Source organism: Amycolatopsis orientalis DSM 40040 = KCTC 9412 (assembly GCF_000478275.1).
Lineage (GTDB): Bacteria > Actinomycetota > Actinomycetes > Mycobacteriales > Pseudonocardiaceae > Amycolatopsis > Amycolatopsis orientalis.
The window spans coordinates 335,226-390,256 of sequence record NZ_ASJB01000083.1 but is presented as its reverse complement, the minus strand read 5'-3'; the positions used below and the strand labels follow the sequence as shown (position 1 = coordinate 390,256).

At 69.0% G+C, this 55,031-nt stretch carries 58 protein-coding genes (1 of these 58 only partly in view); 25 read left to right on the top strand and 33 right to left on the bottom strand.

The annotated features are described in order from the left end of the window. From modA to L324_RS33020, 5 genes are all read left to right on the top strand, one after another. Nucleotides 1-741 carry the 3' portion of a molybdate ABC transporter substrate-binding protein gene (modA, locus tag L324_RS33040; protein WP_037318018.1) on the top strand. 15 nt of this gene lie to the left of the window's left edge, so the window shows 741 of its 756 coding nt (coding positions 16-756); its start codon lies beyond the left edge, outside the window; it ends in the stop codon at nt 739-741. Between the two features lie 85 nt (nt 742-826). Further along, nucleotides 827-1,594: an ABC transporter permease gene (locus L324_RS33035; RefSeq protein ID WP_037318854.1), complete on the top strand. Its 768-nt coding sequence runs from the start codon at nt 827-829 to the stop codon at nt 1,592-1,594. Further along, complete coding sequence (locus L324_RS33030) at nt 1,591-2,658, top strand: sulfate/molybdate ABC transporter ATP-binding protein (RefSeq protein ID WP_037318016.1); 1,068 nt, start codon at nt 1,591-1,593, stop codon at nt 2,656-2,658. Before L324_RS33035 ends, L324_RS33030 begins: the two co-directional genes overlap by 4 nt. Before the next feature lie 10 nt (nt 2,659-2,668). Continuing rightward, entirely contained in the window at nt 2,669-3,463 is a 795-nt protein-coding gene (locus tag L324_RS33025; protein ID WP_037318851.1) for an HAD-IIA family hydrolase, read from the top strand. Nucleotides 3,464-3,500: 37 nt separating this feature from the next. Beyond that, entirely contained in the window at nt 3,501-4,316 is an 816-nt protein-coding gene (locus L324_RS33020) for a metallophosphoesterase family protein (protein WP_037318014.1), read from the top strand. Between the two features lie 60 nt (nt 4,317-4,376). On the opposite strand, the gene L324_RS33015 is transcribed toward L324_RS33020, so the two are convergent. Further along, the gene (locus L324_RS33015; protein ID WP_037318012.1) at nt 4,377-4,751 is read right to left on the bottom strand and encodes a YccF domain-containing protein; all 375 of its coding nucleotides are present in this window, start codon (nt 4,749-4,751) and stop codon (nt 4,377-4,379) included. Further along, nucleotides 4,751-5,512, bottom strand: a complete 762-nt coding sequence (locus tag L324_RS33010) for a PhzF family phenazine biosynthesis protein (RefSeq protein WP_037318010.1) — start codon at nt 5,510-5,512, stop codon at nt 4,751-4,753. The genes L324_RS33015 and L324_RS33010 overlap by 1 nt, the downstream gene beginning before the upstream one ends. Nucleotides 5,513-5,651: 139 nt before the next feature. Between L324_RS33010 and L324_RS33005 the strand changes: the two genes are divergently transcribed. After that, the gene (locus L324_RS33005; RefSeq protein ID WP_037318008.1) at nt 5,652-7,310 is read left to right on the top strand and encodes an AMP-binding protein; all 1,659 of its coding nucleotides are present in this window, start codon (nt 5,652-5,654) and stop codon (nt 7,308-7,310) included. A gap of 105 nt (nt 7,311-7,415) precedes the next feature. Next, nucleotides 7,416-8,573, top strand: coding sequence for a hypothetical protein (locus L324_RS33000; protein ID WP_037318006.1), 1,158 nt, complete (start codon nt 7,416-7,418; stop codon nt 8,571-8,573). A 63-nt stretch (nt 8,574-8,636) separates the two neighbouring features. Here L324_RS33000 and L324_RS32995 read toward each other — a convergent pair whose 3' ends face one another. Then, nucleotides 8,637-9,608: a R2-like ligand-binding oxidase gene (locus tag L324_RS32995; RefSeq protein ID WP_037318004.1), complete on the bottom strand. Its 972-nt coding sequence runs from the start codon at nt 9,606-9,608 to the stop codon at nt 8,637-8,639. Nucleotides 9,609-9,623: 15 nt separating this feature from the next. After that, on the bottom strand, nt 9,624-10,235 hold the full coding sequence (locus tag L324_RS32990; protein ID WP_173426428.1) for a TetR/AcrR family transcriptional regulator: 612 nt from the start codon (nt 10,233-10,235) through the stop codon (nt 9,624-9,626). A gap of 94 nt (nt 10,236-10,329) precedes the next feature. Between L324_RS32990 and L324_RS32985 the strand changes: the two genes are divergently transcribed. Next, complete coding sequence (locus tag L324_RS32985) at nt 10,330-10,983, top strand: HAD family hydrolase (protein ID WP_037318003.1); 654 nt, start codon at nt 10,330-10,332, stop codon at nt 10,981-10,983. Here L324_RS32985 and L324_RS32980 read toward each other — a convergent pair. Continuing rightward, nucleotides 10,919-11,164: a hypothetical protein gene (locus L324_RS32980; protein ID WP_044853879.1), complete on the bottom strand. Its 246-nt coding sequence runs from the start codon at nt 11,162-11,164 to the stop codon at nt 10,919-10,921. The genes L324_RS32985 and L324_RS32980 overlap by 65 nt on opposite strands. 131 nt (nt 11,165-11,295) lie before the next feature. On the opposite strand from L324_RS32980, the gene L324_RS32975 reads away from it, so the two are divergent. After that, entirely contained in the window at nt 11,296-11,682 is a 387-nt protein-coding gene (locus tag L324_RS32975) for a cold-shock protein (protein ID WP_016337551.1), read from the top strand. 245 nt (nt 11,683-11,927) lie between these two features. On the opposite strand, the gene L324_RS32970 is transcribed toward L324_RS32975, so the two are convergent. Genes L324_RS32970 through L324_RS32960 form a run of 3 tightly spaced genes read right to left on the bottom strand, consistent with a single transcriptional unit; the run spans nt 11,928 to nt 15,177 of the window. Beyond that, nucleotides 11,928-12,392, bottom strand: coding sequence for a DUF2771 family protein (locus L324_RS32970; RefSeq protein WP_051174224.1), 465 nt, complete (start codon nt 12,390-12,392; stop codon nt 11,928-11,930). Between the two features lie 28 nt (nt 12,393-12,420). Then, on the bottom strand, nt 12,421-14,361 hold the full coding sequence (locus L324_RS32965; protein WP_037317996.1) for an MFS transporter: 1,941 nt from the start codon (nt 14,359-14,361) through the stop codon (nt 12,421-12,423). A gap of 51 nt (nt 14,362-14,412) precedes the next feature. Further along, nucleotides 14,413-15,177 carry a glutaminyl-peptide cyclotransferase gene (locus tag L324_RS32960; RefSeq protein WP_037317994.1) on the bottom strand — a complete coding sequence of 255 codons (765 nt, stop codon included), beginning with the start codon at nt 15,175-15,177 and terminating at the stop codon, nt 14,413-14,415. A 49-nt stretch (nt 15,178-15,226) separates the two neighbouring features. Between L324_RS32960 and L324_RS32955 the strand changes: the two genes are divergently transcribed. Together L324_RS32955 and L324_RS32950 are read left to right on the top strand one after the other, a co-directional pair. Then, nucleotides 15,227-16,309: a DUF3027 domain-containing protein gene (locus tag L324_RS32955; RefSeq protein WP_037317992.1), complete on the top strand. Its 1,083-nt coding sequence runs from the start codon at nt 15,227-15,229 to the stop codon at nt 16,307-16,309. Next, nucleotides 16,299-19,109 (top strand): sacsin N-terminal ATP-binding-like domain-containing protein, encoded by a 2,811-nt coding sequence (locus L324_RS32950; RefSeq protein ID WP_037317990.1) that lies wholly within the window; start codon nt 16,299-16,301, stop codon nt 19,107-19,109. Before L324_RS32955 ends, L324_RS32950 begins: the two co-directional genes overlap by 11 nt. A 72-nt stretch (nt 19,110-19,181) precedes the next feature. Here the strand turns inward: L324_RS32950 and L324_RS32945 are convergent, their stop codons facing one another. Continuing rightward, nucleotides 19,182-19,409: a DUF2530 domain-containing protein gene (locus L324_RS32945; protein WP_037317988.1), complete on the bottom strand. Its 228-nt coding sequence runs from the start codon at nt 19,407-19,409 to the stop codon at nt 19,182-19,184. Between the two features lie 81 nt (nt 19,410-19,490). Between L324_RS32945 and L324_RS32940 the strand changes: the two genes are divergently transcribed. From L324_RS32940 to L324_RS32925, 4 genes are all read left to right on the top strand, one after another. Beyond that, entirely contained in the window at nt 19,491-20,948 is a 1,458-nt protein-coding gene (locus L324_RS32940) for an NCS2 family permease (RefSeq protein WP_037317986.1), read from the top strand. Between the two features lie 67 nt (nt 20,949-21,015). Beyond that, nucleotides 21,016-21,447 (top strand): MarR family winged helix-turn-helix transcriptional regulator, encoded by a 432-nt coding sequence (locus L324_RS32935; RefSeq protein ID WP_037317984.1) that lies wholly within the window; start codon nt 21,016-21,018, stop codon nt 21,445-21,447. 110 nt (nt 21,448-21,557) lie between these two features. Next, nucleotides 21,558-22,817, top strand: coding sequence for an MFS transporter (locus L324_RS32930; protein ID WP_037317982.1), 1,260 nt, complete (start codon nt 21,558-21,560; stop codon nt 22,815-22,817). Beyond that, nucleotides 22,814-23,251 (top strand): hypothetical protein, encoded by a 438-nt coding sequence (locus L324_RS32925; protein ID WP_037317980.1) that lies wholly within the window; start codon nt 22,814-22,816, stop codon nt 23,249-23,251. Before L324_RS32930 ends, L324_RS32925 begins: the two co-directional genes overlap by 4 nt. On the opposite strand, the gene L324_RS32920 is transcribed toward L324_RS32925, so the two are convergent. From L324_RS32920 to L324_RS32885, 8 genes are all read right to left on the bottom strand, one after another. Next, a complete protein-coding gene (locus tag L324_RS32920) occupies nt 23,248-24,261 on the bottom strand; it encodes a hypothetical protein (protein ID WP_037317978.1) in 1,014 nt (337 codons plus the stop codon). The genes L324_RS32925 and L324_RS32920 overlap by 4 nt on opposite strands. 184 nt (nt 24,262-24,445) lie before the next feature. Further along, nucleotides 24,446-24,970, bottom strand: a complete 525-nt coding sequence (locus tag L324_RS32915; protein WP_037317976.1) for a hypothetical protein — start codon at nt 24,968-24,970, stop codon at nt 24,446-24,448. 160 nt (nt 24,971-25,130) lie between these two features. Further along, on the bottom strand, nt 25,131-25,970 hold the full coding sequence (locus L324_RS32910) for an SDR family NAD(P)-dependent oxidoreductase (RefSeq protein ID WP_037317974.1): 840 nt from the start codon (nt 25,968-25,970) through the stop codon (nt 25,131-25,133). A gap of 216 nt (nt 25,971-26,186) precedes the next feature. After that, complete coding sequence (locus tag L324_RS32905; RefSeq protein WP_037317972.1) at nt 26,187-26,945, bottom strand: arylamine N-acetyltransferase family protein; 759 nt, start codon at nt 26,943-26,945, stop codon at nt 26,187-26,189. 101 nt (nt 26,946-27,046) lie between these two features. Next, the gene (locus L324_RS32900; RefSeq protein WP_037317970.1) at nt 27,047-27,670 is read right to left on the bottom strand and encodes a superoxide dismutase; all 624 of its coding nucleotides are present in this window, start codon (nt 27,668-27,670) and stop codon (nt 27,047-27,049) included. Nucleotides 27,671-27,886: 216 nt separating this feature from the next. Continuing rightward, the gene (locus L324_RS32895; RefSeq protein WP_037317968.1) at nt 27,887-28,555 is read right to left on the bottom strand and encodes a biliverdin-producing heme oxygenase; all 669 of its coding nucleotides are present in this window, start codon (nt 28,553-28,555) and stop codon (nt 27,887-27,889) included. Between the two features lie 73 nt (nt 28,556-28,628). Continuing rightward, nucleotides 28,629-29,231, bottom strand: coding sequence for a TetR/AcrR family transcriptional regulator (locus L324_RS32890; protein ID WP_037317966.1), 603 nt, complete (start codon nt 29,229-29,231; stop codon nt 28,629-28,631). 24 nt (nt 29,232-29,255) lie between these two features. Further along, nucleotides 29,256-30,755 carry a glutamate-cysteine ligase family protein gene (locus L324_RS32885; protein ID WP_037317964.1) on the bottom strand — a complete coding sequence of 500 codons (1,500 nt, stop codon included), beginning with the start codon at nt 30,753-30,755 and terminating at the stop codon, nt 29,256-29,258. 217 nt (nt 30,756-30,972) lie between these two features. Between L324_RS32885 and L324_RS32880 the strand changes: the two genes are divergently transcribed. After that, the gene (locus L324_RS32880; protein WP_037317962.1) at nt 30,973-31,788 is read left to right on the top strand and encodes a TrmH family RNA methyltransferase; all 816 of its coding nucleotides are present in this window, start codon (nt 30,973-30,975) and stop codon (nt 31,786-31,788) included. A 26-nt stretch (nt 31,789-31,814) separates the two neighbouring features. Further along, nucleotides 31,815-32,435, top strand: a complete 621-nt coding sequence (locus L324_RS32875; protein WP_037317959.1) for a DUF2537 domain-containing protein — start codon at nt 31,815-31,817, stop codon at nt 32,433-32,435. 490 nt (nt 32,436-32,925) lie between these two features. Here L324_RS32875 and L324_RS32870 read toward each other — a convergent pair whose 3' ends face one another. The 6 genes from L324_RS32870 to L324_RS32845 form a co-directional block, all read right to left on the bottom strand. After that, entirely contained in the window at nt 32,926-33,279 is a 354-nt protein-coding gene (locus L324_RS32870; RefSeq protein ID WP_037317957.1) for a hypothetical protein, read from the bottom strand. Then, a complete protein-coding gene (locus L324_RS32865; RefSeq protein ID WP_235783717.1) occupies nt 33,276-33,899 on the bottom strand; it encodes a hypothetical protein in 624 nt (207 codons plus the stop codon). Before L324_RS32865 ends, L324_RS32870 begins: the two co-directional genes overlap by 4 nt. After that, entirely contained in the window at nt 33,899-35,122 is a 1,224-nt protein-coding gene (locus L324_RS32860) for a putative T7SS-secreted protein (protein ID WP_037317953.1), read from the bottom strand. The genes L324_RS32865 and L324_RS32860 overlap by 1 nt, the downstream gene beginning before the upstream one ends. Further along, the gene (locus tag L324_RS32855; RefSeq protein WP_037317951.1) at nt 35,119-35,565 is read right to left on the bottom strand and encodes a hypothetical protein; all 447 of its coding nucleotides are present in this window, start codon (nt 35,563-35,565) and stop codon (nt 35,119-35,121) included. The genes L324_RS32860 and L324_RS32855 overlap by 4 nt, the downstream gene beginning before the upstream one ends. 31 nt (nt 35,566-35,596) lie before the next feature. Beyond that, a complete protein-coding gene (locus L324_RS32850) occupies nt 35,597-36,520 on the bottom strand; it encodes a hypothetical protein (RefSeq protein WP_037317949.1) in 924 nt (307 codons plus the stop codon). 133 nt (nt 36,521-36,653) lie between these two features. Then, nucleotides 36,654-37,472, bottom strand: coding sequence for a hypothetical protein (locus L324_RS32845; protein WP_037317947.1), 819 nt, complete (start codon nt 37,470-37,472; stop codon nt 36,654-36,656). 31 nt (nt 37,473-37,503) lie between these two features. On the opposite strand from L324_RS32845, the gene L324_RS32840 reads away from it, so the two are divergent. Further along, entirely contained in the window at nt 37,504-37,869 is a 366-nt protein-coding gene (locus L324_RS32840; RefSeq protein ID WP_037317945.1) for an MmcQ/YjbR family DNA-binding protein, read from the top strand. A 36-nt stretch (nt 37,870-37,905) separates the two neighbouring features. Here L324_RS32840 and sepH read toward each other — a convergent pair whose 3' ends face one another. The 4 genes from sepH to L324_RS32820 form a co-directional block, all read right to left on the bottom strand. Continuing rightward, complete coding sequence (sepH, locus tag L324_RS32835) at nt 37,906-38,745, bottom strand: septation protein SepH (RefSeq protein ID WP_037317943.1); 840 nt, start codon at nt 38,743-38,745, stop codon at nt 37,906-37,908. Between the two features lie 189 nt (nt 38,746-38,934). After that, on the bottom strand, nt 38,935-40,095 hold the full coding sequence (locus tag L324_RS32830) for an ATP-binding protein (protein ID WP_037317941.1): 1,161 nt from the start codon (nt 40,093-40,095) through the stop codon (nt 38,935-38,937). After that, complete coding sequence (locus tag L324_RS32825; protein WP_037317939.1) at nt 40,092-40,751, bottom strand: response regulator transcription factor; 660 nt, start codon at nt 40,749-40,751, stop codon at nt 40,092-40,094. Before L324_RS32825 ends, L324_RS32830 begins: the two co-directional genes overlap by 4 nt. Nucleotides 40,752-40,797: 46 nt before the next feature. Beyond that, nucleotides 40,798-42,612 carry an alpha-L-fucosidase gene (locus L324_RS32820; protein WP_037317936.1) on the bottom strand — a complete coding sequence of 605 codons (1,815 nt, stop codon included), beginning with the start codon at nt 42,610-42,612 and terminating at the stop codon, nt 40,798-40,800. 237 nt (nt 42,613-42,849) lie between these two features. On the opposite strand from L324_RS32820, the gene L324_RS32815 reads away from it, so the two are divergent. From L324_RS32815 to L324_RS32795, 5 genes are all read left to right on the top strand, one after another. Next, nucleotides 42,850-43,401 carry a hypothetical protein gene (locus L324_RS32815; RefSeq protein WP_037317934.1) on the top strand — a complete coding sequence of 184 codons (552 nt, stop codon included), beginning with the start codon at nt 42,850-42,852 and terminating at the stop codon, nt 43,399-43,401. Continuing rightward, on the top strand, nt 43,398-44,498 hold the full coding sequence (locus L324_RS32810) for a peptidoglycan-binding protein (protein WP_037317931.1): 1,101 nt from the start codon (nt 43,398-43,400) through the stop codon (nt 44,496-44,498). The genes L324_RS32815 and L324_RS32810 overlap by 4 nt, the downstream gene beginning before the upstream one ends. Continuing rightward, nucleotides 44,495-45,181 (top strand): ABC transporter ATP-binding protein, encoded by a 687-nt coding sequence (locus tag L324_RS32805; RefSeq protein WP_037317928.1) that lies wholly within the window; start codon nt 44,495-44,497, stop codon nt 45,179-45,181. Before L324_RS32810 ends, L324_RS32805 begins: the two co-directional genes overlap by 4 nt. After that, a complete protein-coding gene (locus L324_RS32800) occupies nt 45,178-46,398 on the top strand; it encodes an ABC transporter permease (RefSeq protein ID WP_037317926.1) in 1,221 nt (406 codons plus the stop codon). Before L324_RS32805 ends, L324_RS32800 begins: the two co-directional genes overlap by 4 nt. A 92-nt stretch (nt 46,399-46,490) precedes the next feature. Continuing rightward, nucleotides 46,491-47,681, top strand: coding sequence for a glycosyltransferase 87 family protein (locus L324_RS32795; RefSeq protein WP_037317924.1), 1,191 nt, complete (start codon nt 46,491-46,493; stop codon nt 47,679-47,681). 361 nt (nt 47,682-48,042) lie between these two features. Here L324_RS32795 and serC read toward each other — a convergent pair whose 3' ends face one another. Then, the gene (gene serC / locus L324_RS32790; RefSeq protein ID WP_037317921.1) at nt 48,043-49,170 is read right to left on the bottom strand and encodes a phosphoserine transaminase; all 1,128 of its coding nucleotides are present in this window, start codon (nt 49,168-49,170) and stop codon (nt 48,043-48,045) included. 115 nt (nt 49,171-49,285) lie between these two features. Between serC and L324_RS32785 the strand changes: the two genes are divergently transcribed. Together L324_RS32785 and L324_RS32780 are read left to right on the top strand one after the other, a co-directional pair. Further along, a complete protein-coding gene (locus L324_RS32785) occupies nt 49,286-49,603 on the top strand; it encodes a hypothetical protein (protein WP_037317918.1) in 318 nt (105 codons plus the stop codon). Continuing rightward, nucleotides 49,603-50,112: a hypothetical protein gene (locus tag L324_RS32780; protein WP_037317915.1), complete on the top strand. Its 510-nt coding sequence runs from the start codon at nt 49,603-49,605 to the stop codon at nt 50,110-50,112. The genes L324_RS32785 and L324_RS32780 overlap by 1 nt, the downstream gene beginning before the upstream one ends. On the opposite strand, the gene L324_RS32775 is transcribed toward L324_RS32780, so the two are convergent. The 5 genes from L324_RS32775 to L324_RS32755 are packed head-to-tail and all read right to left on the bottom strand — an operon-like array spanning nt 50,109 to nt 54,892. After that, the gene (locus L324_RS32775) at nt 50,109-51,455 is read right to left on the bottom strand and encodes a serine hydrolase domain-containing protein (protein WP_037317912.1); all 1,347 of its coding nucleotides are present in this window, start codon (nt 51,453-51,455) and stop codon (nt 50,109-50,111) included. The genes L324_RS32780 and L324_RS32775 overlap by 4 nt on opposite strands. A 14-nt stretch (nt 51,456-51,469) precedes the next feature. Further along, a complete protein-coding gene (locus L324_RS32770) occupies nt 51,470-52,090 on the bottom strand; it encodes a response regulator (protein WP_037317909.1) in 621 nt (206 codons plus the stop codon). Beyond that, entirely contained in the window at nt 52,087-53,247 is a 1,161-nt protein-coding gene (locus tag L324_RS32765) for a sensor histidine kinase (protein WP_037317906.1), read from the bottom strand. Before L324_RS32765 ends, L324_RS32770 begins: the two co-directional genes overlap by 4 nt. Then, nucleotides 53,244-54,056 (bottom strand): ABC transporter permease, encoded by an 813-nt coding sequence (locus L324_RS32760; RefSeq protein WP_037317901.1) that lies wholly within the window; start codon nt 54,054-54,056, stop codon nt 53,244-53,246. The genes L324_RS32765 and L324_RS32760 overlap by 4 nt, the downstream gene beginning before the upstream one ends. Next, a complete protein-coding gene (locus tag L324_RS32755; protein WP_152547067.1) occupies nt 54,053-54,892 on the bottom strand; it encodes an ABC transporter ATP-binding protein in 840 nt (279 codons plus the stop codon). Before L324_RS32755 ends, L324_RS32760 begins: the two co-directional genes overlap by 4 nt. Between the last annotated feature and the right edge of the window lie 139 nt (nt 54,893-55,031).

Genomic DNA, 55,031 nt, shown 5'->3' with positions numbered 1-55,031 from the left:
CCGGCGCTGCTCGCACTGGCCCTGGCCGCGACGGCCTGTGGTTCCGAGGCGGCGCCCCAAGACGGGGGACGGACGCTGACGGTGTTCGCGGCGGCGTCGCTGACCGAGTCGTTCGGCGCGCTGGGCAAGCGGTTCGAGGCGCAGAACTCCGGCGTGACCGTGAAGTTCAGCTTCGAGGGCTCCTCGGCGCTGGTCCAGAAGCTGACCCAGGGCGCGAAGGCGGACGTGTTCGCGTCCGCCGACCAGGCCAATATGGACAAGGCGGCCAAGGATGAGGTGATCGACGGGCAGCCGTCGGTGTTCGCCACCAACCGGCTCGCCATCGCCGTCGCCAAGGGCAATCCGAAGGGCATCAAGGGCTTGGCGGACCTCGCCGGGGACGGCCTGACCGTGGTCGTCTGCGCGCCGCAGGTGCCGTGCGGGTCGGCGGCGAAGAAGGTCCAGCAGTCGTCCGGGGTCACGCTCAAGCCCGCGAGCGAGGAGCAGGACGTCAAGTCGGTGCTCGCGAAGGTGCGGTCGGGCGACGCGGACGCGGGACTCGTCTACGTCACCGACGCGACGTCGGCGGCGGGGAAGGTGGACAAAGTGGACTTCCCCGAGTCTTCGGGCGCCATCAACGACTACCCGATCGCCGTGGTGAAGGACGCTCCGCAGACAGCGCTCGCGAAGCAGTTCAGGGACTTCGTCCTGAGCGCCGAGGGCAAGCAGGAACTGGCGAAGGCCGGTTTTGGCGCGCCCTGACCCCGCATTTCGTCCTCTGGATGCGGTAGATGCACGCGCAACTACCGCATCCAGAGGACGAAACGCGGGCATCGGGGTGCCGTGGGTGCTCTGGCCGCCGGCGGTCTGCGCGCTGGCGCTGGTGGTGCTGCCGGTCGTCGGCCTCCTGGTGCGCACGGATCTGACCCGCTTCCCGGAGCTCATCGCCTCGCCGTCGTCGCTGAACGCGCTCAAGCTCTCGCTGGTCACCGCCGGACTGTCCACTGTGGCCTGTGTGCTCTTCGGTGTCCCGCTCGCCGTGGTGCTCGCGCGCTCTCGGGCGCGCGGGATCCGCGTGCTGCGCGCGGTGGTGCTGCTGCCGCTGGTCCTGCCGCCGGTGGTCGGCGGGCTCGCGCTGTTGTACCTGTTGGGCCGCAAGGGTTTCCTGGGCATCCTGGTGACCGCCTTGACCGGCGAACAGGTGCCGTTCACCACGGCCGCGGTGATCATCGCGCAGACGTTCGTCGCGATGCCGTTCCTCGTGGTCAGTCTCGAAGGCGCGTTGCGCGGCGCCGGTGACCGCTACGAGCGGGTCGCCTCGACGCTCGGCGCGAAGCCCTGGACGGTGTTCCGCCGGGTCACGCTGCCGCTGCTGACGCCCGCGCTCGGTTCGGGGATCGTGCTGAGCTTCGCGCGGGCACTGGGCGAGTTCGGCGCCACGATCACCTTCGCGGGCAGCCTGGAAGGCGTCACCCGGACCCTCCCGCTGGAGGTCTACACCCAGGCCGAGGTCGACGTCGACAGCGCCGTCGCCCTCGCGCTGCTGCTCATCCTGGTGGCCGTCGCGGTGATCGCGCTCGCCCGGCCACGCGCGCTCGAAGGAGTCCGGTCGTGACCCTTTCGGCCGAGATCGCTCTCCGGCGTGGCGAGTTCGCACTGGCCGTCGAGTTCGAAGTTCCCGACGGCGGTGTGCTCGCCCTGCTCGGGCCGAACGGTTCGGGCAAGTCCAGTGTGCTCGGTTGTCTCGCCGGACTGCTCAGGCCGGATCGCGCGCGGCTCACTTTGGACGGCCGCGACCTGGCGGGCCTGCCGCCGCACGCCCGCGGCATCGGTCTCCTCTCCCAGGACGCCCTGCTCTTCCCCCATCTGTCCGCTTTGGACAACGTCGCCTTCGCGCCCCGTTCGGCGGGCGCGGGGCGCGCCGAGTCGAGAAGTCGCGCGCGGGAGTGGCTGGCCGAGGTGGACGCCCTCGACCTCGCCGTCCGCAAGCCCGCGCAGCTCTCCGGCGGCCAGGCGCAGCGGGTCGCGATCGCGCGGGCGCTGGCGGCCGACCCGGGACTTCTGCTGCTCGACGAGCCCTTCGCCGCCCTCGACGTCGACGCGGCGCCCGCCATCCGCGGTCTGCTCCGGCGGGTGCTCCGCTCCGGGCCGCCGACCGTCCTGGTCACCCATGACCCGCTGGACGCGCTGGCGCTGGCCGAGCACGTCGCCGTCCTCGACGGCGGCCGGATCGTCGAACGCGGCGAGACCCGCAAGGTGCTGGCCGCGCCGCGGACGGCGTTCACCGCGCGGATCGCCGGGCTGAACCTGGTGCCCGGCGTCGCCGTCGAAGGCGGTTTGCGCACGTCAAGCGGGCTGTCGCTGGCCGGAATCCCGGCCGAGGACGTCGAGGGCGGGCAAGCGGCGGTCGCGGTGTTCCCGCCCAGCGCCGTCGCCGTGTACCTGAAGGACGGCGAGCACCGGGGTAGTCCTCGCAACACCGTCGAGGGGGTCGTCGACGCGCTCGAACCGCACGGACCGGTGATCCGCGTCCGGACGCGCGGTGACGGCTGGGCGGCCGGCCTCGCCGCCGACCTGACCCCCGCCGCGGTCGCCGAACTGGCACTCGAACCCGGCACACCGGTCAACCTTTCGGTCAAGGCGGCGTCCGTGGCTGTCCACGCGGCTCCCGATCATTAGGGTGGGGGTCATGAACGAGCGCCGTTGGACGTACCTCAGCGACATGGATGGCGTGCTGGTGAAGGAGGAGCACCTCGTCCCCGGGGCGGACGAGTTCCTCAAGGAGCTGCGCGCCAACGACATCGGCTTCCTGGTGCTGACCAACAACTCGATCTATACCCCGCGTGACCTGCGGGCGAGGCTCGAGCGGACCGGTCTCGACATCCCCGAGGAGGCCATCTGGACCTCCGCGCTGGCGACCGCGAAGTTCCTCGCGTCGCAGCGCCCGAACGGCTCGGCGTTCGTGATCGGCGAGGCCGGGCTCACCACGGCGCTGCACGAGGTCGGCTACGTGCTGACCGAACGCGACCCGGACTACGTCGTCCTCGGTGAGACGCGCACGTACAGCTTCAGCGCGATAACCCGCGCGATCCGGCTGATCGAGGGCGGCGCGAAGTTCATCGCCACCAACCCCGACGCCACCGGCCCCAGCGTGGAGGGCTCCATGCCCGCCACCGGCTCGGTCGCCGCGCTGATCGAGAAGGCGACCGGCCGCTCGCCGTACTACGTCGGCAAGCCGAACCCGCTGATGATGCGCTCGGCCCTGCGGCGGCTCGGCGCGCATTCGGAGTCGACGCTGATGATCGGCGACCGGATGGACACCGACGTCCACTCGGGAATCGAGGCCGGACTGCAGACGATCCTGGTGCTGACCGGCATCTCCAGCCGGGAGAGCGCCGAGCACTACCCGTACCGCCCGACCATGATCATCGACTCGATCGCCGATCTGGTGGGCCGTACCGGTGACCCGTTCGGCGAAGGCTGAGCGACGCGGCGGCGGGTGGAGGGCTTATCGTCACAAGATGCACGACGATCAGCCCGCGTCCCCGACCTACGTGGTCGGTGACGTGCACGGACACCGGGACGAGCTGGCCGGGGCGCTCCGGGAGAAGGGGCTGCTCGACGCCGACGACGACTGGGCCGGTGGTGAAGCCACCCTCTGGTTCCTCGGCGACTTCGTCGACCGGGGGCCGGACGGCGTCGGCGTCATCGACCTGGTGATGCGGCTGGAACGGCAGGCCGCCAAGGCGGGCGGGCACTGCGGGACGCTGCTGGGCAACCACGAGATCCTGCTTCTCGGGATGTACCACTTCGGCGACACGGAGGTGCCGTCCGATTTCGGGCCGCGCAGCTTCGCCCGGAGCTGGGAGATCAACGGCGGGCTGCTGGCCGATCAGGACAGGCTCACGCCGCAACATATCGAATGGCTGACTTCGCGCCCGATGCTGACGCTGGCCGCGGACCACCTGCTGATGCACTCGGACACGCTCGAGTACCTCGACTGGGGTACCGACATCGAAGAGATCAACGCGCGCGGTCGCGAGATCCTCGAAGGCAGCGACATCCAGGCCTGGTGGGACGTGTGGCGGCGGATGACCACGCGCTACGCCTTCCGGGGGCCGGACGGCGCCGACGTCGCGCAGCAGCTGATGGACCGGCTCGGCGGCGAGCGGATCGTGCACGGGCACAGCGTCATCGCCGACCAGCTCGGCATCCACCCGGCGCAGATCGAGGGGCCGTACCTCTACGCGGGCGGCAAGGCGCTGGGGATCGACGGCGGGTTGTTCGTCGGCGGCCCGTGTCTGATCGTTTCGCTCCCGTGGGAGCCGGAGGACTGAGGCTCGAACACCGCTCGCTGGGGCAGGACGTCGCAAGTAGTCGGCTACTTGCGACGACCTTCACGGCAGTTCGACGATCTCCTTGCCCAGCGGCATCAGCGAGACCGGGATCATCTTGAAGTTCGCCACCCCCAGCGGGATCCCGATGATCGTGACGCACAGCGCGACCCCGGTCAGCACATGCCCGATCGCGAGCCAGATCCCGGCGAAGATGAACCAGATGACGTTCCCGATGGTCGACGCGGCGCCGGCGTCGCGCCTGTCGACCACGGTGCGGCCGAACGGCCACAGCGCGTAGGCCGCGATCCGGAACGACGCCAGCCCGAACGGGATGGTGACGATGAGGATGCAGCAGATGATGCCGGCGACGACGTAGCCGAGTGCCATCCACAGACCGCACAGCACGAGCCAGATGACGTTGAGGATCAGGCGCATCAGACGTGCAGCTCCCCGCTGGCCACGGTGACCGCCTGCCCCGAAAGCAGTACGCGGTCGCCCGTGAGGTTCATCCGGACGATGCCGCCCCGAGCCGACGCCTGCTCACCGACGAGCTTCTCCCGGCCGAGGCGCGCCGCCCAGTACGGCGCCAGGACACAGTGCGCGGAACCGGTGACGGGGTCCTCGTCGACCCCGACACCCGGCGCGAAGAACCGGGTGACGAAGTCGACCCCGTCGACGTCGCCGGGCGCGGTGACCATCAGCCGTCCGGTCCAGTGCGCACGCAGCGCGGCGAGGTCCGGTTCGAGCGAACGCACCACGGAAGCCTTGTCCACCACCGCGAACAGGTTCTGGTGGCTCCGCCCGACGTACTCGAACTCGCACCCCGGCAGGATCGACGACAGATCGTCGTCCGACTCGCGGGGCGGATCCGACGGGAAGTCCATCGACACCCAGCCGTCTTCGGCCCGGCAGCGCAACTCGCCGCTTCTCGTCGTGAAGGTCTGCTCGCCGCCCAGGACGTGCGTGGTGGCCAGCGTGGCGTGCCCGCACAGGTCGACCTCGGTCTCCGGCGTGAACCAGCGAAGCGACTTCGGGCCTTCGCCACCGACCTCGACGAAGGCCGTCTCAGCGTGCTTCAACTCGGCGGCGACGGACTGCATCCAGCCCGCGTCACCCGGCGAGTCCAGGAGCACGACCCCGGCGGAGTTGCCGGCGAAGGCTTCGGAGGTGAAGGCGTCGACGATGTAGAGGCGCATACCCTCGACGATATCCGTAGCGCGCGAACCCGGCCTCGGGGTTTTCCCCGAGGTGTCGCGGGTCTCCACTTGCAGGTGGCCGGGCTCACCCCGGCTTCCTAGACTCGACGCGTCGTTACCGCCGAACGCAGGAGTTTCCATGGCCGACACCCCCGCCTTGCCAAGTTACGCATCGGGAATCTCGGACACCCCGCTGCTGGGGGACACCATCGGCGACAACTTCGATCGGACCGTCGCCGCCTTCGGCGATCGTGACGCGCTGGTCGACCGCGCGGCCGGGAAACGCTGGACCTACACCGAATTCGCCGCCGAGGTGGACGCGCTCGCGCTCGGCCTGCTGGACCTCGGCATCGCCAAGGGCGACCGCGTCGGCATCTGGTCGCCGAACCGGTGGGAGTGGACCTGTGTCCAGTACGCCACCGCGAAGATCGGCGCGATCCTGGTCAACATCAACCCGGCGTACCGGTCGCACGAACTCGAGTACGTGCTCAACCAGTCCGGGATCAAGCTCATCGTGGCCGCGAACTCGTTCAAGACCTCGGACTACGCGGGCATGATCGCCGAAGCCGGGCCGAAATGCCCGGCACTGGAACACGTCGTGCTGCTCGACAGCCCCGCGTGGCCGTCACTGCTGGAGATCGGCGGCAAAGCCGACCGCGCGCCGCTGATCGAGCGGCAGGCCGGGCTTTCCGCGGACGATCCGATCAACATCCAGTACACCTCGGGCACGACGGGCTTCCCCAAGGGCGCCACGTTGAGCCATCACAACATCCTCAACAACGGCTACTTCGTCGGCGAACTCTGCAATTACACCGAAGCCGACAGGATATGCATCCCCGTCCCCTTCTATCACTGCTTCGGCATGGTGATGGGCAATCTCGCGGCGACCAGTCACGGCGCCTGCATGGTGATCCCGGCGCCCGCGTTCGAGCCGAAGGCCACGCTGGAAGCCGTCGCGGCGGAGAAATGCACTTCGCTGTACGGGGTTCCGACGATGTTCATCGCCGAACTGGCCGCCCCGGACTTCGGCTCCCATGACCTTTCCTCGCTGCGGACCGGGATCATGGCGGGTTCGCCCTGCCCGGTCGAGGTGATGAAGCAGGTGATCGACCGGATGGGCATGACGGAGGTGTCGATCTGTTACGGCATGACCGAGACTTCGCCGGTGTCCACCCAGACCCGCGCGGACGATTCGGTGGAGCGGCGGGTGTCGACGGTCGGCCGGGTCGGGCCGCATCTGGAGGTCAAGGTCGTCGATCCGGAGACGGGGCTGACGGTGCCGCGCGGCGAACCCGGTGAGTTCTGCACGCGTGGCTACTCGGTGATGCTCGGCTATTGGGAGCAGGCGGACAAGACGGCCGAGGCGATCGACGCGGCGCGGTGGATGCACACCGGCGACCTCGCGGTCATGGACGCCGACGGGTATGTCAACATCACCGGCCGGATCAAGGACATGGTCATCCGCGGCGGCGAGAACCTGTACCCGCGCGAGATCGAGGAGTTCCTCTACACCCATCCGGACATCCTCGACGCGCAGGTCATCGGCGTCCCGGACCAGAAGTACGGCGAGGAACTGATGGCCTGGGTGCGCATGCGTGAGGGAGCGAAACCGCTGACGGCCGAGGCGGTGCGGGAGTTCTGCGAGGGGAAGCTGGCGCGCTACAAGATCCCGCGCTACGTCCACGTCGTCGAGGAGTTCCCGATGACGGTGACCGGCAAGGTCCGCAAGATCGAGATGCGCGAACAGTCGATCGGCATCCTCGGCCTGGAAGCGGCGGCTGCCGCGAAACACGCCTGACGAAGTTGACACTTCGGGACAACCTGTCACTTTCCGCAGGCGTGTCCCCTGTGCGGCAGTAGGTCTCGCAGAGCGCGGGGCCATGGGGAGCCGCCTAGGGGAACCATGAACATCCAACGAGGCAAACGTCTGCTCACCCTGGTCGTGGCCGCGGTGGCGCTGCCGCTGTCCGTCCCGGCGGTGGCGGCCGCGGCGACCGGGCCGATCGATCTCGGCCTCCTGCCCGGTGACGAGAGGACCGACGTGACCGCGGTCGGGGACCGGGGCCAGCTCGTCGGGGAGTCCTGCAGCACCGAGCCGCACACGCATTGGTGCACGGCGGTGAGATGGGACCGGAGCGGGAAGATCTCCGTGCTGTCGTCCCTGGGCGGCAGCGGTCTCGGGTCGCCGAAGGCGATCAACGGGAGCGGGGTGGCCGTCGGCGGTTCACTCGACTACGGGCTGAGCAGCCGGGCCGTGCGCTGGGCCCCGGACGGCGCGGTCACGGAACTCCCGGCGTTGCCGGGCGGCCGGACCTGGGAAGCCCGCGGGATCAGCGACCTCGGCGTCATCGTGGGATCGGGGACGGACGCCACGGGCAAGGAGCGCGGACTGCGCTGGGACCCGTCCGGAGGGGTCACGATGCTCGCCGCGCCGCCGGTGGCGGGAAGCTACTCCGCGTCCGCGATCAGCCGCGACGGCCGGTTCATCGGCGGGCGGCTCTACGGGGACGACGGCAGCATCCGGGTCCTGCGCTGGGACGCGTCCGGGGCGGTGACCATGCTCGGTACGGCGACCGCGGCCAGCTGGTTCGGTGGCCTGAACGCCTCCGGCGAGATAGTCGGCCGCACCACGATCAACGACCGGTACGCGGCCGTGAAGTGGACCATCGACGGCCGCATGATCGAACTCGGCTGGACGAACTCCTACGCCACGGACGTCTACAAGATCAACGGTTCCGGGGTCTCCGTCGGGATGGGCTACGTCGACTCCCCGAACGGATCACTCTCCGTTCCGGTGCGGTGGGCCGCCGACGGCACGATGACCCTGCTCGCCACGGTCGGCACCGGCGGCAACGCCATGGACATCGACGGACGGGGCCGCGTCGTCGGCATCGCGGGCAACGCCGCGCTCTGGGACGCGAACGGTGTGCGGACCGACCTCGGCACGCTGCCGGGCGGCGGATACAGCCGGGCCGAACTGATCGGTCTCGACGGGACGATCGCGGGCGGCGCTGTCGCCGCGGACGGCAACTGGCACGCCGTCTACTGGCCGGCCAGGTGAAGGTCGATGGTCAGTGAAGGCCTCCTTGAGGGACCCTGGGTCCCTCAAGGAGGCCTTCACGGCCTAAGCCGACACGGCGGCCGCAGCCTCGGCGATCGCCTTCGCGTCTTCCTCTCCGAAGGTCTCTTCGAGGTTCTCCGGTGAATAGTCGAGGTCGATCTGCTCCACCGGCATCCCGCGCGCGGATTCGATCGCGCCGAGCCGCCGCTGCGCCCGATCGGCGGCGTACTGGATGATCTCCTGCGGATCGTTGTCGAAGGGGATCTCTTCGAACTGGTCCTGCACCCACTGGATCATGTTGAGCGCGTGGGGGAGCAGCTCACCCATCCGCTGCTGCACCGCGTCCCACAGCGAGTCGTCCGCGGCGACGTGGCGACGGCAGGTGAAGGTGCCCCAGGCCATGTGGCGGCGTTCGTCGTCGCCGATGCGGCGCACCAGTTCCTGCATGCCGGGCAGGATGTCGTGCTGCGTGCAGATCAGCTGCCACGAGTAGTACCCGGTCAGCGCGAGACTGCCTTCGATGACGTGGTTGTAGGTGACGCTCGCGCGGATCTGGTTGAGCGGACTGGGATCGTCCTCCAGCGCCCGCAGTGACCGCGGCAGTTCTTCGTAGAAAAGCTTGCGGTAGTGGGGATTCTCCGCGACGTACGGATGCAGGTCTTCGGTGAGCCCGACGGCGTCCATCCAGCGGCGGAAGACCTCGGTGTGCTTGGCCTCTTCGAAACAGAACTGGGTCAGGTACATCTCGTCGCCGAAGCGGCCGGTCGCGGACATCGCCCGCATGAACGGCTGGATGTCCTCGGTGACCGCCTCTTCACCCGCGATGAACTGCGCCACCAGATACGTCGTCGACCGTTGCTGTTCCGGGTTGAGGGTGTCCCAGCCCTCGCGTTCACGGGAGAAGTCGATGTCGGCGGGATTCCAGAACTTCTTGTTGCCCTTGGCGAACAGCCGCAGTGGGAACGAGTCCCAGTTCAGCCCGCCCTTGCGCAGTGAGGAAAAACCGGTCCGCAGCTCAGAGAGCGTATCGGTCATGACGTCCCCTTCGTGTCACTCCATTGTGGACGAATCGGTGGTCAGCATCCGGATGGCGGGTGCCAGTACGGCGACCACGGCGGCCGCCGCCTCGTCGGCCGAATGGGTCGGCATGACGAGATGGGACAGGGAAAGCCGCACGACGGTCTCCGCCAGCAGCGCGGCCGAATGAGCCGAGAGCGCCGGTTCGAATTCGCGGTACTGCCCGGCCGCGACCTCGGTGGCCGCGGTCAGGATCGGCTCGCCCTTGGTGGTGAGCAACGGAAGGAGGTCCTCGCCGGCTTCGGTGCCGAGCGTGGTCGCGACGAGCCGGTTCTCACGGGCGTGCTCGATCGTGTAGACGACGGCCTCGCGGATCCCGTCGAGGAGGTCCTGCGCGTGCTCGACGCGCTGCCGGATGCCCTCCAGGAACTCCGACGTCGTCCGGAGAACGACGGCCTGGGTGAGCGCGGCCTTGCTGCCGAACTCGTTGTAGACCGTCTGCCTGCTCACCCCCGCGTGCGCGGCGACGTCCGCCATGCGCAGCGCCGTGTAGCCGCGCTCCGGGAGCAGCTCGGTGGCGGCGTCGAGCAGGGCCTCCCGCAACGAGGCCTTGGTCCGGTCGGAGAAGCTCGTGATCTCGCCCACATCTCCAGCTTGACACAGAGCGCGCCTGTGTCAAAGGCGTTGACGATTGCCCGGTTGGTGTAAATCAGTCGGTGGTGGCCGCTACCGTGGCGGCGTGGGCATCACCGTGGGGTTCGACCTCGACATGACACTGATCGATCCGCGGCCGGGCATGGTCGCGGCGATGAACGCGCTCGGCGTGGAGTCCGGCCTGCCGCTGGACGGCGAGTTCTTCGCGGCCAACCTCGGCCCGCCCCTCGACGACAGCCTGCGGGGATTCGGCGCGCCGGAGGAGCGCATCCCGGAACTGGTGACGCGGTTCCGCGCGATGTACCCGGAGGTCGTCGTGCCGGTGACGGTCGCGCTGCCCGGCGCGGCCGAAGCACTCCACGCCGTCCGCGAGGCGGGCGGGCGCACCGTCGTCGTCACCGGTAAGTACGGGCCCAACGCGAAACTCCACCTGGACGCCCTCGGCTTCGAGGTCGACGTCCTGGTCGGGGAGCTGTGGTCGACGGAGAAGGCCGCCGCGCTCACCGAGCACGGCGCCCGTGTCTACGTCGGGGATCACCTCGGCGACATCCGCGGCGCGCTGGCGGCGGGCGCCGTCCCCGTCGGGGTCACGACGGGCCCGTGCACCAAGGCCGAACTGCTCGCGGAAGGGGCCGACGTGGTGTTCGACTCGCTGACCGAGTTCCCCGGCTGGTTCAGCTCTTTCGGCGAGCCTCGCGAACCAGGGCGATCAGGCCCAGCGCCAGACCCAGTGGGGTGATCACGCCGGCCGCGGCGGACAGCCACACCGGCAGGTTCTCCAGTCCGGCCGCGAACAGGATGAACACGGCTGTGACGGCGATCATGCCGATCGCGAACAGGCCGATGCCCACGCGCATGAGGATCGGTTTGCCCGGCTTTTCGGGGACGGCCACAGCGGCCTCCTTTACTGCGGTCTCCATGAAACAGAGGGTATCCGCCGGTATCCGCTTCTCCACAGGGCATGTGGCGAGATACGCTTATGGGACGCGCGCCCTGGGTACGCCCCGGGCGCGTTCGTTGTGAGCAGGACAGCAAAGGACTGGTGAGGGAAGTGCCGACCGGCAAGGTCAAGTGGTACGACGCGGAGAAGGGTTTCGGTTTCGTCACCCAGGATGGGGGCGCCGACGTCTACATCCGCAAAGCCGCGCTGCCGCAGGGCGTCGAAGGACTCAAGGCGGGTCAGCGCCTCGAGTTCGGTGTCGCCGACGGCCGTCGCGGCCCGCAAGCGCTTTCCGTCCGGCTGCTGGACCCGCCGCCTTCGGTCGCCGAGGCCCGCCGCCGTCCCGCGGAGGAACTGCACGGGCTCATCGAGGACATGATCAAGCTGCTGGAACTCAAGGTGCAGCCGGACCTGCGGCGCAACCGCTACCCGGACCGCAAGAACACCAAGCAGATCGCCGAGATCATGCGCGCGGTCGCCAGGGACCTCGATCCCTGATCGACGCCTCCGTCTTAGCGCGTGAAGGCCCCTTCCCTCGGCTCAGCCGAGGGAAGGGGGGGCCTTCACGCGCATCGGCCGCCCGACGCTTACTCAAGCGCCATGAAAGGTCCTTTCCTTGCAAAATTTGCAAGGAAAGGACCTTTCATGGCACTCACGGGTGGCTGCCGGCCGGGTCGGTCGGCGCCTTCACTACCTTCAGCGGAGGATCGGGAGCCCGCGCGATAGCAAAGGTCCCTTGCTGCTCAGGCGGCGGGCGGCTCGACCTGCAGCGACCAGATCGCGGTCGTGACCGCCTCGGCGTCCTCCGGACGTCCGGTCTGGCTGATCACCGAAGCCTGCGCGACCTCGACGACGAGGATCTGATCGTCGGGCTTGGGCGTCGTCACGGTGTAGGCGAACCGGTCCAGCGACGTGATGATGTCCTGCTTCAGTTCCTGCGGCTCGCCCTTGCCGTTCACGTACTGCACCGTGACCTTCCACGGCGTCTCCGCGATCCCGCTCGGCACCGAGATCTGCACCGGTTTCCCCGGCCGGACGCGCAGCTTGCCCGCGGCGTCGGGGCGGGTCGTGCACTGGGCGCTTTTGATGTCGCAGGACGCCAGCGGGGTGACGTTCACCGTCTTCCCGTCGGCGAAGAAGGTCACCTCTTCGGGGCCGGGGGCCGAGCAACCGGCCACCACGAAACCACCCGCCGCGAGCAGGGCCAAGATACGAAGTCGCCGCATACGGTGAAGATTACGAGCCCGGCCGCCACCGGGAGTCACCGGCCTCCGACGGGACCGGCGATTCGCTGGTCGGCTCGGGGCGCAGCGGCCGGTCGCCGCCGAGACCCGGGATCAGCGAGGTCCCGCGCCGGACCATGAACGTCTGCGTGAACCCGACGGCCAGCAGGATCGACAGCACGAGGAACCCGATCCAGTACGTCGGCGGCAGCAGCAGGCCGACGGCACCGCCGAAGCACCAGGACATCTGCAGCACGGTCTCCGAACGCCCGAACGCCGACGCGCGCGACTCCTCCGGCAGGTCCTCCTGGATCACGGCGTCGAGGCTGATCTTCGCCAGCGCGCTCGCGGTCGCGCCGACGAGCGCGACGATCGCCGCCGTCGCCAGCCCCGCCGCCACGGTGGCGATGACCGCGATACCCAGGCAGGCCCCGACACAGGCCAGGATCACCTGATCCGGTTTGCCGAAGTGCAGCCGGGAGCCGAGCGCGTTCCCCAGGAAACCACCGGCACCGGCGGCGGCGCCGATGATGCCGAGCAGCAGCAGCTGTTCGAACGGGCTCTGCCCACTGCCCTCGGCCTGCGCCTTCACCGCGAACGCGGAGAACATCATCAGGAACCCGGTCAGCACGCGGACGGTGCCGTTGCCCCACAGCGAGACGACGATCTGCCGTCCCATCGGCTGCCGCTGCTTCTTCACTCGCCGCTCGGGGTGCGCGGACAGCGAAGCAGGCACCTCGCCCTCGGTCTTCTCGACCCACGCCGGGATCCGCATCGACTGCACGGCGGCCGCGACGCAGATCAGCATGGTGAACCACAGCGCGCCCTGCGAACCCCAGATCGCGTTGACCCCGCTCGCCAGCGCGCCGAACGCGCCGGCGGCGACCAGGCCGAACACCGTCAGCCGCGCGTTGGTCTTGGACAGCGTGATCTCGGGTGGCAGCACGCGTGGGGTCACCGCCGCCTTGAGCACGGTGAACGACTTCGAGAGCACCATCATGCCCAGCGCCGCCGGGTACAGCAACCAGTCGTCGAAATGCAGCGCCATCACGATGGCCATCAGCGCCTGTCCGGCCGAGGACACGCACATCGCCAGCCTGCGGCCACGCTGGATCTTGTCCAGCGCCGGGCCGATCACCGGCGCGACCAGCGCGAACGGCGCGATCGTGATGAGCAGGTAGAGCGCGACCTTGCCCTTGCTCTCGCCGCTGGTGGCGGCGAAGAACAGCGTGTTGGCCAGCGCGATCGCCATCGCCGCGTCGCTGGCGTAGTTCAGCATCACCGCGTACGTCAGCGAAGTCAGCCCCGACTTGTCGGCGCCGTCCGCCTTCGTCGCCCGCTGGAACGCGCCGACGGCCTGCCCGGTGAGCTGACGGCTGCGCATCGCCGCGACCCGGGTGACCGTGATCTTCTTCGGCATCCGCGGCAGGGCGCCCGCCCGCGGCGGGACCGCGGTCGTCGGGTGCTCCTGTGGCACCTCCTCGGCGACCCGGGGTTCACCCGCGTAGCCGCCGGTGTCGTAGTGCTCGTACTCGCCGCTGCCGGGCGGGTGCTCGTCGTAGAACCCGCCCGGACGACGCCGGACGGGTTCGGTCTGCCGCTGCGAGGGATCCGGGTACGGCCGGGCGCCGCGCGGAGGCGTCTGCGGTGGCATCCGGGGCGGTGGCGGCGGTGGCTGGTGGTGCCCCATCGGGATCGCGGCGGTGCGCGCCTCGTCGGCGGTCGGCCCGGCCGGATGCGGCTGGTACTGGGGCTGGTTCTGGGGCTGGGGACGGGCCGCGCGGGGCGGCACCGGCTGGTGGTCGACCCGGGTGGGCGGCGGCGCGGACCAGTCGCGCGCCTGGGCGGCGCCCGGTTCCGGTGTCCACTTGCGCTTGCTCTTACGGCCACGCTCCTTGCCCGGCCGGCCGGAACGCGTGCCGTCGGGTCCAGAGTTCGAGCCGAAGATTCCCACCCTTCAATCCTGCCTTACCCGGGACCCGCCGCGCGCGTTCACCACTGCTTTCTAGGGGGCAGGGACGAATTTCACGCGGAACATCTTGGGCCAGAGCTTGCCGGTGATCACGAATTCGTCCGCCCCGGGCACCGCCGCGATGCCGTTGAGGACGTCGGCGGAACCCCGCTCGCCGGGGCCGAGCAAGCCCGACGCGTCGATTTCGCCGGTGACCCGGCCGGAAGCGGCGTCGATCCGCAGGATCTTCTCGGTCTGCCAGACGTTCGCGTAGACCGAGTCGCCGACGCATTCCAGTTCGTTCAGCTGGTCACGCCCGACATCGACGCCGCCCGTCGGGGCGAAGGAAACGGGGTCGCGGAAGGTGAGCCTCGACGAGCCGTCGCTCATCACCAGCCGTCCGTCGTGGTGGCAGAGGCCCCAGCCTTCGCCGGTGTAGGTCACGCGACGGAGCTCGGCGAGGGTCTTGGCGTCGCGTTCGATGGCGACGCCGTCCTGCCAGGTGATCTGCCAGACCGTCGGCCCGAGCACGGTGATGCCCTCGCCGAACAGGCCGGGCAGGTCCTGCCGGACCGACGGCGCCGCGCCCGCGGGCCCGGCCCGCATCGACGACTTCCCGACCAGGCCGGTCCCCTCGTACAGCGTCTCGCCGGAGAACTCGAGGCCCTGGGTGAACGCGGCCGGGTCGTGCGGAAGGGTGGAGAGCACCTGAACCTTGAGCTTTTCGGCCGCGGCCGGGGCGGTGCCGCTCACCGGCGCGGCGGCGCAGCCACCGAGGACGGCGGCCAGCAGGAGCGAGATGGTCATCGGCGTGCGCACGCGGACAGCCTGACACGGACCGCGATATCGCGTGCGGCAGAATGGGGGTATGACCCTGCTGTTGACCCTGGACGACGGCTCTATCCAGCGCAAACTCGCCGAGGCGGTCGATCTCGCCCGCGAGGCGGTGCTGGCGGACGCCGGTCCCGATCAGGTCGGCGCGCACGTCGGCGTCGAACGTGAGGACGCGGTTTCCGCGAGTCACCTGTTCGAGGCGACCGTGTCGGGTTATCGGGGCTGGCGCTGGTCGGTGACGGTCGCGCTGGCAGGCGAGGACCAGCCGGTCACGGTCAGCGAGGTCGTGCTCATCCCGGGTCCGGAGGCACGGGTCGCCCCGGCGTGGGTGCCGTGGGACCGCCGCGTGCAGGCGGGCGACCTGGGTGTCGGCGACATCTTCCCGGTGGAGAAGGACGATCCGCGGCTCGCTCCGGCGTACCTGGCGTCCGACGACCCCGCGGTCGAAGAGGTCGCCATGGAGACCGGCCTCGGCCGGGTCCACGTGCTCTCCCGGTACGGCAGGCTCGACGCCGCCGCCCGCTGGCACGGCGGCGAATTCGGCCCCCGGTCGGATATGGCGCGCAGCGCACCGGACGTCTGCGGGAGCTGCGGGTTCTTCGTGCCGCTCGCGGGATCGCTCAGCGCGGCCTTCGGTGCGTGCACCAATGACATCTCCCCGGCGGACGGCCACGTCGTCGACGTCGAGTACGGCTGCGGCGCGCATTCCGAGATCGAGGTCGAGGTGACCTCGTCGGTGCCGGTGGCGGAACTGGTCTACGACGACTCGCTCATCGACTACGAGGCCGCACCGGAAGCACCGGCCGAGCCCGAGCCCGCGGCCGGGACCGAGGCCGAGGTCGTGGCCGAGGTAGCGGAAACGCCCGAGCCCGAGTCAGAGACACCTGAGGTCTCCGAGCCGGAGACCTCGGAGGTCGAGACCGCCGAGGCACCGGTGGTCGACGAGGCCGAGGCCCCGGTCGCCGAGGTGCCCGAGACCGCCGAGGTCCAGCCCGAAGTCGAGCCGGAGACCGCCGAGGCCGTCGCCGAAAGCACCGAGAACACCGAGAGCGCTGAGAGCACCGAGGCCACCGCCGACGAAGCGCAGGTCGAAGCCGAAAGCGCCAGTGAGCACTGACCCGTTCGGCACCGAGCGGTTACGCGCCGCCGTCCTGCGCGCGTGGGCTGATTCGCCGACGCGGTTCACCGAGGACACGAACACCGAGAACGACCTGCGTGTCGGCGGCTACCGGGATCGGCTGTTCGTCGAACTCGCGCAGAACGCCGCCGACGCCGCCTTGGCGGCAGGGGAACCCGGCAGGCTCCGGGTGTCCGTTGTGGACGGTGAGCTGAGGTTCGCCAACACGGGTGCGCCGCTGGACGCCTGCGGCGTCGAATCCCTTGCCTCCCTTCGTGCTTCCGGTAAAGGTGACGAGACGGTCGGCCGGTTCGGCGTCGGGTTCGCCGCCGTGCTCACGGTTTCCGACGCACCGCGGATCGTTTCGACGACCGGCGGGGTCACCTTCTCGGCGGAGCGCACGCGTGCCGAGGCCGCCCGCGCCGGCGATGTCCCGGTCCTCCGGCTTCCGTGGCCGGTCCGGGACGACGAACCGCCCGTCCCCGAAGGTTTCACCACCGAGGTCCGGTTGCCGGTGCGCGACGGCGTCGATCTCCCGGCCTTGCTGGCCGACCTGGCGAACGACGCCGGTGATCTCCTGCTCACCTTGTCCTGGCTGGAAAGCATCGAGATCGAAGGCGGCGTCCGGCGCCGTATCGATCTCGGTGACGGCGTCGTCCAGCTGACGTCGCCGGACGGTTCCGCCGACCACTGGCAGGTCCATCGCGGCGAGGTCGTCTGGGCGGTCCCGCTGGACGAAGCCGGTTCGCCGCGGCCGCTCGGCGAAGACGTCCTGCACGCGCCGACCCCCACCGACGACGAACTTTCCTTGCCCGCGAGGCTGATCGCGACGCTGCCGATCGAACCGTCGCGCCGCCGCGCGCTGCCGGGGCCGGATCTGACGGCGGCGCTGAAGAACGCCGCGCGGGAGTATGTCGACCTCGTCTGTTCCTTGCCCGCCAAGGAGCGGCTGACCCTCGTTCCCGCCGCCTCCTTCCCGCGTTCCACTGTGGACGGAACGCTGCGCGAGTCCATTTTGGAGAATCTCGCCGCGCTTCCGTGGCTCCCGGCGCAGGAAGGCGACGACCTGCCCGGCCGCCGGGCCCGGGTGCTGACGGTCGACGTGCCGGGCCTCGCGCCACTCCTGGCCGACCTGGTGCCTGGCTTGGTTTCGCTGTCCGGTGTGGACCTTCGTGCCGTCGGCGCGCGGTCGCTTTCGCCCGCCGAGGCCATCGAGCTGCTGACCGGGGTCCAGCGCGAGCCCTCGTGGTGGCATTCGCTCTACGACGTGCTGCTCCCGGCGCTCGAAGCGCACGACCTCACCAAGGACGACCTCGGCGCCTTGCCGGTACCGATGTCGGACGGCCGCACGTTGCCCGGTGTGCGTGACGCGCTGCTCGTAGGCGGTTCGGCGGAACTGCTCGAACTCCTGTCCGATGTGGACATTCTCGGCCTCCGGCTCGTGCATCCCGCCGCCGCGCATCCGTTGCTGGAGCGCCTGGGTGCCCGGCACGCCGAGGCGAGCGACCTGCTCGAAGCGGACGCGCTGAGTGCCGCCGTCGAACGCAGCGTCGAAGACGTCCGGTCCGGTTTGGACGGTATGGCGCTCGCGGGCGCGGTGCTCCGCCTGATCGCCGAGGTCGGCGACGACGCCCCCGAATGGGCCGGTGCGCTGGCACTCCCGAGCGAGGACGGCTGGCGGCGCGCGGACGAACTCGTGCTGCCCACGTCGCCGCTGGGCGACATCTTCGACCCCGAGGTGTTCGAAGAGGACGGCGCCTTGTCCGTGCTGGACGAGGAATTCGCCGAGGACTGGCCGGTGGCCACGCTCGTCGCGGTCGGCGTCCTCGACACGTTCGCGATCGTCGCCGACGACGATCCGCTGGAACCCGACCACGGCCTGCCCGACGAACACGACTGGTGGGACTCGCGGGAGCGGCCGCCGTCACGGGTGCTCGCCGTCCGCGATCTCGACCTCGTCGCCGACGACGCCTGGTCCGAGGCGCTGCGGCTGCTCGCGGCCCGCCCGGAAACCTGGCGTGCCCTCACCGAACCCGGCGGCCACACCGGCTGGTGGCTCGCGCGTTACGCGTTGCTCGACGGGCACGCCCCGCTTGATTGGCGGATGCCGGAAGCCGCAGCGCTGACCGGGCTCTACGACGTCGTGCCGGATTCGGGGCTGAGCAAGGAAATCCTGCTCGCCGCCGGAGTCAGGACGGAATTGGGGACGGACGCCGAAGACGTCGAGGATCTGCTGGAGCGGTTGGGCGATCCCGAGCGCAAGGTGAGTCCGGGCCTCGCGTCCCGAGCCCACGCCGTACTCGCCGAGTCCACTTCGGACATCGACGCACCGGATCGCGTCCGGGTCGCGGACGGTTCGGCCGCCGACGCCGGGAACGCCGTCGTCCTCGACGTCCCGTGGTTCGCCGCCGTGCTCGCGCCGGACCGGATGGTCGTCACGGCGAGCGGCGCCGGGGCGCTGGCGGAGCTGCTGGACCTGCCGGTGGCGAGCGGCCTCGACGCCAAGGTCACCGAAGACGGCGAGTACGTGCCGTGGACGGAGCTTTCCGCGCTCCGGCTGGCCGCCGATCAGCTGGGCGTCGAACTCCCCGACGGCGGGGTGCTGCTGCACGAGACGCTGACGGTGGCCTTCGAGGACGCCGAGCACGACGTCGCCTGGTGGTCCGACGGCAGGCTGCACGCCGCCGACACCCCCGAAGGACTCGGTCGCGCCTTCGCGTGGGCCACCGATCGGTGGGCCGACCGGCACGTCCTCACTGCCCTGCTCGAGGACCCCTCACCCGCCGCCCTCCTGAACTGAAACGCGTTTCGTCCTCTGGATGCGGTCCTTGCACACGCAAGTACCGCATCCAGAGGACGAAACGCATGGGGGTCAGAAGCGCTGGGCGCCGCGGGAGCCGCGGCGGGCGGCGGCGCGCTGCCAGGCGATGATCGCGAGGCCGATGAAGCCGAGCACGACGCCGGAGAACGACGTCTGGACCCAGATGCCGTCGGTCACAAAGAACAGGACCACCGTCGCGACGGCCCAGAGCGAGGTACCTACGATCACGACCGGCGTCAGATCGGTCAGCCGCTTCGGCAGCTCCGGCGTATGCCGCAATGAACCGTTTACTTCCCCGGAATTGATCGATTCGCCCACGTGGGGAAGGGTACCCGGCAACGGGCGAAGGGTTGGTACGCGATGGCGGAGCAGCGCACCCGGTCCACACTGGACCGGTACTTCAAGATCAGCGAGCGCGGCTCGACGCCGGGGCGCGAGATCCGCGGCGGGATCGTCACCTTCTTCACGATGGCCTACATCGTGGTCCTCAACCCGCTGATCATCGGCAGCTTCTCCGCTTCCGACGCCGGCGCGCACAAGGACGTCGTCGGCAACATCCTCCCGGTCCCGCAGGTCGCCGCGGTGACCGCGCTGGTCGCGGGCGTGCTGACCATCATCATGGGCCTCGTCGCGAACTACCCGTTCGCCATCGCCACCGGCCTCGGCATCAACAGCCTGGTCGCGGTCACCCTCGCCTCGCAGATGACCTGGCCCGAGGCGATGGGTCTGGTGGTGATCGAGGGTCTGGTCATCGTCCTGCTGGTGTTCGCCGGGATCCGCACGGCGGTGTTCAACGCCGTGCCCCCGCAGCTCAAATCCGCGATCGCCGTCGGCATCGGCCTGTTCATCACCCTGATCGGCCTGGTCGACGCCGGATTCGTCCGGCGGGTCCCGGACGACGCGAAGACCACCGTGCCGGTCGGGCTCGGTATCAACGGCTCGATCGCGTCGTGGCCGACCGTGGTGTTCGTCGTCGGCCTGCTGGTCACCGGCATCCTGGTCGCGAAGCGGGTCAAGGGCGCGATCCTGATCGGCGTGCTCGCCTCGACCGTGCTGGCGATCGTCGTCGAGTCGATCACGAAGGTCGGCCCGTCCAAGGGGGTCAACCCGCAGGGCTGGAACCTCGGCTACCCGGCGCTGCCCGATCAGGTCCTCGGCCTGCCGGATCTCTCGCTGGTCGGCGACATCTCCTTCGGCGCGTGGACGCGGTTGCCGATCATCACCGTGGTGCTGCTCGTGTTCACCCTGGTGCTCGCGGACTTCTTCGACACCATGGGTTCGATGACCGGGCTGGCCAAGGAGGCGGATCTCCTCCCGGTGGACGGCAAGCTCCCGAACGTCGGCAAGGCCCTGTTCGTCGACGGCCTCGCGGGCGCGGCCGGCGGCTTCGCTTCGTCGAGTTCGAACACCGTCTACGTCGAGTCCGCGTCCGGTATCGCCGAAGGCGCCAGGACGGGGCTCGCGAACGTCGTCACCGGCGTGCTCTTCATCGCGGCGATGTTCCTGACCCCGCTCTACCAGGTCGTCCCGGTCGAGGCCGCGGCTCCGGCGCTGGTGGTCGTGGGCGCGCTGCTGATGAGCCAGGTCAAGGAGATCGACTTCTCCGACTTCACCGTCGCGCTGCCCGCGTTCCTGACCATCGTGGTCATGCCGTTCACCTACTCGATCGCGAACGGTATCGGCGCGGGCTTCGTCAGCTACGTCGTCATCCGCGCGGTCACCGGGAAGGCGAAGGGCGTGCACCCGCTGATGTGGGCCATCGCGGTGATGTTCGTGGCCTACTTCGCCGTCGGCCCCATCCAGGCCGCGTTCAGCTGACCTGCGCTTTTGTCACCCGTGGGCGATCTCACGGGCCCGCGAGCCGATCGTGAGGTATGCTAACTATATGTCCGGAGACACGCACGAGCGCTCACTGGCGAGCCGCCTGCGTCTCGCGGTGGTGCGGCTCAATCGCCGGCTACGGGCACAGCGCGCCGGTGACGGCATCTCGCTGACCCAGGTGTCCGCGTTGTCCACACTGCACAAATGCGGCGCGCTGACCCCTGGCCAGCTCGCCGCGAAGGAAGGCGTCCAGCCCCCGTCGATGACGAGGGTGATCGCCGCGCTCGAAGAGATGGGTTACGTCGAGCGCAGGCCGCATCCGACGGACGGCCGCCAGGCCATCGTCGAGTTGTCGGACCGCGGCCGGGCCTACGTGATCGAGCAGATCACGGCGCGGGAGATCTGGCTGGACAAACAGTTGGCGGAGTTGAGCGCCGAGGAACGCGAAGTGCTCTCTCGCGCCGCCGAGATCATCGACAGGATGGCGGGGAACTAACAGCGGTGACGACCACGGGTAGCGAAACACAGTGTCCTTCCAAGACCACCGCTACCCGCGAACCCGCTCCACCGCCACCCTCTCCGAGCCGTGGGAAACCGCGCGGCGGCATGTTCTCTTCGCTGCGGGTGCGGAACTACCGGCTCTTCTTCACCGGCCAGGTCATCTCGAACATCGGCACCTGGATGCAGCGCATCGCGCAGGACTGGCTGGTGTTCACCCTCAGCGGCAACGACCCGATCGCGCTCGGCATCGCGGTCGCGCTGCAGTTCGCGCCGACGTTGTTCCTCTCGCTGTGGGCCGGGGTGCTGGCCGACCGCGTCGACAAGCGGCGCCTGCTGATCGGTATCCAGATCGCGGTGCTGGCACAGGCCGTCGTCCTCGGTGTGCTCGACCTGAGCGGCATCGCGGCCCTTTGGCAGGTCTACGTCCTCTGCTTCACCCTCGGCTGTACGGCGTCGCTGGAAGTGCCCGCGCGGCAGTCGTTCGTCGCCGAGATGGTCGGCAGGGACAAGGTCACGAACGCCGTCGCGCTCAACTCCTCGATCTTCAACATGGCCCGAATCGTCGGCCCGGCCATCGCGGGTTTCGCGATCACCTGGGTCGGTACCGGCTGGCTGTTCATCGCGAACGCGCTGAGCACCGGTGCCGTCATCGCCGCGCTGGCGATGATGAACCCGGACAAGCTCTTCCGCGGCCCGGCCATCCCGCGGGAGAAGGGGCAACTGGTCGAAGGGCTGCGCTACGTCCGGCGGCGCAGTGACCTGATGACGGTGATGGTGCTGGTGTTCTTCGTGAGCACGTTCGGCATCACGTACTTCACCTCGCTGCCCATCGTCGCCGCGAACGTCTTCCACACCAACGCCGACGGCTACGGTCTCCTGTCGACACTGGTCGCCGTCGGCACCTTCACCGGCGCGCTGATGTCGGCCCGCCGCAACACCCGCGGTGGTCCCCGGGTGCGGCTGCTGCTGATCTCGGCGTTCCTGCTCGGCGCGTTCGAGATGATCACCGCGTTCATGCCGACGTATCTGAGTTTCGGTCTCGCGCTGATCCCGCTGGGCTTCGCCACCATCACGTTTTTGAACACGGCGAACGCGCTCGTGCAGACCGCGGTCAGCCCGGAGATGCGCGGCCGCGTGATGGGCCTGTACGTCCTGGTGCTGATCGGCGGCAACCCCATCGGCGGCCCGATGACCGGCTGGATGGCCGACGCCTTCGGTGGACGCTCGCCGTTCTACATCGGCGGCGCGATCTCGGCGCTCGCCGCGGTGGTGTGCGCTATCGTGCTGATCCGGCGCGGCGGAGTGCGCCTTCCGGTGCGGCGCTTCGGCAACGGGCTGCGCGTACTGAAGCGGGAGCGCGTGTGAACACACTAGGGGTCGAGCCGGCGGTGACTTCGTGGAACGACGGTGAGGCCCGGTTCCTGGACTGGACGATCGACGGCGTCGCCCTGCGTTCGATGGAGCCCACACAGCACCAGACGCCGTTGTTCCTGGATGACGAGCGTTGGCGCGAGTCGGCGGTCGAGACGCTTTCGCGGATGCTGGGCTACCTGCCCGGCCATTTCGACGACGGACGCGTCGCGCTGCTGATGTGCCCGCTGTGTGGCGACCTCGGTTGTGGCGCTTACAGCGTCGAGGTCGTCCTCGGCGAGGACTGGGTCGAGTGGCGGGCTTTCGGCTGGCAGTACGACTACGAACCGTTCGATCCGTCGGGGGAGTACAAGTTCACCGGGGCCCGTTTCGACCGGAAGGCGTACGAGACCCTCCTCGACGATCTGCTGTCGAACTACCGGGCCTAACGGCCGAGCAGCGGCGGAACCACCTTCTCGGCGAGGTTCTGAAGGTCGCCGGTGCCCTTGAACTTCAGCGTCTGCCCGTCCGGATCGCCGGTGAGCTGCACGACGACGGACCCGTCGGCGACCTGCGCGGGCAATCCGGCGATGCTCGTGGTCGGATGGACGACCGAGGACCGCTCGCTGTAGTCCGCGGTCACCCCGTTCACCTCGCAAGCGGCGAAAAAGACGGGTTTCGCCTTGTCTGCCGGGACACCGAGCGCGCGGCCCAGTTCGCCGCACAGCAGCCACGAGATCACCGGCAGGGGTTTGTCCTTGATCGGGCCGGGCTCGACAGTTTGCAGCGGGATTTCGCCGTCGTCGCCGATTTTCGGCAACTTGGGTCCGGGCGGCGTCGCTCCGGCGATCAGCGCCTCGGCGAGGGCTTTCGCCTTGCCCTCGGTTTCGGGGCTCTTGGCGACCCTGGAACGCACGGAGACGTTCAGCACCGGCGAGGCGCCGTTGTGCGGGGCGATCTCGACCAGTTCGACGCTCAGGCTGGTGCCGTCCTTGTCGGTGGCGATGACTCCGAGCTTGCCCGCGACGGTGGTCTTCGCGGGCCTTCCTTGGCTGGTGTCCTCGGGCAGCGCGGGGATCATCCGCGCGCTGACGTCGAGGTCCGCGGTGACCGCGTGGCAGGAGCCGCCCGCCTCCCGCAGCGTCCGGCCGCCGAGGATCTCCTCCCAGCGCTGCTCCGGGATCGCCTGGCACAGCACCTGCGCGCCGGTGTCGTCGGTCAGCGCGGCCACCATCTCGCCCGTCGGCATCGGGACCGGGCGGAGCGCCTCGCCGGTCTTGGACGGCCAGACGTCGGGGAGCTTGCCCTGGGGCTCGTCGTCCTTGTTCAGCACGGTGATCGCGACGAAGATGCCCACGCCGAACAGCAGGAGGACGCTCGTCAGCGCGCAGCCCGCCCAGATCCACATCGGACGGTCGGTCTTGCGCGTGATCCGGCGGTAGTCGTTCGGGGTGGCCACGGGGTGAAGCTAGCTCGTCGGCGGCCCGGTGTCCGGCGAAACGCCAACCCGATGGGTGGATCCGAGGGTGGGCCTTCGGGAAGGGGGTGCGGTAGACTTTCCGTCAGCGTTGGTTAGTAAACCGGCGAAGTGGACCCGGCAGCCTTCCGGACGGTGGGTGGGCCGGGTTTCGCGTATCCGGACCTCATACGGTTCGGATCTCTTCCACCATCTCCCGCACCCGGGTCTTCCAATGACCGCCACGTTGCCAGCACCAGGCGAGCGCGTCCGGGACGGCGAGCAGCGGTTCCTCGAACGCGCGCAGGTGCCGGTATTCCAGGATCTCGTGACATCCGTGCCTCCGGACGGATCGGTAGAGCGTCTTCCTGTCCAGCTCCACGATCGACTCGTCGCTTTCCAGAACCAGCATTCGTGTCCCGATACTCGCGAGGTTCTCGACCAGCGCGTCAAGGCACGCTTCACGCTGACGGCGCCGATGATGAGCGGAAGCGTCGTAGATCGTCACTTTCGGCCCGAGTTCGGTGATGGCGTCCAGAATACGTTTCCGGCGTCCGTCGCTCTCATGGGTGAAATGCAGACGGCGTTGCCCCGGAAGCACCAGACTTCGCATGGCGCGCCGGGCGGACGCGAGATCGCCGGAGAACAGAGCGGCGGCCGTTACCAGATAGCCGCCTTCCTTGCTCTCGTCGACGAACACGTGGCTGGTCATCCGGTCATTGTTCCGGGGAGGACCGACAGGAAGAGCACCGGCTGAGGGTGATGCCCTTGCGCGTGAACAAAAGCTGCCGCACTTCGCGTATCGGGACCTCCTCGTGAGTGGTAATGATGGTTCTAACCGTCATTACCACTCACGAGACCCAGCGGAGCGGCTACTTCCATCGGGACGTGGGAGGAGGCTCCAGCGCCTCCTTCAGGTCCCCGTCGAGGGCGTTCGCGATGTCTTCGACGGTCCACGCTTCCCGTTCGAGGACGGGGTCCTTGATCGCTGTCTGGCGCAGTACGCACAGGATGTCGCCGCGGAACCGCAGGATCTGCCCGGTGATCCCCGCCGAAAGGTCGCTGAGCAGGTATGTCACCAGCGGAGCCACCCTGTCCGGCGAGTGCTGCGGGGTCTGGACGACGCTCGGGTCGTTCCACGCCATCCGCGTCCAGGCCACCGGCGCGACGGCGTTGACGCGGATACCGTGCGCGGTCAGGTCGGCCGCCCACGAGGCGGTCATGGAGGCGACGGCGCCCTTCGAGGCCGAGTACGCGGCCGCGCGCCGCTGGCCGATCATCGAGCCGGAGCCCACGTTCACGATCACGCCGCCGCCCCGCTCGCGCAGCACCTTCGCCGCCGCCGTCCCACAGAACAGCGGGCCCAGCACGTTGACCTCGACCACCTCGCGCATCCGGACGGGGTCGTCGTCCCAGGGATCGGCGCGGTAGTTGACGCCGGCGTTGTTGACCAGGCCGTCGAGCGTGCCGAACTCGGTGACGCACCGGTCGATCAGCCCGGCAGCCTGTCCGGGATCGGCGACCGAGCCGACATGGGACACGGCGCGCCCGCCCCGCGCGCGGATCTCGCCCGCGACCTCGTGCGCGAGGTCGGCGTCCACGTCGTTCACCACGACCGCGGCCCCGTGCGCGGCGGCGTGCCGTGCGAAAGCCCTGCCCAGGCCCTGTCCGGAGCCGGTGATCACCACGGCTTTGCCAGTCAGAAGACTCATGGAAACAGTCTGCCGTCACTCATATGGGTGAGATCGGCGTCTCCCGGCCGTACCCCTTGCCCGGGAAGATGAGGTTAGGCTAACCTCATACATGTCCGCTTCGTGGTGGGAGCGGCAGTCAGTTCGGGAACGGACGAAGCCCCGCAGCCGGGTTACCCCCGGAGGCGGGGCTTCGTTCATGCCGGGGGTTCATGGTCGATGACCCCGCCGATCCGGTCAAGGCCGTCCCGGCACCCGGTCGAGTTCGATCCCGAACTCCTTCCGGTAAGCGTCGAGGATGTCCTGGTCGCCCGAAAGTTCGGTCTCCTCGCGGACACCATGGGTCGTGACGATGAGCTTGTCGCCCGCCAGCGTGACGCGGCCGTGTTCGCCCGGCAGTGAACAGGCCGGTTTCCGCGTGAAGTGCGAATCCGGCGACGTCGACTGCCAGAACGCCGTCGGGACGAATTCGTCCAGGTCCCGCGAACGCTGTTCGATGCGGAACTGGGGCTTGCCCTCCAGCAGGACGTCGGTGTCGCCGTAAGGCGCGTCGAGGATCAGGAACTCGCCGTCCGGGTCGGCCTGCGCCTCGGTGGCGGTCAGTCGCAGCGGAAACCGGCTGAACCGGCCGAAGCCGACGTCGGCCAGCCACGGCTCGTCCAGGTCGACGCGGATCGTCGCGTGGTCGAACGGCGGCCCCAGGGTGCCGTCCGGCCGGAACACCTTCGCGGACTTCAGGGTGACGTCGAATCCCAGCTCCCGCAGCAGCGCGGCGAACAGGCCGTTCAGCTCGTAACAGAAGCCGCCGCGGCGCCGCCGCACGATCTTGTCGAACAGCGCGTCGACGTCCAGGACGATCGGCTCGCCGAGGTGGATGCTCAGGTTTTCGAACGGCACCACCGCGAGGTGGCGTTCCTGCAGGACCCGCAGTGCGGCGACGTCCGCGGTGGCGGGCCGGTCCAGATCGAGGCGATCGAGGTATGCGTCGACGTCCATGTGTTCACCTTGGCACCTCGACTTCGCTGGAGGTCAAGCTTCGCCGAAAACGAAGAACGGGGCCCTCCCCGGAAGGGAGAGCCCCGCTTCGTGGTGAGAAGTCAGCCGAGCAGCAGGCCGTTGCCACCGGCGACGGCGTTGTCGAACCGCTTGGAGATCTCAGCCCAGTTGAAGATGTTCCACAGGGCCTCGACGTACTTCGGCTTCACGTTCTTGTAGTCCAGGTAGAACGCGTGCTCCCAGACGTCGACCAGCAGGATCGGCGTGGTCGGCAGGACCAGGTTGTTGTGGTGGTCGCGCAGCTGCTGGGTGATCAGCGTCTTGCCGATCGGGTCCCAGGAGAGGGCGGCCCAGCCGTTGCCCTGGATCGTGGTGGCGACCGCGGTGAACTGCGCCTTGAACTTGTCGAAGGAGCCGAACGCCTCGTCGATCGCGGAGGCCAGTTCGCCGGTCGGCTTGTCGCCGCCTTCCGGGGAGAGGATCTTCCACCACACGACGTGGTTGGCGTGTCCCGCGAGGTGGAACGCCAGCGTCGTCTGCAGGCCGACGATGTCGCCGAAATTGCCGGCCTCACGGGCTTCGGCGATCTTGTCGAGCGTGTCGTTCGCGCCCTTGACGTAGGTCGCGTGGTGCTTGCTGTGGTGCAGCTCGTTGATCTCGCCCGAGATGTGCGGCGCCAGGGCGCTGTAGTCATAGTCGAGATCGGGGAGCACGTAGCGGGCCATCGGCCCTCCTTCTTTCTTCGACACAAGCTTCCAGTGACGAACTTAGTCGTCTTCACCCGTTTGCGGCGACCGGGGCGCCGCGTTTCTTCCCAGGTGGAACGACCCGTCCGTAGCGGCTGTACCCGTTAGGGCGACCGCTTGAAACCCACCCTGCTAGCTCCAGTTAGGTGGAGGTCAACGAGGTGTGACGGCGATCTCGGCCGTCACCCGCCCGGATCAGGCCGCCCGATAGGAGTCCAGCTCGCCCGCCAGCTCGTCGAACACCGCGATGTTGCACTCGAAGGCCTCGATCGCCTCGTCGATCAACCGCGCGCGCTCGTCCTCGGTCCACGGCGCCGAGTTCAGCCGTTCGCGGTAGTCGTCCCGGAACTTGGGCGCGCTGCCCAGCTGGTCGAAGTGGTAGAACAGCGAACCCGCCTCGCTCACCCCGTACTTGCGCTCCAGCAGCCGCCGGATGACCTGGCCGCCGGCGATGTCGCCGAGGTAGCGCGTGTAGTGGTGGGCCACGAAGCCGCCGGACCAGTTCGACGCCTCGGCCACGCGCCGCGCGTACCGCTCGGTCGAGGGCAGCGGGCGGACGGTCTCGCGCCAGTCCGGGCCGACGAGGTGTTCGAGATCGCGTTCCAGGCTGGGCAGCCGTCGCAGCTCCTCGAAGACGAACTTGCCCGCTACGGGATCCTTCGCCAGCTTGTCGGCGGCACGCTCGATGGCCTGGTAGATGAAGTAGTACTGGACGGCCAGCCGGGTGTACCCCTCGAGCGAGAGTTCGCCCCCGAGCAGCGCGTTCATGTACACGGAGTGGTTGGCCCGCTCGTGAGCGGGCAGGGTGGAGGCGCGCAGGGTCGCGGAGAAGGGCCCGGATTCGACGTCGGTGGTCACCGGCATGGAAAGAGCCTCCAAGCATCGATCTGACATGCTGTCAGAAAGAGCGTAAGGCACAACTACGGGTTAGGCCACCCTAATTCTCAAGGTTTCCCCCGTCGTCCGCCATCCCCACCGCCCTGAGCACGAACCGGACGGCTCCTTCGATCGTGTCGTCCAGCCGTTCGGGTGGTACGTCGACGACCTGGCGGCTGCCCAGTGCGGCCGTGATCATCGGGATCATCAGCTCCGGATCCTCGTCCGGCACGCCCACGGCGAGGATTTCGCGAAGCTGGTCGGTGATCGGGTCGGCGTGCGCGCTGATCCGCCGGTACGCGGCGGGCGCCAGTGCCGACGCGAGCGCCGTCCCGGGCGGCAGGTGGTACTCGGCCAGCACCCGCAGTTGCAGCCGGACGAACGTCGCCAGCTTCGCGACCGGGGTGTCGGCGGTCGCGACGGCCGCTTTCAGCCGTTCGACGTACCGCGTCGCCTCGTCCTCGACGAAGGCGACCAACAGGCTTTCCTTGTCGGGGAAGTGGTTGTACATCGCCGTCCGGCCGAGGCCCGCCTCGGCGGCGACACCCGCGAGCGTGATCGCGTCGAATCCGCGCTCGTACAGCTGCCCGCGCAGGACGTCGAACACCCTGCTGCGGACCTCGCGCCGGTGTTCCTCCAGCGACCGGCCGATGATCTTGGGCACGAGTCACCTCCCTGGAGGGAAACTCTAAGCCTCCAGCGACCAGGTGTGCACCGGCGTCTCGGTGGCCGACAGCTCCAGGTACCGGTGCAGCATCCGGTTCAGCGCGGTCTCCCGTTCGGCGCCGCGCTCCTCCGCGCGCAGGACGTACTCCCGCTGCCACGCCGAACCGGTCCGCCTGGTCAGGCACCGCTGCTCGATGATGCCCAGATAACGCTCTCTCGCCTCGTCGGAGACATCCGATCGGCGTAATCCCTCGTGTGCCAGGGGGAGCAGGACCCGCAGCACCAGCTCGTCCGGCGGGATCCAGCCGATACCCGGCCAGTACAGCTGCGCGTCGAACCCCCGGCGCGCGCCCGCGTACATGTTCTCCTCCGCCGCCTGGAACGACATCTGTGTCCACACTGGACGGTCGGCCTCGGCCAAGGCCCGCTGCGCGCCGTAGAAGAAGGCGGCGTTCGCGACCATGTCGACGACGGTCGGACCGGCGGGCAGCACGCGGTTCTCCACCCGCAGATGCGGCAGGCCGTCGACGACGTCGTAGACCGGGCGGTTCCAGCGCCAGACGGTGCCGTTGTGCATCCGCAGCTCGCTGAGCTTCGGGGCCTGGCCGGAGTCGAGCGCTTCGATCGGGTCCTCGGTGTCGGTCTCGGGCAGCAGCCCCGGGAAATACCGGACGTTCTCCTCGAACAGGTCGAAGATCGAGGTGATCCACCGCTCGCCGAACCACACCCTCGGCCGGACGCCCTGGTTCTTCAGCTCCTCCGGCCGGGTGTCCGTGGCCTGCAGGAACAGCGGGATCCGGGTTTCGTGCCAGAGCGCCTTGCCGAGCAGGAACGGTGAGTTCGCGCCGATCGCGATCTGCACGCCCGCCAGCGCCTGCGCCGCGTTCCAATGCGCCGCGAACTCCTCCGGCGCGACCTGCAGGTGCAGCTGGACCGAGGTACAGGCGGCCTCGGGGAGGATCGATTCGGAGTAACTGCGCAGCCGCTCGGGCTGCCTGCCGGGCAGCGGCGCGCCCTCCATCGAGAGCACGGTGCGCTCGCCGCGCGCGGCGAAGATCCGGTCGTTGAGCAGCGAATACCGGGCGTTGTTGGTGAGCCACTTCTGGTCGAAGTGCTCGTGTCGCAGCGTGGGGAGGATGCCGATCATCGCCAGCGAGGCGCCGGATTCCTCGGCCTTGCGCGAGGCGGCGCCCAGGTACGCGCGGAGATCGTCCTCCAGCTGGAGCGCGGACTCGCCCGCCAGCGGCCGCGGCGGCACGTTGAGCTCCAGATTGTGCTGGCCGAGCTCGGTGGTGAAGGACGGATCGTTCAGCGCTTCGAGCACCAGCGTGTTCGTCATCGACGGGCGCATCTCCTCGTCGACGAGATTGAGTTCGACCTCGAGCCCGATGTTCTTGCGCGGGAAGGAAAAACTCCCGTCCGTGAGCATACGGGCGAGGGTGTCGAGGCAGCGCTGGACCTTCCGGCGGTACCGTCCGCGATCCTGCGGTTTGAACGGGTCCGCCGAAAGATCCTTACCCATGTTCGTCGAGCTCCTCATTGGCCACGATCCGCGGGGTTCCAGGCGGGACTGCCAGGCGGCCCAACGGTTTCACGCCCCGCCGCCGCCCGGCTAGCGGCCAAACTGGTGCTCTCTGTCACTAGGGGTTAACTTACAGCAAAAAGAGCCCGTTCGTACCACCTGCCGCCGGACGTTCGGACGCAGCGGCCGCGCAGTGGGCGGATGACACACTCTCCCGGTGGCTGAACTGATCACCATCGACGATTCCGGCGACCCCCGCCTGGACGATTTCCGCGACTTGTCCACAGCCGATCGGCGTCCGGATAGACCAGGTGGGCGTGGCCTTGTAATCGCCGAAGGCACCGTCGTGGTCGAGCGGCTCCTCCGCTCCCGGTACCCGGTACGCGCGCTGCTCGGCGTGGAGCGGCGGTTCCGGGAATTGAGTGCCGAACTCGACGGCGTCGACGTCCCCGGCTACGTGACCTCGGCCGAGACGATGGCCGACGTCGTCGGCTTCCATTTGAACCGCGGGATACTGGCCGTCGCGGACCGGCCCGTCCCGCCGCCCTCGGTCGAGGACGTCATCGGCGGCGCCCGCGTGCTCGCGGTGCTGGAAGGCGTTGGTGACCACGAGAATCTGGGCGCGCTGTTCCGCAACGCGGCCGCGCTGGGCGTCGACGGGATCCTGCTCGGCGCCGGATGTTCCGACCCGCTGTACCGGCGCAGCGTCCGCGTTTCGATGGGGCATGTCCTGCGCGTCCCGTTCGCCACCTTCGGTTCTTGGCCCGGCGACCTGGACCTGCTGCGGGAAAACGGTTTCCGTGTCGCGGCCCTCACCCCTCGCGCGGATTCCGTTTCGCTGCGCGAGTTACGCGACGGGACCCCGGGGAAGGTCGCGCTGATGCTGGGCGCGGAAGGCCCCGGCCTGACCGAAGCGGCGATCACCGCCGCCGACGTCGCGGTGCGGATCCCGATGCCGGAGGGCGTCGATTCGCTGAACGTCGCCACGGCGGCCGCGATCGCGTTCTACGAGACTCGTCCACCGCTATCGTGAGCGAAGAGCGAGCAAGAGGAGAACCCATGGAATTGCGGATCCGTGAGGGACGCGCGGTGCTGGCCGGGTCCGGCGGCGAAAGCGCGCGCGAGGTGGACCCGCATTCCCTCGCGATTGGTTCAGACCTCGCTCAGGCGCTGCACGAATGGGCACGCGTCGCGTCCGCCGTCGGCTCCGCCGTCCGTCCCGGCGATTCCGGCGCCGAAGCCGGTTCCGTCGTCTCCCAGCGAGGCCGCCAGCTTGCCCAGCGCCTCGCCGCCGCGATGGGCACCTCGGTCCGTTTCGTCGACCCGGTCTCGGGCGAAGGCGTCATCGTCGACCCGCCCGCCCCCGCGCCCCGCAGCGAACTCGCGCGGCGGCTCTTCGGCACGCCGGACCCCGCCGGGGAACCGACACCGTGGCTGACCGGCCTGACCGTCTCCGCGTTCGTCGCGGCCGTGGTCGTCGTGGCGATGCTGGCGCTGGCGAACACCCTCGCACGGGAGACCAACGGCTGGCTCGCGCTCATCGCGTCCGCCGTCGTGACCGGCGGGATCACGCCGTCGCTGTGGCTCGCGCGGCGGGTGCCGATCGTGCGCTGGGCGTCCTTCGGCGCAGCCGCGGGCATCGTGATCGCGTGGATCGGCGTGCTGATCGTCGTCTTCTAGACGTCGAACGTGGCTGGGTAAGGCAAACATGGCGGGCGGCGTAGCGCGGGCGGCCCCATGGGGTCACTCACTGTGGCTGTTGACGCGCAGATGTGACCTTCAGTGAGGGGTGTGTGGATTTAGGGACGTTCAATGTCCCTGAATCCACACACCTCTCACTAGCGGTAACACTTGCGCGCCGACAGCCAGAGGGAGTGCCTTCATAGGCTCCCGGCTGCGTTGAGTGGTGGGGCTGGTGGTCAGGCCCCTGATCTTCTGTTGATCAAGCTTCGCAACCGAGTGTTCCCCGCGTCCATGAAGGAATTGGGACACTCAACGTCCCAATTCCTTCATCGACGACCTGCGCCATGACGAAGAGGTGCCCGACCTGCACGATGCCGACTTTGCCGGAACCCCTACCTTGAGTAGGGAAGGAGGCATTCACGGCACGACAGGTTCGCCTTACCTCTCAATGGACTACGAATCGCCACTCACGATCACCTTCACCTGCCTAAAGATCGAAAATAGTGTCGGCCGGCTCGTCGTGCTCCTCCTCCGCGGGTGCCGGTCGTGGCGGTCGAGGCGCGGGCTCACCGGTCAGCGCCCGGTGGATGGTCGCGGTGATGGCCGCGCCGAGCGCACTCGCGCTCGACTCCATCGCCTTGCCGGTCAGCCGGACTTCGCCGATGACACCGCCGGGGCCGACGGTCACCGTCACCGCCCCGTCGGGAGAGGTCACCTCGGTCACCCCGCCGGACGCGGCGAGCCCGGCCAGCGCCTTGGCGTTCTCGGCCTTGCGCGCTTCGATCTCGCGCAGCTGCCAGCGCATTTCCTCGATCAGCCGCGGATTGCTCGGTTCGGTCATGGTCGGTTCTCCGGATCGGCGGTGCGAAGGCTGTGGGCGACGCGGGACGCGGCTTCGGCGACCGCGGGCCAGGCCGCCTCGGACTCGGCGGTGACCGCGAGGATCACCACGTGTTCGCCGTCCGGCAACGGAATCCGGTACTCCACCCTGGCCTGGACACGGACGATTTCCGTCGGGCGACCGGTGAACTCGCGTGGCACGTGGAATTCACCGGCGTGGACGGCGGCCATCGCCGGACCGATCGGCAACCGGAGCAGCCGGGCATCCGCTCGTGGCCGCTCTCGCTTGTACACGTCGAGCAGGGCATCGGCGACCGCGGTGCGACGCAGGGCGAGCATCTCCGTGTCCGCGTCGGGCCAGCGCAGCACCCCGAGGGACAGGGTGGCCAGGTACTCCGGCCCGTCGCCGGCGGCGAACTTGCCGAAGACCCGGACCCCGTTCTCCCGCAGTCCCGGGGTCAACGCCATCAGCGCGGCGGCGAAGTCCTCGACGGACCGGCCTGCCTGGGGTGCCACCTTTTCGCTGATCCCCCAGGCGAGTCGCGCGTTCATCGTGTCGTCGTCGGTCACCGGCATCCCGGTGAAGCCCGGTGGCAGATCGATCTGGAGGGCGGGTGCCATCAGCTCCAAGCCTTGTCTTCCGCGCGCTCCTGCGCGTTCTCGCGGTCTTCCTCCGCGCCTTGCACGACGGCGTTACCCATGGCCACCGCGGCCAGCGGCGTTCCGCCGAAGATGATCGACGAACCGGCCATGGCCCATTGCGCGCCGTCCTTGGGCCACCAGTAGTTCTTGAAGTCGTCGATCGGGCCTTCGAACTCGCGCCCCTGGATCTCACCCGCGGTGTCCATGCCGATCTGGACGCCGAGAGCGCCGTAACCGGCCAGTCCGGCGAAGGCGGCGGCCTTGACCGCGGTGTCGGAAACGCCGGGGATCACCCCCACCAGGGAGGTCAGCGCACCGACTCCGTCGAAGGTCAGGGTCTCGGGCGCGACGTCGGCACCGGCCGCCTTCGCCACCGAGTGCCCGCCCAGCGCGGCCACCCCGAAGCCCGCGGCGACGACGCTGGTGACCTCGCCGACGGGAGACGGGAGGAGATCGCTGGCGACGCCGAGCAGGTTTCCGATGTCCCCCATGACGTCGGACGTCTTCGACAGCAGTTCGGCGTGATCCTGGACGAAGTCCCAGGCCGCGTCGACGACGTCGGCGGTGGCGTTCACGAGATCCGTGACGACGCCGGTGACCGCGTCGACCACGTCGTCCAGCAGGTCCGGCTCGTCCGGGGCGAGTTCCTTCGCCTTACGCAGCAGGTCCGCGACGCGTGCGGCGGCCGAGGTGTGCTGGTCCAGTAGGGCCTTCGCGGCGTCTTGGACGGCCGTGCAGCCGTCGATGGCCGCCTGGAGCTGCCGTCCGGCGTTGTCGAGGAGGGTCTGCGCGAGCTGCAAGGACCGCTGGTCGGTGAAGGTCTGGTTCGCCAGCGCGAAGTCCGGATTGGTGCGGGCCTGCTCCGCCGCCTGGGCGGCCGCCTTGGCCTGACGTTCGAGGTCCGCCGCCTGCCGCTGCATTTCGCCGAGGTCGTGTGCCCATCCTTCGAGGGCATCCGCGGCTTGCGCCATCGAACGCGCGGCACCGTCCAGATACTCGGGCAGCGGGCCGAGGCGTCGGGCGAACGCTTCACTGGCCTCACCGGTCCAGATGCCCTGCTTCGTGACGATCTGGCGCAGGCAGGTGTTCGCTTCGCCCAGGTCGCGGCCGACCGCGCGGTATTTCTCGGCCAGGCCGCCGACGCCTCCGACGTCACCGGGAGCCGGGGCGAAACCGAGCGCGGGGTACTGGTCGCCGGTCATCGTCCGCCTCCGAGGATGTCGGTGATGCCACCGGTGTAGCCGCCACCGACAGGCCCGCCGTCGTCTCCGAGGGGGAACTTCGGCGCTGGATCAGGACCTCCCGTGCCGCCCGGCGCGGGTATCTGACCGCCTTCGGGGCCGGGGATCAGGTCGGCGAACTTGTTCAGGCCTTCGCCGAATTCCGCTTCCAGCTTCTGGTACTTCCGCTGAGCGGTTTTCAGTCTTTCCGTCACGCTTTCCGCCGCGTCACCCAGCCTGCCGACACCGAATTCCCAGGCTTCCTCGAAGTCCATTCCGGATTTCGCCAGTTCGTCGTTGCCCAGGGCTCCCCACGCGCCACCGCCCGCGAGTTTCCTGTTCGCGTCCGCCATCCGGTCGGCGCCGGTTTCCAGATCGCCGATGAGCTTGCCCAGCTCGGCGACTTTCACCGTGTATCCGCTCATGTACCCCCCTCTGGTACGGCTGCTCGGCAGTTCAAGACCGCCTCACGTCACCGTTCTCAGACGTTCGATCGTTCGTGCTCGTTCCCTCGGTCGATTCCCCGTCACCGCGGACGAACACCATCTCCATGGGTTGACCATTCGATTTCCTGGCCCAGGCGGTATAGAAGTAGCCGTGTGAAGCGGCGATCTGCGCGGCCAGATCCGAGGTGAACCCGAACACGTCCGGATGAAACTGCACCGACCTCGACCCGTTGAACCTGCTTGCCAGCCACCCCGCTCGAACGCTCTTCGGCGCCATGCGCATCCAATAGACGCTGGTCAAGAGCAACGGCAAACCGAGGACGGCGCTCAGGATGGTCAGCCAGATGTGCTCTGTCAGGGCGCCGACGGCGCACCCGGCGATGGCCAAGGCCATCGTCGTCACGATGCCCGCGGTGAAGAAGCCCGCCGATCCAGGCCGGAACCGGGGCTTCGCGAACTCGCTGCCCGGCGGCGGACTCCCCGGGCGGGCGAGCAGCATGATCCGGTCGCTGGTGTCGGCGACCTCCGCCACCACGGTCATCCGCGCTTGGCTCGCGATCTCGGCGACGTGTCCGCGGCTCAGCTTGAAGTCCTGAAGGCTGATCCATACCCGGTCCTCGCCGCTGATCTTCTTCGTCAGCCGCCGGGCCTGGGAGGGGGCCGGGCCGGCCGAGGGATAGCCCTGGAACGGCGCTCCGGGAAAGGCGGTGGGGGCGTACTGGAAGCTGAGCACACTCGGGTCAGGAGGTGGGATTTCGACGTAGCGGCGGTCGTGGGCGGCCTGCCGGATGGTCTGCGGGTCCAGCTGCCATTCGACCGGGGAGATGTGGACGACGGGCAGGCCGGTGAACCGCAGGTAGCGCAGCGTGCCGAGGCGACAGGCCCAGTCGACGCCGAATTCGACGGGCTGGATTCCGTCCGGTGACAAATACATCGCTGACTCCCTCCCCGCTCCCGAGCGTAGGGGAGAGGGTGAACCCGGTCATCGCCACACGCGGGTCGTGAGTGGCAAGTGTCGTTAGAACGCTACTTAACACTCACGACCCCCTGTGCCAAGGATTACCGAATCAGGCGCGTTTGTAGAACTTCAGGATGGGCCCGCTCGCCTGTGTCGCAGTGTGCCCATAGAGGACGTAACCGTGATGCCAGGCGATCTTCGCGGCCAGGTCCACGGACACCCCGAACGTGCGCACCGGGAATTGCACGTGAGGAAGGCCGTTGAATTCCCAAGCGAGCCAGCCGACCCGGGTGGTGCGCGGAAACAGGCTGGTGACGAAGGCGGCCGGAACGGCGCCGACGAAGGTGGCCACGAGCAGCAGCGTGGACATCGGGCTTTCGAATTCCACCGGCGCGCCGACGATCACGGCCGAGATACCCAACAGGGCGAAGACCGTGGCAGGCGCGAGGTAGTTCAGCCAGGAATAGCGGAATCGCCAGGAGCCCGAGGGAACCGGCAAAGGCAGTCGCGGCGGGGCGGGGTCGCGGCTGAGCAGGAGGACCCGGTCGGTCGGATCGGCGAAATCGGCCGCGACGCGCAGGCCTTCCGTCGCGGCGATCTCGGCGACGCGGCGGGCGGACAGGTTGGCGTGTTTGAGACTGATCCAGACGTCGTCGCCGCCGAGACGGTTCAGCAGCCAGCGTTCCCGGCCCGCGTCCGGCCGGTCGGGCCCGTCGAAAGCGGGGATCGGCGGGAAATGCTGTGGCGCGAACTGGAAGCTCAGGCAGCCCTGGAACATCGGCGGGATTTCCAGGTAACCGTTGCCGCGGGCGATCCCGCGGAGGCTTTCGGGATCGATCTGCCATTCCCCAGGCGACACGTGGACGTACGGGGACCCGACGAACACCTCGGCGCGCAGCCGGGTAGCCCTGGTCAGCCAATCCTGCATGAGATCCCCCCGAGCCGAGGATACTGATCCCATGGTCACGGACCCGTTGATTTCACTGAGACGGCTGTGCCTCGCACTGCCGGAGACCTCCGAGCGGCTCAGCCACGGCGAGCCGACGTGGTTCGTGCGCGGCAAGAAGACGTTCGTCATGTACGCCGGCCGTCATCACGACGACAAGGTGGCCTTCTGGTGCCCGGCCCCGCCCGGGGCACAGGAGGAACTGGTGGGTGCCGAGCCGGAGCGGTTCTTCCGGCCGCCGTACGTCGGACATCGGGGCTGGCTCGGCGTGCGGCTGGACCTCGACGTCGACTGGGCCGAGATCGAACAGATCGTCACCGACGCGTACTGCCTCGTGGCGCCGAAATCCCTGATCGCACAGGTCCCCGGACGCACGTAATGGCCCCTCCACCGGAAGGGGCCACTACGTGCGAATTCAACCTCGTTGTGAGCGGACGCCCAATAAGACGTCTTCCCAGGATGGGACGATGGGGTGGTTCTTCTTCCCCTTCGCGCGCGGAGCGGGCTCCGGCACTTCCTCCGGCTCGTCAGCCGGGGGATCCACATCTTCATCAGGCTCTGCTATCGGCGCGTCGATCACCTTCGCGACCGGCTCGTCGGGAACCGAATCCAAAGTGGGCTGGATGACCGCGTCCCTGCCGGGATCCAGTGCGCGCACCGTGCGCGGGGCACGGTAGGCGTTGGGGTTGAGCAGGACTTCGGCGTTCTCGTCGAGCGCCTGCACGGTGCCGCCGTGCGCGCCGGGGGAGAACGACCAGTGCGCGCGGTTGTCCGAGCGGCCGGCCTTCCAGCACAGCACGACGACCCACTTGCCGTCGTCGCCGCGCCAGGAGTCCCAGGTCGCCTGGCTGTAGTCGTGGCCGCGGAGACCGAACGAGTGCGCCATGACCTCGCCGAGCGTCTGCACGTCGGGGCCGTCTTCGCGGACCGGGTGCGCCCGCTGGGCCAGCTCCGCCGTGCGCGAGCGTTCGAGCAGGACCGGGTACGCGAACCGCTCGACGCGCTGGACGCTGACGCCGGCGCTGCTCGCGACCTGCTCCACGGACTCACCGGCCCGGATTCGCGCCTGGATCTCGCGTGGCCGCATTTGGCTCTCCAACTCGATCTCGATCTGGCCGAGGCGGGTGATGTCACCCCTCGCCGCCGCTCGCAGCCTCTCGTCCGCGGGGAGCAGGAAACGCGTGCGGCTCGCCGGGTCCTCGCACACGATGGACTTACCGTCCTCGTGCAGCCCGACCACCCGTAGCGCTCGCATTCTCGCCTCCCCTGCTCTTCACCTTTGTGGGTGTCCACGGTAATCCGGCGCGTCGGCTTGACGTGTGAGGCGCGCCGATGTCATGTGTCCTGCTCACTATTTTGTTCATGGCAGCAAGTGCATTCTGCTGGAGCGGAACGCGGACCGCCGCGTGACGCGCTGGACACGCACAGTCACGATCGGGGGAATCTACGGCAGCCGCACGCGGACGATCAGTCCGCCGCCCCGGCCGCCGGGTTCCGCACCCGCGGTCCCGCCGTGCGCCTTGGCGATGGACCGGACGATCGACAGCCCGAGCCCGGCGTTGCGCGAGTCGCCGGTCCGGTCGCCCGAAAGCCGCCGGAACGGCTCGAACAGCGCGGGTACGGCGTCGAACGGCACCTGTGGGCCGGTGTTGCGCACCACCAGCGCCGGATCGCCGCCGAGGTCCACGTGGATCCAGCCGCCCTCGCGGTTGTAGGTGATGGCGTTGTGCACCAGGTTCGTGACCAGCCGCTCCAGCAGCACCGGATCGCCGGACACCGTCCGTGGCCGCAGCCGCGACTCCACCGTGACGCCCGCCTCCTCGGCCATGGCCGCCGCCGAGCGGAGCACCGTCGCCACCACCTCGTCCAGCCGGACGGGGGTGCGCGCGGCCAGGCCGCGATCACTGCGCGCGAGCACCAGCAGGCCTTCGATCATCCGCTCGCTGCGTTCGTTGGTGTAGATCAGGTGTTCGCCGAGTTTCCGGACCTCCGGGCTCACGTCGGGATCGGCCATCGTTACCTCGACCAGCGTGCGCTGCACCGCGAGCGGGGTCCGCAGCTCGTGGGAGGCGTTGGCGACGAAGCGCTTCTGGCTCTCGAACGACACGGCGAGCCGGTCGAGCATGCCGTCGAAGGTGTCCGCGAGTTCCTTGAGTTCGTCGTCGGGGCCGTCGAGGTCGATCCGCCGGTCGAGGTTCTCGATCTCCAGTTTCCGCGCGGTCGAGGTGATCGCGTGCAGCGGCCGCAGCACGCGGCTCGCCATCAGCCAGCCGAGCAGCACCGCGAGCGCGCCGGCGATCGCCAGCGCCACCAGCGACTGCCACAGCAGGGTGGAAAGGACGTCCGAGCGGTACTCGCCGAGTGAGGTCGCGACCAGTTGCGTGGCCTGCGCGCGTTCGGCCGGCAGGATGCTCGTCGCGTCCATCGGGTAGGCGCGCTGGACCGAGACGCCCGCCAGGCTGTCGGTCGCGAACGCGGCCCCATCCGGCAGCGTCGAACTCACCAGCAGGTAGTTGACGATCAGCAGCGCGAGCCCGACGAGCAGGAACGCCCCGCCGTAGAGCGCCGTCAGCTTGGTGCGGACCGACAGCCGGAGCGGTTTCACGAGCCGAGCCGGTAACCGGCGCCGGGCACGGTCTCGATCAGCGGCGGCTCACCGAGTTTGCGCCGCAACGTCATCATCGCCACCCGGACGGCGTTCGTGAACGGGTCCGCGTGCTCGTCCCACGCCTTCTCCAGCAGTTCTTCCGCGCTGACCACGGCCCCTTCGGCGCGCATGAGCACCTCCAGTACCGCGAACTCCTTGGGGGACAAGGGAAGGAACCGGCCATCGCGCGACGCCTGATGCCGGGGGAGATCGAGGACGACGCCGCCGCGTTCCAGTACCGGCGGCAGCGCCGGCCGCGCGCGCCGGGACAGCGCCTGCACCCGCGCGACGAGTTCGGCGAACGCGAACGGTTTCGTCAGGTAGTCGTCGGCGCCGAGGCCCAGTCCGGCGACCCGGTCGGTGACGTCGGCGGCGGCCGTCAGCATGAGGACCCGCGCCTCGCCGCCCGTTTTGAGCACCGCGGCGCAAACGTCGTCGCCGTGCACGACCGGGAGGTCCCGGTCGAGCACGACGACGTCGTAACCGTGCACCCCCACCCGGTCCAGGGCCTGCTCGCCGTCGTAGCAGACGTCGACGGCCATCGAGAACCGTCGCAGGCCCTCGGCGATCGTGTCCGCCAGGAGCCGCTCGTCTTCCACCACCAGCACTCTCACCAGGTCAGTCTGCCCCGGGAGGGGGTAAGCACGGGATAAGCGTGGATCAGCCTGCCGGGTGCAGCTGCCGGGCCGGGATCACCTGCTGGGGTGTGTTCGGGCTGGACCACAGCAGTTTCATCGACGCCTCGCCCCCTCGTTCGGTCTGTTCGAGCCGGATCGCGTACGACTTCCCGGCGACAAGGTCGACTGTCGCTTTGTCGACACTCGGACCGTGCGGGGTCGTGTCGTCGATCAGGAGTTTCCCGTCGACCCACAGCCGCACGGTGTCGTCGGAGACCGTGGTGAACGTGTACTTGCCCGTGTCGCGCGCGGTGACCTGACCGCTCCAGCGCGACGAGAACGCTTCCGCCGGGATCTTCGCGTCGGGCGAGCCGGTGAACTTCCAGTTGTGGTTCACGCCCGGTTCGATCCGGCGCACGGCCGGCGTCCCGGTGAAGTCCATGTTCGGCCAGTACTCCGCGGTCAGCCCGGTCCCGCGGCCGACAGGGGCCTGAGGCAGAGGATCGACGCTCAGTTCGATGACGGTCGCGATGTCGTTCGTCCGGCCGCCCGACGGCGTGAGCTTCACGCTTCCGGACGACTGCTCCACCTTCACGCGTTGCCCGCTGCCGAGGACCCGCGCGTCGCGAACCCGGAACGGGGCCAGCGCGTCGAGCGTCAGCGAACCTCCGGAAGCGGGCCAGTCGAAGACCGACGCGTAAAGCTTGTCGCCGCGACGGCTCACCACGCCCCAGCCCGGTTCGGCGACCAGGCCCGGCGCGCTCGCGCCGTAGACCGCGGAGGACTGCTTGGCCGTCCGCAGCCACTGTCCCATCTGCTTCAACCGGTCGACGGATTGCTGCGGGACGCGGCCGTTGCGATCAGGTCCGACATTGAGCAGGAAATTGCCGCTGCGGCCGGCGATCGAAAGCAGTTTCCTGGTCAGATCCGCCGGGGATTTCCAGTTGTGGTCCCAATCCGTGTAACCCCAGCTGCCGTTGAGGGTCATGCACGATTCCCAGAGCTGTCCGTCGACCGGCCTGTCCGGGATCTCCTGTTCGGGAGTCCCGGTGTCCCCGTCGACCACGCGGCGTTTGCCGACCCGGTTGTTGACCACAATGGACGGATCCAGGCCGCGCACATAGGCCTCGAGTTCCTCGCCGTCCTTTTCGGTCCACGGATTGTTGGGCCGGTCGGCACTCCATTCGCCGTCGAACCACAGCACCGCCGGATGGTAGTTGTCGACGAGTTCCTTGAGCTGCGCGTACATCCGCTCCTTGTACTTCGGGAACGTCGCCGGATCCGGGAAGTCGGGATCGTGCCAGTCCCAGATCGAGTAATAGAAACCGAGTTTGACGTCCCGCGCGGCCGTGGCGCGTTTCAGTTCGGCGAGGATGTCACGGTTCTTGTCGAACGACGAATGGTCGCGCAGGTTGAACTTGTTGACCTTGGTCGGCCACATCGCGTAGCCCTCGTGGTGTTTCGACGTGATCACCACGTATTTCTGGCCCGCGTCCTTGGCGGTCTGCGCGATGGCGTTCGCGTCGAAGCCGGCCGGGTTGAACTTCGCGGCGATCTGCTCGTATTCGGCGCGCGGGATCTGGCAGTTCCGCTGGATCCATTCCGCGTCCTGGCAAACGGTTCCGTCCGGGCGCTGGTACTTCCCTTGCAACTGGGAGTAAGCGCCGAAATGGATGAACTGGCCGAACCGGTCTTCGCGCCACCAGCGCGTCCGGTCGGCGGTGAACGGGTCGTCGTAGGCGTAGTCGGTCCCGGGTCCGGTGGGTGCTGGAGCGGCTTCCGCGGCGGCGGGCGTGACGCCCAGGGCGGTGGTCGCGATGACGAGGGCCACGAGAGCCCGGAGTGGCTGGCGGCGCATCTTGCACTCCTCTTCGCTGAGGTGTGGACCGTCGGGACTCTAAGGAAGACAGAGATCCGATGTGAACCCCCGAAAGGCTGCTGAACCCCCTAGTTCACCCGGAAAGACGGCAAATAGATCCGATCTTTGTGCCGCTGAGTGGGACTGTAAGCGCGGCATAAGCGACTTCGCTTACCGCCCCGGAATCGCCCGCTCCGTAGAACTCCACCTCACGAAGACGATCGAGGAGGAGCAGCGATGCGGAAACGACCGATGGCGGCATTGGTCGCCTTAGCGGTCCTGACGCTGGTGGCCGGCTGTGGCGGCGACGGGGACGGCGGCGACAAGGTCGCCTCGATCTCCTCCCCGCCGAGTGCCGCGAGCGGAGACGGGAAGCAGCAGGCCGACAACGTGTCCGACGAGGACAAGATGCGCAACTTCGCGAAGTGCATGCGCGAGCACGGCGTCGACATGCCTGATCCCAAGACCACTGGTGACGGGCAGGGCTCGATCACCATCGAGGCGGGCGACGGCAGGCTCGACGACAACAAGATGAAGGCCGCGAGCGACGCGTGCCGCAAGCTGCTGCCGAACGGCGGCGAGATCAAGCCGCCGTCGCCGGAAGAGCTGGACAAGATGCGCAAGGAAGCCAAGTGCATGCGCGAGCACGGCATCGATTTCCCGGATCCCGACCCCACCGGCAAGGGGACGATGGCTCTCGGTAGCGCGGATCAGGACATGAAGAAGTTCGAAGAAGCGGCGAAGGCCTGCGGTCTCGGCATGAGCATGAGGGCGGCTCCGGCGAAATGAGCGAACACGAAGGACCCGGCGGCGTACGGCGTTCGCGCCGCGCTCGCTGGTACGTCGTCGCGGCGGTCCTCGTCGTCGTGGTCGGGACGACCTCGGTGGTCGTGATGACCAGGGTGACGTCGGAAGCCGGGCAGGTCGGGCAGGCGCCGCCCCCGGTGGAGACCGCGAAGGTCGAGAAGACCGATCTGCAGGAGGAGGAAGAGGCGAGCGGAACCCTGGGCTATGGCGCGGAAAACTCCCTCGCCGGCCGGAAACAGGGCACCATCACGTCCCTTCCGGACGTGGGCGCGGTGCTTTCCAGGGGCAAGGCGGTGTACGGGGTCGACGCGAAACCGGTGCCACTGTTTTACGGCACGTTGCCGTTCTTCCGCGATCTCGCGGACGGCGCGACCGACGGGCCGGACGTCAAGCAGCTGGAAGAGAACCTGAAGGCGCTCGGCTTCGGCGGCTTCGGCACGCCCGACAAGAAGTTCACCTCGGCCACCGCCGCCGCGCTCAAGAAATGGCAGAAGTCGCTGGGCGCCGAGCAGACCGGCACTTTCGGCCAGGGCGACGTCGTCCTCGCTCCGGGCGAGATCCGGGTTTCGCAGCTCGCCGCCCAGCTCGGCGGCCCGAGCGGCGGCGAACTCCTGAAATACACGGGAACCGGGCGCGTCGTCGAGGTGAAGCTCGACGCCGCCAAACAAGCCATCGCCAAGCAGGGCGACAAGGTCGGCATCGACATCACCGGCGGGAAGACCGCGACCGGCACGATCACCGAGGTCGGCAAGGTCGCGGAGAACGGCAAGGACTCCGCCGGGCAGGACAACGGCAAGCCGACGATCAAGGTGAAGATCACCCTGGACGATCCGGCCGCGGCGGGCTCGCTCGATTCGACGCCGGTCTCGGTGCGGTTCACCAAGGAAGTCCACAGTGGAGTGCTGGCCGTCCCGGTCGGGGCGCTGCTCGCGCTCGCCGAGGGCGGATACGCCGTCGAGGTGGACGAAGGCGGCAGACGACGGCTCATCGCGGTGAAGACCGGTCTCTTCTCCGGCGGCCGCGTCGAGGTCACCGGGACCGGCCTCGCCGCCGGGATGCGGGTGGTGACGACTTCATGACCCCGGTGCTGGCCGTGCGCAACGCCTCGCGCACCTACCCCGGCGAGGTGCGCGCGCTGCACGAAGTCACACTATCCATTGAGGACAGAGAGATGGTGGCCATCGTCGGGCCGTCCGGTTCGGGCAAGTCGACGTTGCTGCAGCTGATGGGCACGCTCGACCGGCCGACCACCGGCGTCATCGAACTGCGCGGGCACGACGTCGCGAAACTGCCGGACCGCAAGCTTTCGGCATTGCGGTCGCGGTGGATCGGGTTCGTGTTCCAGCAGTTCTTCCTCAGTGAGGGGGTGAGCGCGGTCGACAACGTCGCCACGGGGCTGCTGTACGCGGGGGTGCCGCGGCGGAAACGGCGGGAGCGGGCGCTCGCCGCGCTCGACCGGGTCGGTCTCGCGCACCGGGCGGGGCATTTCCCGAACGAGCTTTCCGGCGGGGAGCGGCAGCGGGTGGCGATCGCGCGGGCGGTCGTCAACTCGCCGTCGATCCTGCTGGCCGACGAGCCGACCGGGAACCTCGACACGGGCAACGGCGCGGCGATCCTGAACCTGCTCGCCACGTTGAGTTCGCAGGGGACGACGGTCGTGATCATCACGCACGACCGCGAGATCGCGGCGGGGATCCCGCGCCGGATCGAGCTGCGTGACGGCCGGATCCGGCTCGACACCGGGATGGGGGTGCCGGTGTGAGCGCGCCCGTCACGGACAAGGCGCCGACGCCGAATCCGGCCCGGCTCGGCCCGCGTGACGTGCTGACCCTCGGCGCGCACGGGATGCGGACGCGGCCGATGCGCGCGGTGCTGTCCGCGCTCGGCATCGGCATCGGGATCGCCGCCATGGTGGCGGTGCTCGCGATCCCGGCGTCGGGTGCGAAGGCGTTGCAAGACCAGCTGGCCGCGCTCGGTACCAACCTGCTTTCGGCCGGGCCGGGCAAGACGATGTTCGGCGGCGACGCGACCCTGCCGGACAGCGCGGTGCCGATGGCGAAACGGATCGCCCCGGTGACGGCGGCGTCCGCGGTCGGGACCACCAGCGGGACCGTGCGGCGGACGGACAAGATCGCCAAGGACGAGACCTCCGGGCTCGGCGTCTACGCGGCGACGCCCGATCTGCTCGACGTCGTCGGCGGATCGGTCCGGGCGGGGCAGTTCCTCCGTGACGCCACCCGCGACTATCCGGTCGTCGTCCTCGGTTCGGTCGCGGCCGCGCGGCTCGGGATCGACCACCTCGACCCGGCCAAGCCGCCGCAGGTGTTCATCGGCGGGCACTGGTTCACCGTCGGCGGGATCCTCGGGCCGATGCCGCTCGCGCCGGAGATCGAGCGGTCGGCGCTGGTCGGCTGGGACGTCGCGAAGCGGCTCCTCGGCTTCGAGGGGCATCCGAGCACCGTGTACGTCCGGGCGAAGGACTCGCAGGTCGAGAACGTCCGCTCGGTGCTCGCGCAGACGATGAACCCGGAGGCGCCCAACGAGGTCGAGGTGCGTCGTCCGTCGGAGGCGCTGGAGGCGCAGAAGCTGACGGAGAACACCTACAGCGCCCTGTTCCTCGGGCTCGGCGGGGTGGCGCTGCTCGTCGGCGGCGTCGGGGTGGCCAACACGATGGTGATCTCGGTGCTGGAGCGGCGCCGGGAGATCGGGCTGCGTCGCGCGCTCGGGGCGACGAAACGGCAGGTCAGAGGCCAGTTCCTGGCCGAGTCGGTGCTGTTGTCCGGCTTCGGCGGGATCGCCGGGGTGCTGGTCGGGGTACTGGTGACGTCCGCGTACGCGCTGAGCCAAGGCTGGCCGGCGGTGCTCCCGGTCGGCGCCCTGCTCGGCGGGGTCGGGGTCTCGGCGCTGGTCGGTGCCGTCGCCGGGGCGTATCCGGCGATGCGCGCGGCCCGCCTCCCGCCCACCCAGGCCCTCGCCTAGAACGCGTTTCGTCCTCTGGATGCGGTGGTTCGCGCCGCCGACTACCGCATCCAGAGGACGAAGTGCGAGGTGGCGGTGGGTAATCTCGCCGGGTGCTGGTGGGATTGTCGGGGCGGAGACTCGCGGGGGCGTTGCTCGCGCTCGAAGTCGTCGTGGTCGCCGTGTTGTTCACGCTGAAGGTGTTCGACGGCCAGGACCTCGAGGTCTACGTCGGCGGCGCCCGGCTGCTCCTCGACACGGGCGACCCGTACGGCACCTGGGTGCAGACGCACGGGGGCTGGCTGCCGTTCACCTACACGCCGTTCGCGGCGGCGGTGTTCCTGCCCGGCACCCTGCTGTCCGCCGCGCTGGCGACGAGGCTGGTCGGGCTCGCGTCGATCATCGCGGGCGGGATCGTCGTGTACCTCTTCGTCGCGACACTCAACGGCTCGCTCACCGATCGCGCCGACGCCCGCGGCCGCGCCATCGCCGCACTGGCGGCGATCGGGGCACAGGCGGCGGGCGGGATCATGGAGCCTGTCCGCTCGACGCTCGGCTTCGGCCAGATCAACACCCTGCTGATGCTGATGGTCGTCCTCGACGCCCTGCTTCCGGGCCGCGCGCGCACCAAGGGATTACTGATCGGCGTCGCCGCCGCGATCAAGCTGACCCCGGCGTTCTTCATCCTGTTCTTCTTGTTCCGCAAGGACTTCCGCTCGGCCGCGCGGGTCGTCGCCGGATTCCTCGGCGCCGGGCTGCTGATGTGGCTGACCGCGCCGAGCGCGTCGGCTCGGTTCTGGACGAACATCCTCTTCGACACCAGCCGCATCGGCGATCGCGGTTACGTCGGGAACCAGTCGCTGCGGGGGATGCTGGCGCGGTTCGGGCTCGGCTCGGCGGAGGACGTCGTCTGGGTGCTGGCCGCGGTGGTGGTGGTCGCGCTGACCGCGTTCGTGATCGTGCGGGTCGCGGAACCGGTGTACGCGTTGACAGCCTGCGCTGTCGGCGGGCTGCTGGTCTCGCCGGTTTCCTGGACGCACCACTGGGTCTGGTGCGTGCCGATCCTCGTGCTGCTGGTCTGGGCGCGATCGGCCGTTTCCTACGCGCTCGCGGTCGTGACGGTGGCGCTGTTCATGATCGCGCCGATGTGGCTCGCGCCGCGGCCCGCCGGAAGCTTCGGCTGGTGGCTGGCGACGGAATCCTTTGTCCTGTACGGACTTCTGCTGCTGGTGCTGGCCGCCGCCTGCCCCAAGTCCGTGAAGGCCTCCTTCCCTACCGTCAGGGTCCCGGCAAAGTCGGGATAAGGGCGATTCCGGCCGCCGACCGAGGGTTATTTGATCCGTAAGGCAAATATGGCGCGGTCGGCGCCCGCTGCCCGTGTCGCGGACACCGCTGCCCCAGCGTTGAAGCGTGATGTCCTGAAGGCCCCCGTTGAGACCTTCAACGTCTCAACGGGGGCCTTCAGGACACGCCACATTTGCCTTACCTCGTGCAAGCAGCTGAAACGGGCGCAACGATCGTGGAAAGCGTCCCTAAAGGACAGACAACAATGGGCCGATCCCGGCATCAGCTGACCCGTCACTCAGTCCCCTGCCCGTAAGCGCGTGAAGGCCCCCTTCCCTCGGCTCAGTCGAGGGAAGGGGGCCTTCACGCGCGAAAAGAGACCTAGCCCAGGCGCTCGACGACGTACTCGATGCTCTGCGTCAGCTTCGTGATGTCCTCGGGGTCGATGGCCGGGAACAGGCCGACGCGCAGCTGGTTGCGGCCCAGCTTCCGGTACGGCTCGGTGTCGACGATCCCGTTGGCGCGCAGCACCTTCGCCACCGCGGCGGCGTCCACCTCGTCGGCGAAGTCGATGGTGCCGACGACCTGCGAGCGCAGCGACGGGTCGCTGACGAACGGCGTCGTGTAGCTGGTCTTCTCGGCCCATTCGTACAGCCGGGTCGACGAGTCGCGCGTGCGCGCGGTCGTCCACTCGAGACCGCCGTTCGAGTTCATCCACTCGATCTGGTCGGCCAGCAGGAACAGCGTCGACACCGCCGGGGTGTTGTACGTCTGGTCCTTGCGCGAGTTGTCGAGCGCGGTGGTCAGCGACAGGAACTCGGGGATCCAGCGGTCGCTCGCGCCGATCTCGCCGATGCGTTCGACCGCGGCGGGCGAGGCCAGCGCGATCCAGAGGCCACCGTCGGAAGCGAAGGACTTCTGGGGCGCGAAGTAGTAGACGTCGAAGTCCTCGGCCTTGACCGGCAGGCCGCCCGCGCCGGAGGTGGCGTCGATCGCGACGAGCGCGCCTTCGCTGCCTTCGGGGCGGCGGACCGGCACCGCGACCCCCGTGGAGGTCTCGTTGTGGGCCCAGCCGACCAGGTCGGCACCGGCCTCGTAGGCGATCTCGGGCGCACTGCCCGGGTCGGCCTTGACGACGATCGGGTCGGCGAGGAACGGGGCGCCCTTGGTCACCGTGGCGAACTTCGACGAGAACTCGCCGTAGGTGAAGTGCTGCGCACGCTCCCGCACGAGCCCGAACGCGGCGGCGTCCCAGAATGCGGTCGTCCCGCCGTTGCCGAGGACCACTTCGTAGCCTTCGGGCAGGGAGAACAATTCGGACAGACCCGCACGCACGCGGCCGACGAGGGACTTCACCGGCTTCTGACGGTGCGAGGTGCCGAGGTAGGTGGCACCGGATTTCGCCAGGTTGGCGAGCTGCTCGTCACGGACCTTGGACGGTCCGCAGCCGAAGCGGCCATCGGCCGGCTTGAGGTCCGCGGGGAGGGTCAACTCAGGTGCGTCGGTCATGGGCCCAGTCTCTCAGGTCGGGACGGGCCTGCTGACAGTTGGTGCCGTGTGTCCGGCATATGGGATCGAGGATCTCGCTGTCGCCCTTGCCGACCGACGGGTAGCTTCTCGCCTCATGGCGACAGTGCACGAACGATTCCCCCTGCCTCCCGAGGCGTTGTGGCAGGCCCTCCCGAACGGGGTCACCGCGGTCAAGGGAAAGAACCCGCACTACGACGCCGCCGCCGACTACGTCACCTTCTCCACCGGCACGGGTCTCTTCAGGTACGGGCAGACCGTCACGGTGAAGGTCGAGCGGACGTCCGAGGGCTCCGGATTGGCGATCCAGACGAGCTTGAAGTTCGGTTTCGTCGACTGGGGTGAGGGCAAGCGCATCGCCCGCAAGTTCATCGCGGCCGTCGGCGCCTCCGTCGGGCACACCCCGGCTGTCTGATGCCCGATCCCTGGGGCCCGCGGTGGGGCTTCCTGCTCTTGTACCTCCTCGTGTTCGTCATCCACTGGTTCTTCCGCGACTGGGACGACACGGCCACCATCGGCGCGATCGTCGGTTTCGTGGCGATGCTGGTGCTCGTGTTCGTCCCCGGTCTGCCGCGCTGGATCCACGGCGACCTGCCGGGGGAGGTCTCCGCGCCCAGGTTCGGCCAGTGGTGGACGGCGCTGCGGCTCACGATCCGGCGTCGCAAAGGCGTCCTGGACGTCGTGCTCGGTCCTTGGGCACGCGTCACCGCGACGTCCGAGCCGGACGCGGACCCCGTGCGCGGGTGGGCCGTCCTCGGCGGCAACCCGGCGAAGTTCGTCATCGAGGACTGTCCTGACGAACTCGCCGAGTCGCTGCGCGGAAGCCGCCGGATGTGGGTCGTCGGCGACGCCCACTACGGCGATGTCCTGGTGTGCGCGGCGGGCGGTCGTGAGTTCACGACCGCCGCGTTCCGGTTCCGTTAGCGCCAGCCGTCGGGGTCGACGCCGCCCGGGATCGGCGCGGCCGGATCGAACGGCGTGCGCGAGAAGATGAACGTCACGAGGTCGAGGTGGTTCGGCTTGCCGTCCGAATCCCGCCCGACCCGCAGCGTTTCGCCGGCGTAGTACCCGTCGAGCCCGATCCAGGTGTCGTCGCCGAGCGGCGTGAACCGCGACGCGCGGCCGGGGCCGTCGGTCGGGGCGAGCGAGAACGAGCCGTCCGGGAGCAGCCGCAGGTGATACGGCGTCGGGCCCCAGTGCCACAGCCCGGTCAGCTCCAGTAGCTTCGGGTCCACAGTGGACGGTTGCCATTCCGCGGGCATCGCCGGTTCGTGCTGTTCGGTCAGGGTCATGAGGTCGAGGCACAGCTGCGTGATGCCGACACCGGCCGTCGAGTTCGTCAGCACCAGCGCGCCGATACCGGCGTCGGCGTCGATCAGCGAGCAGGCGAGGAAGCCCGGCATCGATCCGGTGTGCCCGGCGAGCCGCCTGCCCTGCGTGCGGACCAGCATGACGCCGAGGCCGAAACCGGTCGTCCAGGTGTCGCCGTCGTCCACGGTGACCATTTCGCGCATCTCCGCGACGGTCTCCTCGCTCAGCACGCCGCCGGTGTGGCCGCCGAGGAACGTCGTCCAGCGGCCGAGGTCGGTGACCGTCGACCACAGCTGGCCCGCGGGGGCCATCGCGCCCGCGTCCGGTGACGGTTCCGGCATGAGGAGGTCGGCGAAGGGGTGCACGGCGAACCCGCTCGCGTGCGCGCCTTCCGGATGCGGCGAGGTCCGGTTCATGCCGAGCGGGCCGAGGATCTCGGCGCGGACGACGTCGAGCCACGACCGCCCGCGGAGCCGGGCGACCAGCTCGCCGAGGACGCCGTAGCCGACGTTGCTGTAGTGGAACCGGCTGCCGGGACGGTGCCGCGTCGCGCCGTCTTCGAGGCTCGCGACGAGCGCGTCCCAGTCGGCGCCGACCGTGCGCTCCCACCAGGAACCGGGCGATTCCGCGGTCAGGCCCGAGGTGTGCGAGAGCAGCTGCGCGATGGTCGCCGTGCCGAACGCGGTACCGGGGAGGTGCCGTTCGAGCGGGTCGTTGAGGTCGAGCGCGCCTTCGTCGCGCAGGCGCATGACGGCCGTCGCGACGAGTGTCTTGGTGATCGACCCGAGCCGGTACTGCGTGTCGTTGTCCGGTGTCTCGCCGTCGACGCGGCCACGCGCTCCTGACCAGGCGATTTCACCGTCGCGGACGACGGCGGCGACGAGGGACGGGGCACGGCACGAGGATTGCTCGTGCGCCAGGCGGCGAAGCAGCGCCAGTTCGGTCGTGGCAAGCATGGGCTGCATTCTGCCTACCCGAGCAGGCCCAGCCGCATGGCGGTGGTCACCGCGGCCGTCCGGTCCGAAACGTCCAGTTTCCCGAACACCCGCAACAGGTGGGTCTTGACCGTAGCCTCGCTGATGTGGAGCGCCCGGCCGATGTCGGCGTTGGTGTCGCCTTGCGCGACCAGCCGCAGCACCTCGATCTCGCGCGCCGACAACGGCGACGACGTCGGGTTGCGCACGCGGTTCACCAGCTTCCCGGCGACCGAAGGCGCCAAGACCGTCTCACCGCGTGACGCGGCCCGGATCGCTCCGGCCAGCTCCGTACGCGAAGCGTCCTTCAGCAGGTAACCGGAGGCTCCCGCTTCGACCGCGCGCAGGATGTCCGCGTCCGTCTCGTACGTGGTGAGCACGACGACCCGCTGACCCGGCCTGTCGGCGAGGATCTTCCTGGTCGCGCCGACGCCGTCGAGACCGGGCATCCGCAGGTCCATCAGGATCACGTCCGGCTGCTTGACCCGGCTCAGCGCGACGGCCTCGTCGCCGGAACCCGCTTCGCCGATAACGCTCAGATCCGGTTCGGCCTCCAGCATGCCGCGCAGGCCTTCCCGCACCACGGGGTGATCGTCGACCAGCATGATCGTGATCACGCGGGCACCTCCAGTTCCAGCGTCGTCCCCGCACCGGGTCCGCTTTCGAGCCTCACCCTGCCACCGACTTGATCCGCCCGTGTGCGCATCCCCCGCAGGCCGAAGCCGCCGCTGGGCTCGGCGGGGTCGAATCCCGTGCCGTCGTCGGTCACTCCGAGGCGGACTCGTCCGTCCACAACGGACAGGCGGAGGGTGACCCTGGTGGCGCGGGAATGCTTGCGGATGTTGCTCAACGCCTCCTGCGCACCTCGCAGAAGGACGACCTCGGTCGCCATCGGCAGCGCGGGAAGGGGACTTTCGACCTGGATCTCCGCGTCGATCCCGGCCTCCTCGGTGAGCCGTTCGACCTGACGGCGCAACGCTTCTTCGAGGGAGGCGGCGGCGAGGGCCGACGGTACCTCCGCCGCGACCATCGCCCGCGCCTCGGCCAGGTTCTCCCGCGCCGTCCGCGCGGCCAGCTCCAGATGGCGCCGGGCCGCCTTGGGATCGGTGTCCATTTCGGACTCGATGGCCTGGGTGAGCGTGACGATGCTGGTGAATCCCTGTGCGAGCGTGTCGTGGATCTCGCGGGCCATGCGCTCGCGTTCGGCGGCCGTGCCCGCCTCCCGCGAGAGCCGGGCGACCTCCGCCTGGCTGGCTTCCAGTTGTTCGATCAGCGCGGCGCGGCCTTTGCTCTGTTCGATGATGCCCGTGGTGTAGCGCCCGGCGAGGAGGCTGAAGATGATCAGGATCGCGGTCATCGGCAGCAGGATGCGCAAAGCGGGCTGATCGAGACCGCCGCGGGCGATCGACGACACCGGGCCCAGCAGCACCGCGATCGTGGTGAGGATCGACGCCGTCCTCGTCGGCAGCGTCATGTAGAGCACCGGGCAGGCGAAGAACAGGATGAAACTCGACGTGGTGGAAGCGAAGGTGGCGCCTGTGAGGAGGGCCATCAGGATCCCGACGAACAGCCACGGCGTGTACTCGTAGTCCGGACCTTTGATGAGGTGGCGCCCGCGGACGAGGTAGGCCACGCCGACGCCCGCGATGCACAGCACCGCGATCGTCTTGTCGGTGGTCGTCCCTTCTTCGAAGAGCACCAGGGCCGTCGTCGCGGCGAAGGTGATCGCGAAGAGGACCTCCCAGAGCCAGAAGAACCGCTCCCAGGCGTTCATTTGCCTTCGTTCGACCAGCGGAACGTCAGTTTCGCCAGCAGCAGACCCGCCACGCACCACGCCCCCAGCACCAGTGCCACCATCGGAAGTTCCCATGTCCCCGCCATCTCCTGTGTCGCCGCCTCGGCCGGCAGGAACACCGAGCGGAAGCCCTGGCAGATCCACTTCACCGGGAACAAGGAGGCGATGGTGACCATAACCTTCGGCAGGTTGGTGATGGGCGTGACGAACACCCCGGAGATGAACTGCAGCGCGATGTAGATCAGGTTGGTCACCGCGACCGCGCCGCTGACCGACTTGGTCACCGAGCTGAGCGCGATGCCCAGCAGGGTGCAGCTGGTGATGCCGAGCAGGAAGACCCACAGCGCGGTCAGGATCTTGGCCGGGTCGGTGGGCAGGCTCAGGTCGAACAGCAGGCTGCCGACGATCGACATCAGCACGACCTGCGCGACACTCGAAACACCGACGAGGATGATCTTGCCGATGAAGTAGGACGCGGCGGGCATCGGCGTGCCGCGCAGCCGCTTGAGCGCGCCGGCTTCGCGGTCGGACGCGAGCCCGACGCTGATGCTGGTGAACGACGTCGAGACGATGCCGGAGCCGATCATGCCCGCGGCCAGCACCTGGCCGGTGGTGATCGCCATACCCGGCATCGACGAGTTCAGCATCGAGCCGAGCAGGATCATCAGCAAGGACGGGAAGGCGAAGGTGAAGATCACCTGTTCCCGGATGCGGAAGAACTGCTTGAGCTCGGCCGCGCCGCGGATGAGGCCGAGCGAGAAGGTGCCCGGCAGGGTCAGCGTGCTCATCGGGCTTCTCCGATCAGGTCGAGGTAGGTCTCTTCGAGGGTGGGGCGGTGGACGGTCAGCTCCGAGGGTTCGCGGCCGTCGGCGGACAGCTCGCGGATGAGCTTGGCCGGGTAATGGGTGCGCTCCAGGTGGCCGCCGTGCTCGTCGACCCAGCGGACGGTGGCCTCCGCGGTGGCGCGGCCGCCCAGCGTCTGCGGCGTCCCCTCGGCGACGATCCGGCCGCGCGCGATCACCGCGACGCGGTCGGCGAGCGCCTCGGCCTCGTCGAGGTAGTGCGTGGTGAGCAGGATCGTGGTGCCCTCGTGGGCGAGGCTTTGGATCAGCCCCCAGAACCGGCGCCGGGCCTCGGGATCGAACCCGGTCGTCGGCTCGTCGAGGAACACCAGCTCGGGCCGCCCGATGATCCCGAGCGCGACGTCCACACGACGACGTTGTCCGCCGGAAAGGTTCTTGACGCGAGCACCCGCCTTCTCGGTGAGGCCGACCTTCTCGATCACTTCGTCGACGTCGCGGGGATTCGGGTAGTAGCGGGCGAAATGCCGGACGGTCTCGGCGACGGTGAGCTCGGCGGCGTCGTTGGCGGTCTGCAGCACGATCCCGAGCCGCGACCTCCAGGCGCGGCTCGCGGTGCCGGGGTCCTCGCCGAGGACGTCGACCTCGCCGGACGTCCGCTTACGGTGTCCTTCGAGGATCTCGACCGTCGTCGTCTTGCCCGCGCCGTTGGGGCCGAGCAAGGCGAACACCTCGCCCTGCTCGATGTCGAGGTCGATGCCCGCGACGGCCAGGTGGCCCGGGTACTCCTTGCGCAGCCCGCGCACTTTCACTGCGGTTTTCATACGTAGATCGTGCTGCGGCCGGCCCTGCCTTCGGGACATCCGCTGGACTGAACCCGGCTGTCAACCGTTCGATGGACACCGGGATCACCCCCTCCCGCGTTTAGTCCTCTGGATGCGGTACTTGCGTTGCGCACGTACC

Excerpts from the sequence above, each read along its gene's own strand:
- L324_RS32785 (WP_037317918.1), top strand. The coding sequence starts at position 49,286 with ATGGCGACAGTGCACGAACGATTCCCCCTGCCTCCCGAGGCGTTGTGG.
- L324_RS33000 (WP_037318006.1), top strand. The coding sequence starts at position 7,416 with ATGAACATCCAACGAGGCAAACGTCTGCTCACCCTGGTCGTGGCCGCG.
- L324_RS32885 (WP_037317964.1), bottom strand. The coding sequence starts at position 30,755 with ATGGGTAAGGATCTTTCGGCGGACCCGTTCAAACCGCAGGATCGCGGA.
- L324_RS32820 (WP_037317936.1), bottom strand. The coding sequence starts at position 42,612 with ATGCGCCGCCAGCCACTCCGGGCTCTCGTGGCCCTCGTCATCGCGACC.
- L324_RS33020 (WP_037318014.1), top strand. The coding sequence starts at position 3,501 with ATGCACGACGATCAGCCCGCGTCCCCGACCTACGTGGTCGGTGACGTG.
- L324_RS32755 (WP_152547067.1), bottom strand. The coding sequence starts at position 54,892 with ATGAAAACCGCAGTGAAAGTGCGCGGGCTGCGCAAGGAGTACCCGGGC.
- L324_RS32900 (WP_037317970.1), bottom strand. The coding sequence starts at position 27,670 with ATGGCCCGCTACGTGCTCCCCGATCTCGACTATGACTACAGCGCCCTG.
- L324_RS32875 (WP_037317959.1), top strand. The coding sequence starts at position 31,815 with ATGGAATTGCGGATCCGTGAGGGACGCGCGGTGCTGGCCGGGTCCGGC.
- L324_RS32910 (WP_037317974.1), bottom strand. The coding sequence starts at position 25,970 with ATGAGTCTTCTGACTGGCAAAGCCGTGGTGATCACCGGCTCCGGACAG.
- L324_RS32915 (WP_037317976.1), bottom strand. The coding sequence starts at position 24,970 with ATGACCAGCCACGTGTTCGTCGACGAGAGCAAGGAAGGCGGCTATCTG.
- L324_RS32780 (WP_037317915.1), top strand. The coding sequence starts at position 49,603 with ATGCCCGATCCCTGGGGCCCGCGGTGGGGCTTCCTGCTCTTGTACCTC.
- sepH (WP_037317943.1), bottom strand. The coding sequence starts at position 38,745 with ATGCGAGCGCTACGGGTGGTCGGGCTGCACGAGGACGGTAAGTCCATC.
- L324_RS33015 (WP_037318012.1), bottom strand. The coding sequence starts at position 4,751 with ATGCGCCTGATCCTCAACGTCATCTGGCTCGTGCTGTGCGGTCTGTGG.
- L324_RS32940 (WP_037317986.1), top strand. The coding sequence starts at position 19,491 with ATGGCGGAGCAGCGCACCCGGTCCACACTGGACCGGTACTTCAAGATC.
- L324_RS32905 (WP_037317972.1), bottom strand. The coding sequence starts at position 26,945 with ATGGACGTCGACGCATACCTCGATCGCCTCGATCTGGACCGGCCCGCC.
- L324_RS32930 (WP_037317982.1), top strand. The coding sequence starts at position 21,558 with ATGTTCTCTTCGCTGCGGGTGCGGAACTACCGGCTCTTCTTCACCGGC.
- L324_RS32810 (WP_037317931.1), top strand. The coding sequence starts at position 43,398 with ATGAGCGAACACGAAGGACCCGGCGGCGTACGGCGTTCGCGCCGCGCT.
- L324_RS32760 (WP_037317901.1), bottom strand. The coding sequence starts at position 54,056 with ATGAGCACGCTGACCCTGCCGGGCACCTTCTCGCTCGGCCTCATCCGC.
- L324_RS32850 (WP_037317949.1), bottom strand. The coding sequence starts at position 36,520 with ATGTATTTGTCACCGGACGGAATCCAGCCCGTCGAATTCGGCGTCGAC.
- L324_RS32765 (WP_037317906.1), bottom strand. The coding sequence starts at position 53,247 with ATGAACGCCTGGGAGCGGTTCTTCTGGCTCTGGGAGGTCCTCTTCGCG.
- L324_RS32980 (WP_044853879.1), bottom strand. The coding sequence starts at position 11,164 with ATGGAGACCGCAGTAAAGGAGGCCGCTGTGGCCGTCCCCGAAAAGCCG.
- serC (WP_037317921.1), bottom strand. The coding sequence starts at position 49,170 with ATGACCGACGCACCTGAGTTGACCCTCCCCGCGGACCTCAAGCCGGCC.
- L324_RS32855 (WP_037317951.1), bottom strand. The coding sequence starts at position 35,565 with ATGAGCGGATACACGGTGAAAGTCGCCGAGCTGGGCAAGCTCATCGGC.
- L324_RS32865 (WP_235783717.1), bottom strand. The coding sequence starts at position 33,899 with ATGGCACCCGCCCTCCAGATCGATCTGCCACCGGGCTTCACCGGGATG.
- L324_RS32840 (WP_037317945.1), top strand. The coding sequence starts at position 37,504 with ATGGTCACGGACCCGTTGATTTCACTGAGACGGCTGTGCCTCGCACTG.
- L324_RS32775 (WP_037317912.1), bottom strand. The coding sequence starts at position 51,455 with ATGCTTGCCACGACCGAACTGGCGCTGCTTCGCCGCCTGGCGCACGAG.
- L324_RS32995 (WP_037318004.1), bottom strand. The coding sequence starts at position 9,608 with ATGACCGATACGCTCTCTGAGCTGCGGACCGGTTTTTCCTCACTGCGC.
- L324_RS32955 (WP_037317992.1), top strand. The coding sequence starts at position 15,227 with ATGACCCTGCTGTTGACCCTGGACGACGGCTCTATCCAGCGCAAACTC.
- L324_RS33025 (WP_037318851.1), top strand. The coding sequence starts at position 2,669 with ATGAACGAGCGCCGTTGGACGTACCTCAGCGACATGGATGGCGTGCTG.
- L324_RS32935 (WP_037317984.1), top strand. The coding sequence starts at position 21,016 with ATGTCCGGAGACACGCACGAGCGCTCACTGGCGAGCCGCCTGCGTCTC.
- L324_RS32870 (WP_037317957.1), bottom strand. The coding sequence starts at position 33,279 with ATGACCGAACCGAGCAATCCGCGGCTGATCGAGGAAATGCGCTGGCAG.
- L324_RS33010 (WP_037318010.1), bottom strand. The coding sequence starts at position 5,512 with ATGCGCCTCTACATCGTCGACGCCTTCACCTCCGAAGCCTTCGCCGGC.
- L324_RS32860 (WP_037317953.1), bottom strand. The coding sequence starts at position 35,122 with ATGACCGGCGACCAGTACCCCGCGCTCGGTTTCGCCCCGGCTCCCGGT.
- L324_RS33005 (WP_037318008.1), top strand. The coding sequence starts at position 5,652 with ATGGCCGACACCCCCGCCTTGCCAAGTTACGCATCGGGAATCTCGGAC.
- L324_RS32815 (WP_037317934.1), top strand. The coding sequence starts at position 42,850 with ATGCGGAAACGACCGATGGCGGCATTGGTCGCCTTAGCGGTCCTGACG.
- L324_RS32845 (WP_037317947.1), bottom strand. The coding sequence starts at position 37,472 with ATGCAGGATTGGCTGACCAGGGCTACCCGGCTGCGCGCCGAGGTGTTC.
- L324_RS32805 (WP_037317928.1), top strand. The coding sequence starts at position 44,495 with ATGACCCCGGTGCTGGCCGTGCGCAACGCCTCGCGCACCTACCCCGGC.
- L324_RS32895 (WP_037317968.1), bottom strand. The coding sequence starts at position 28,555 with ATGCCGGTGACCACCGACGTCGAATCCGGGCCCTTCTCCGCGACCCTG.